Source organism: Nonomuraea sp. NPDC049152, from assembly GCF_040648355.1.
In the GTDB taxonomy this organism is placed as follows: Bacteria; Actinomycetota; Actinomycetes; order Streptosporangiales; family Streptosporangiaceae; genus Nonomuraea.
Window position 1 is genome coordinate 56,550 of sequence record NZ_JBEZDO010000035.1, and the last position, 46,587, is coordinate 103,136.

At 67.8% G+C, this 46,587-nt stretch carries 58 protein-coding genes (1 of these 58 cut by a window edge); 9 read left to right on the forward strand and 49 right to left on the reverse strand.

The window, feature by feature from the left end; all coding sequences use genetic code 11:
• The 4 genes in view from AB0B45_RS42415 to AB0B45_RS42430 are tightly spaced (at most 12 nt apart) and all read right to left on the reverse strand, a layout consistent with a single transcriptional unit that may run on beyond the window.
• Positions 1-522, reverse strand: partial view of an alpha/beta hydrolase gene (locus AB0B45_RS42415; RefSeq protein ID WP_358143187.1) — the 5' end (the start) only. The gene continues 528 nt to the left of window position 1, outside the view; only the first 522 of its 1,050 coding nucleotides appear in the window; its start codon is at positions 520-522; its stop codon lies beyond the left edge, outside the window.
• Positions 519-1,661: an alanine racemase gene (gene alr / locus AB0B45_RS42420; RefSeq protein ID WP_358143189.1), complete on the reverse strand. Its 1,143-nt coding sequence runs from the start codon at positions 1,659-1,661 to the stop codon at positions 519-521. The genes AB0B45_RS42415 and alr overlap by 4 nt, the downstream gene beginning before the upstream one ends.
• Positions 1,662-1,673: 12 nt before the next feature.
• Positions 1,674-3,137: an NAD(P)H-hydrate dehydratase gene (locus tag AB0B45_RS42425; RefSeq protein WP_358143191.1), complete on the reverse strand. Its 1,464-nt coding sequence runs from the start codon at positions 3,135-3,137 to the stop codon at positions 1,674-1,676.
• A gap of 10 nt (positions 3,138-3,147) precedes the next feature.
• A complete protein-coding gene (locus tag AB0B45_RS42430) occupies positions 3,148-3,498 on the reverse strand; it encodes a holo-ACP synthase (RefSeq protein ID WP_358143193.1) in 351 nt (116 codons plus the stop codon).
• A 381-nt stretch (positions 3,499-3,879) separates the two neighbouring features.
• Here AB0B45_RS42430 and coaA point away from each other — a divergent pair, with 381 nt between their 5' ends.
• Positions 3,880-4,782 (forward strand): type I pantothenate kinase, encoded by a 903-nt coding sequence (gene coaA / locus AB0B45_RS42435; protein ID WP_358143283.1) that lies wholly within the window; start codon positions 3,880-3,882, stop codon positions 4,780-4,782.
• Here coaA and AB0B45_RS42440 read toward each other — a convergent pair.
• Positions 4,754-4,888 carry a hypothetical protein gene (locus AB0B45_RS42440; RefSeq protein WP_358143195.1) on the reverse strand — a complete coding sequence of 45 codons (135 nt, stop codon included), beginning with the start codon at positions 4,886-4,888 and terminating at the stop codon, positions 4,754-4,756. The genes coaA and AB0B45_RS42440 overlap by 29 nt on opposite strands.
• Before the next feature lie 64 nt (positions 4,889-4,952).
• Here AB0B45_RS42440 and AB0B45_RS42445 point away from each other — a divergent pair, with 64 nt between their 5' ends.
• Genes AB0B45_RS42445 through AB0B45_RS42465 form a run of 5 tightly spaced genes read left to right on the forward strand, consistent with a single transcriptional unit; the run spans position 4,953 to position 9,293 of the window.
• Positions 4,953-5,906 (forward strand): DUF389 domain-containing protein, encoded by a 954-nt coding sequence (locus tag AB0B45_RS42445; protein ID WP_358143197.1) that lies wholly within the window; start codon positions 4,953-4,955, stop codon positions 5,904-5,906.
• Between the two features lie 19 nt (positions 5,907-5,925).
• Entirely contained in the window at positions 5,926-6,819 is an 894-nt protein-coding gene (locus tag AB0B45_RS42450; protein WP_358143199.1) for an ABC transporter ATP-binding protein, read from the forward strand.
• Complete coding sequence (locus tag AB0B45_RS42455) at positions 6,812-7,666, forward strand: ABC transporter permease (RefSeq protein ID WP_358143201.1); 855 nt, start codon at positions 6,812-6,814, stop codon at positions 7,664-7,666. Before AB0B45_RS42450 ends, AB0B45_RS42455 begins: the two co-directional genes overlap by 8 nt.
• Positions 7,663-8,577 carry an ABC transporter ATP-binding protein gene (locus tag AB0B45_RS42460; RefSeq protein ID WP_358143203.1) on the forward strand — a complete coding sequence of 305 codons (915 nt, stop codon included), beginning with the start codon at positions 7,663-7,665 and terminating at the stop codon, positions 8,575-8,577. The genes AB0B45_RS42455 and AB0B45_RS42460 overlap by 4 nt, the downstream gene beginning before the upstream one ends.
• The gene (locus AB0B45_RS42465; RefSeq protein ID WP_358143205.1) at positions 8,577-9,293 is read left to right on the forward strand and encodes an ABC transporter permease subunit; all 717 of its coding nucleotides are present in this window, start codon (positions 8,577-8,579) and stop codon (positions 9,291-9,293) included. The genes AB0B45_RS42460 and AB0B45_RS42465 overlap by 1 nt, the downstream gene beginning before the upstream one ends.
• 125 nt (positions 9,294-9,418) lie before the next feature.
• On the opposite strand, the gene AB0B45_RS42470 is transcribed toward AB0B45_RS42465, so the two are convergent.
• From AB0B45_RS42470 to rplM, 4 genes are all read right to left on the reverse strand, one after another.
• Positions 9,419-9,916 carry a hypothetical protein gene (locus AB0B45_RS42470; RefSeq protein ID WP_358143207.1) on the reverse strand — a complete coding sequence of 166 codons (498 nt, stop codon included), beginning with the start codon at positions 9,914-9,916 and terminating at the stop codon, positions 9,419-9,421.
• Between the two features lie 68 nt (positions 9,917-9,984).
• Entirely contained in the window at positions 9,985-11,334 is a 1,350-nt protein-coding gene (gene glmM, locus AB0B45_RS42475; RefSeq protein ID WP_358143209.1) for a phosphoglucosamine mutase, read from the reverse strand.
• 1 nt (position 11,335) lies between these two features.
• Positions 11,336-11,860 (reverse strand): 30S ribosomal protein S9, encoded by a 525-nt coding sequence (gene rpsI / locus AB0B45_RS42480; RefSeq protein ID WP_358143211.1) that lies wholly within the window; start codon positions 11,858-11,860, stop codon positions 11,336-11,338.
• 28 nt (positions 11,861-11,888) lie between these two features.
• A complete protein-coding gene (rplM, locus tag AB0B45_RS42485) occupies positions 11,889-12,332 on the reverse strand; it encodes a 50S ribosomal protein L13 (RefSeq protein WP_358143213.1) in 444 nt (147 codons plus the stop codon).
• A gap of 308 nt (positions 12,333-12,640) precedes the next feature.
• Here rplM and AB0B45_RS42490 point away from each other — a divergent pair, with 308 nt between their 5' ends.
• From AB0B45_RS42490 to AB0B45_RS42500, 3 genes are all read left to right on the forward strand, one after another.
• Complete coding sequence (locus AB0B45_RS42490; RefSeq protein WP_358143215.1) at positions 12,641-13,390, forward strand: CAP domain-containing protein; 750 nt, start codon at positions 12,641-12,643, stop codon at positions 13,388-13,390.
• Between the two features lie 35 nt (positions 13,391-13,425).
• Positions 13,426-14,229 carry a hypothetical protein gene (locus tag AB0B45_RS42495; protein WP_358143217.1) on the forward strand — a complete coding sequence of 268 codons (804 nt, stop codon included), beginning with the start codon at positions 13,426-13,428 and terminating at the stop codon, positions 14,227-14,229.
• 675 nt (positions 14,230-14,904) lie between these two features.
• The gene (locus AB0B45_RS42500; protein ID WP_358143219.1) at positions 14,905-17,421 is read left to right on the forward strand and encodes a hypothetical protein; all 2,517 of its coding nucleotides are present in this window, start codon (positions 14,905-14,907) and stop codon (positions 17,419-17,421) included.
• A gap of 134 nt (positions 17,422-17,555) precedes the next feature.
• Here AB0B45_RS42500 and truA read toward each other — a convergent pair whose 3' ends face one another.
• The 40 genes from truA to AB0B45_RS42700 all read right to left on the reverse strand — a co-directional run bounded on the left by truA (position 17,556) and on the right by AB0B45_RS42700 (position 46,456).
• Entirely contained in the window at positions 17,556-18,422 is an 867-nt protein-coding gene (gene truA, locus AB0B45_RS42505; RefSeq protein ID WP_358143285.1) for a tRNA pseudouridine(38-40) synthase TruA, read from the reverse strand.
• Positions 18,423-18,492: 70 nt separating this feature from the next.
• Entirely contained in the window at positions 18,493-19,032 is a 540-nt protein-coding gene (gene rplQ / locus AB0B45_RS42510; RefSeq protein WP_358143221.1) for a 50S ribosomal protein L17, read from the reverse strand.
• Positions 19,033-19,228: 196 nt separating this feature from the next.
• Complete coding sequence (locus AB0B45_RS42515) at positions 19,229-20,245, reverse strand: DNA-directed RNA polymerase subunit alpha (protein ID WP_358143223.1); 1,017 nt, start codon at positions 20,243-20,245, stop codon at positions 19,229-19,231.
• 297 nt (positions 20,246-20,542) lie between these two features.
• The gene (gene rpsD, locus AB0B45_RS42520; protein WP_358143225.1) at positions 20,543-21,169 is read right to left on the reverse strand and encodes a 30S ribosomal protein S4; all 627 of its coding nucleotides are present in this window, start codon (positions 21,167-21,169) and stop codon (positions 20,543-20,545) included.
• A gap of 20 nt (positions 21,170-21,189) precedes the next feature.
• The gene (rpsK, locus tag AB0B45_RS42525; RefSeq protein WP_020542285.1) at positions 21,190-21,594 is read right to left on the reverse strand and encodes a 30S ribosomal protein S11; all 405 of its coding nucleotides are present in this window, start codon (positions 21,592-21,594) and stop codon (positions 21,190-21,192) included.
• 45 nt (positions 21,595-21,639) lie between these two features.
• Entirely contained in the window at positions 21,640-22,020 is a 381-nt protein-coding gene (gene rpsM / locus AB0B45_RS42530; protein WP_183650839.1) for a 30S ribosomal protein S13, read from the reverse strand.
• A gap of 189 nt (positions 22,021-22,209) precedes the next feature.
• Complete coding sequence (rpmJ, locus tag AB0B45_RS42535; RefSeq protein ID WP_003956441.1) at positions 22,210-22,323, reverse strand: 50S ribosomal protein L36; 114 nt, start codon at positions 22,321-22,323, stop codon at positions 22,210-22,212.
• 25 nt (positions 22,324-22,348) lie between these two features.
• Positions 22,349-22,570: a translation initiation factor IF-1 gene (gene infA / locus AB0B45_RS42540; RefSeq protein ID WP_012887858.1), complete on the reverse strand. Its 222-nt coding sequence runs from the start codon at positions 22,568-22,570 to the stop codon at positions 22,349-22,351.
• A gap of 713 nt (positions 22,571-23,283) precedes the next feature.
• On the reverse strand, positions 23,284-23,682 hold the full coding sequence (locus tag AB0B45_RS42545) for a hypothetical protein (protein WP_358143227.1): 399 nt from the start codon (positions 23,680-23,682) through the stop codon (positions 23,284-23,286).
• Positions 23,683-23,778: 96 nt separating this feature from the next.
• A complete protein-coding gene (locus AB0B45_RS42550) occupies positions 23,779-24,168 on the reverse strand; it encodes a DUF1707 domain-containing protein (protein ID WP_358143229.1) in 390 nt (129 codons plus the stop codon).
• Between the two features lie 35 nt (positions 24,169-24,203).
• Positions 24,204-25,013: a type I methionyl aminopeptidase gene (map, locus tag AB0B45_RS42555; protein WP_358143231.1), complete on the reverse strand. Its 810-nt coding sequence runs from the start codon at positions 25,011-25,013 to the stop codon at positions 24,204-24,206.
• Positions 25,014-25,108: 95 nt separating this feature from the next.
• Positions 25,109-25,237, reverse strand: coding sequence for a hypothetical protein (locus AB0B45_RS42560; RefSeq protein WP_358143233.1), 129 nt, complete (start codon positions 25,235-25,237; stop codon positions 25,109-25,111).
• 9 nt (positions 25,238-25,246) lie between these two features.
• A complete protein-coding gene (locus tag AB0B45_RS42565) occupies positions 25,247-25,897 on the reverse strand; it encodes an adenylate kinase (RefSeq protein WP_358143235.1) in 651 nt (216 codons plus the stop codon).
• Positions 25,897-27,216 carry a preprotein translocase subunit SecY gene (gene secY / locus AB0B45_RS42570; protein ID WP_358143237.1) on the reverse strand — a complete coding sequence of 440 codons (1,320 nt, stop codon included), beginning with the start codon at positions 27,214-27,216 and terminating at the stop codon, positions 25,897-25,899. The genes AB0B45_RS42565 and secY overlap by 1 nt, the downstream gene beginning before the upstream one ends.
• A gap of 171 nt (positions 27,217-27,387) precedes the next feature.
• Positions 27,388-27,843, reverse strand: a complete 456-nt coding sequence (gene rplO, locus AB0B45_RS42575; RefSeq protein ID WP_358143240.1) for a 50S ribosomal protein L15 — start codon at positions 27,841-27,843, stop codon at positions 27,388-27,390.
• A gap of 2 nt (positions 27,844-27,845) precedes the next feature.
• Entirely contained in the window at positions 27,846-28,028 is a 183-nt protein-coding gene (gene rpmD, locus AB0B45_RS42580) for a 50S ribosomal protein L30 (protein ID WP_020542293.1), read from the reverse strand.
• Positions 28,029-28,030: 2 nt separating this feature from the next.
• Positions 28,031-28,663, reverse strand: coding sequence for a 30S ribosomal protein S5 (gene rpsE / locus AB0B45_RS42585; protein ID WP_354906473.1), 633 nt, complete (start codon positions 28,661-28,663; stop codon positions 28,031-28,033).
• A gap of 25 nt (positions 28,664-28,688) precedes the next feature.
• The gene (rplR, locus tag AB0B45_RS42590; RefSeq protein ID WP_183650860.1) at positions 28,689-29,072 is read right to left on the reverse strand and encodes a 50S ribosomal protein L18; all 384 of its coding nucleotides are present in this window, start codon (positions 29,070-29,072) and stop codon (positions 28,689-28,691) included.
• Between the two features lie 2 nt (positions 29,073-29,074).
• Positions 29,075-29,617, reverse strand: a complete 543-nt coding sequence (rplF, locus tag AB0B45_RS42595) for a 50S ribosomal protein L6 (protein ID WP_358143242.1) — start codon at positions 29,615-29,617, stop codon at positions 29,075-29,077.
• Between the two features lie 18 nt (positions 29,618-29,635).
• Positions 29,636-30,034, reverse strand: a complete 399-nt coding sequence (rpsH, locus tag AB0B45_RS42600; RefSeq protein ID WP_184958065.1) for a 30S ribosomal protein S8 — start codon at positions 30,032-30,034, stop codon at positions 29,636-29,638.
• 226 nt (positions 30,035-30,260) lie between these two features.
• The gene (locus tag AB0B45_RS42605; RefSeq protein ID WP_358143244.1) at positions 30,261-30,446 is read right to left on the reverse strand and encodes a type Z 30S ribosomal protein S14; all 186 of its coding nucleotides are present in this window, start codon (positions 30,444-30,446) and stop codon (positions 30,261-30,263) included.
• 2 nt (positions 30,447-30,448) lie between these two features.
• Positions 30,449-31,024 carry a 50S ribosomal protein L5 gene (gene rplE, locus AB0B45_RS42610; RefSeq protein ID WP_358143246.1) on the reverse strand — a complete coding sequence of 192 codons (576 nt, stop codon included), beginning with the start codon at positions 31,022-31,024 and terminating at the stop codon, positions 30,449-30,451.
• On the reverse strand, positions 31,024-31,311 hold the full coding sequence (gene rplX, locus AB0B45_RS42615) for a 50S ribosomal protein L24 (RefSeq protein ID WP_358143287.1): 288 nt from the start codon (positions 31,309-31,311) through the stop codon (positions 31,024-31,026). Before rplX ends, rplE begins: the two co-directional genes overlap by 1 nt.
• A gap of 8 nt (positions 31,312-31,319) precedes the next feature.
• A complete protein-coding gene (gene rplN, locus AB0B45_RS42620; protein ID WP_026214151.1) occupies positions 31,320-31,691 on the reverse strand; it encodes a 50S ribosomal protein L14 in 372 nt (123 codons plus the stop codon).
• A 230-nt stretch (positions 31,692-31,921) separates the two neighbouring features.
• Positions 31,922-32,197 (reverse strand): 30S ribosomal protein S17, encoded by a 276-nt coding sequence (gene rpsQ / locus AB0B45_RS42625; protein ID WP_358143248.1) that lies wholly within the window; start codon positions 32,195-32,197, stop codon positions 31,922-31,924.
• Positions 32,190-32,426 carry a 50S ribosomal protein L29 gene (rpmC, locus tag AB0B45_RS42630; RefSeq protein ID WP_358143250.1) on the reverse strand — a complete coding sequence of 79 codons (237 nt, stop codon included), beginning with the start codon at positions 32,424-32,426 and terminating at the stop codon, positions 32,190-32,192. The genes rpsQ and rpmC overlap by 8 nt, the downstream gene beginning before the upstream one ends.
• Positions 32,426-32,845 carry a 50S ribosomal protein L16 gene (rplP, locus tag AB0B45_RS42635; RefSeq protein ID WP_358143252.1) on the reverse strand — a complete coding sequence of 140 codons (420 nt, stop codon included), beginning with the start codon at positions 32,843-32,845 and terminating at the stop codon, positions 32,426-32,428. Before rplP ends, rpmC begins: the two co-directional genes overlap by 1 nt.
• A 2-nt stretch (positions 32,846-32,847) precedes the next feature.
• Positions 32,848-33,696 carry a 30S ribosomal protein S3 gene (gene rpsC / locus AB0B45_RS42640; protein WP_358143254.1) on the reverse strand — a complete coding sequence of 283 codons (849 nt, stop codon included), beginning with the start codon at positions 33,694-33,696 and terminating at the stop codon, positions 32,848-32,850.
• Positions 33,696-34,049 carry a 50S ribosomal protein L22 gene (rplV, locus tag AB0B45_RS42645; protein ID WP_192779597.1) on the reverse strand — a complete coding sequence of 118 codons (354 nt, stop codon included), beginning with the start codon at positions 34,047-34,049 and terminating at the stop codon, positions 33,696-33,698. Before rplV ends, rpsC begins: the two co-directional genes overlap by 1 nt.
• Before the next feature lie 31 nt (positions 34,050-34,080).
• Complete coding sequence (gene rpsS, locus AB0B45_RS42650; RefSeq protein ID WP_179819692.1) at positions 34,081-34,359, reverse strand: 30S ribosomal protein S19; 279 nt, start codon at positions 34,357-34,359, stop codon at positions 34,081-34,083.
• 11 nt (positions 34,360-34,370) lie between these two features.
• Positions 34,371-35,207, reverse strand: coding sequence for a 50S ribosomal protein L2 (rplB, locus tag AB0B45_RS42655; RefSeq protein ID WP_358143257.1), 837 nt, complete (start codon positions 35,205-35,207; stop codon positions 34,371-34,373).
• Positions 35,208-35,310: 103 nt separating this feature from the next.
• On the reverse strand, positions 35,311-35,664 hold the full coding sequence (gene rplW, locus AB0B45_RS42660) for a 50S ribosomal protein L23 (protein WP_358143259.1): 354 nt from the start codon (positions 35,662-35,664) through the stop codon (positions 35,311-35,313).
• Complete coding sequence (gene rplD / locus AB0B45_RS42665) at positions 35,664-36,311, reverse strand: 50S ribosomal protein L4 (RefSeq protein ID WP_358143261.1); 648 nt, start codon at positions 36,309-36,311, stop codon at positions 35,664-35,666. Before rplD ends, rplW begins: the two co-directional genes overlap by 1 nt.
• On the reverse strand, positions 36,308-36,961 hold the full coding sequence (gene rplC, locus AB0B45_RS42670; RefSeq protein ID WP_358143263.1) for a 50S ribosomal protein L3: 654 nt from the start codon (positions 36,959-36,961) through the stop codon (positions 36,308-36,310). The genes rplD and rplC overlap by 4 nt, the downstream gene beginning before the upstream one ends.
• 14 nt (positions 36,962-36,975) lie before the next feature.
• A complete protein-coding gene (gene rpsJ, locus AB0B45_RS42675) occupies positions 36,976-37,284 on the reverse strand; it encodes a 30S ribosomal protein S10 (RefSeq protein ID WP_012887830.1) in 309 nt (102 codons plus the stop codon).
• 258 nt (positions 37,285-37,542) lie between these two features.
• On the reverse strand, positions 37,543-38,736 hold the full coding sequence (gene tuf / locus AB0B45_RS42680) for an elongation factor Tu (protein ID WP_358143265.1): 1,194 nt from the start codon (positions 38,734-38,736) through the stop codon (positions 37,543-37,545).
• A 223-nt stretch (positions 38,737-38,959) separates the two neighbouring features.
• Positions 38,960-41,059, reverse strand: coding sequence for an elongation factor G (fusA, locus tag AB0B45_RS42685; RefSeq protein WP_358143267.1), 2,100 nt, complete (start codon positions 41,057-41,059; stop codon positions 38,960-38,962).
• Between the two features lie 36 nt (positions 41,060-41,095).
• Positions 41,096-41,566 carry a 30S ribosomal protein S7 gene (gene rpsG / locus AB0B45_RS42690; protein WP_358143269.1) on the reverse strand — a complete coding sequence of 157 codons (471 nt, stop codon included), beginning with the start codon at positions 41,564-41,566 and terminating at the stop codon, positions 41,096-41,098.
• A 2-nt stretch (positions 41,567-41,568) separates the two neighbouring features.
• Positions 41,569-41,940, reverse strand: a complete 372-nt coding sequence (gene rpsL / locus AB0B45_RS42695; RefSeq protein ID WP_354906488.1) for a 30S ribosomal protein S12 — start codon at positions 41,938-41,940, stop codon at positions 41,569-41,571.
• 637 nt (positions 41,941-42,577) lie between these two features.
• The gene (locus tag AB0B45_RS42700; protein ID WP_358143271.1) at positions 42,578-46,456 is read right to left on the reverse strand and encodes a DNA-directed RNA polymerase subunit beta'; all 3,879 of its coding nucleotides are present in this window, start codon (positions 46,454-46,456) and stop codon (positions 42,578-42,580) included.
• Positions 46,457-46,587: the final 131 nt, after the last annotated feature.

A 46,587-nucleotide genomic window follows, 5' to 3' on the forward strand; every position in this document is an offset into this window, starting at 1 on the left:
GATCCTGTCACCGAACAGCGAGGGCCTGCTGTCGGCGAGCGCCATGATCGTCATGCCGCCCATCGAGTGGCCGACCAGGACGCACGGCCCCTGCACGAACGTCTCCAGCACCTCGAACAGGTCCTCGCCCAGCCGTTCGATCGAGCTGTCCTGCTTCTCCGTGCGCTGGGACAGACCATGCGAACGCTGGTCCCACAGGACGATCCGGTAGCTCTCCCGCAGGTCGCGGCGCTGGTAGTGCCATGAGTCGAGGTTGTGCGTGTAGCCGTGGCAGAACACGATCGTCACGGGCGCGTCTTCCGGGCCGTCGATCTCGACGTGCAGCGCCACCCCGTCGGAGGTGATGAGCGTGCGCTCCCTGCCCCTCAGCTCGCCGAACGGCTCGTTGGCCTCGGGGTCGGGGCGCAACCTGATGCGGCCGACCGCGTAGCGTTTGGCCAGCGCGGCTGCGGCCAGGCTCGCCGAGGCCGCGCCGACGATCGCCCCCGCGACGCCGAACTTCCTGCGCGTCGTCGTCGTCATGCGCCCGCTCCCTCGTAGACCCTCGGCACCCTGGCGCCCAGCCTGGTCACGATCTCATGCGTGATCGTGCCGAGACTGTCGGCCCATTCCTGACAGGTCGGCTCGCCATCGTCGCCGGGACCGAACAGGACCACCTCGTCGCCGTCGGCCAGCGGATCGTCACCCATGTCGATCATGAACTGGTCCATGCACACCCTGCCGACGATCCGCCTGCGCCTGCCCCCCGCCATGACCTCGGCTCGGCCCGTCGCGTGCCTGAGGATGCCGTCGGCGTAGCCGAGCGGCACCAGGCCGAGCGTCGACTCGCTCGCGGTGGTGTAGAGGTGGCCGTAGGAGACGCCCGAGCCCCCTGGCACCCGCTTGGCCAGCGCGATCCGCGCCACCAGCGTCATCGCCTGCCGCAGGCCGAAGTCGCCCTGCTCGGGGATGGGGCTCAGGCCGTACATCGCGATGCCCGCCCTGACCAGGTCGTAGTGGGTGCGCGGCAGCGACACGATCGCCGCCGAGTTGGCGAGGTGCCTGATCACGTGAGAGCCGCAGACGCCCTCCCGCTCGGCCAGCTTCAGCGCGGTCTCGTAGGCGTCGATCTGCAGGTCGACGGAGCCGTGCCCGGGGATGTCCGAGCAGGCGAAGTGGGACCACAGGCCGACGACCTCGATCGCGCCCTCGGCCTGCAGCCGCGCCGCCGCGGCCAGCAGGCCGGGCCAGGCGGCCAGGGGCGAGCCGCCCCTGCTCATGCCCGTGTCGGCTTCGAGATGGGTCTTCGCGACCCTTCCCGTACGGCGGGCCGCCGCGGCGATCTCCTCCAGGCGGCCCTCGTCGGAGGCCGACAGCTCGATGTCGGCCAGCAGCGCCTCGTCCAGCGGCTCGCCTGGCGTGAGGATCCACGACAGCACGGGCGCGGTGATCCCCGCCGCGCGCAGCGCGAGGCCCTCCCTGACGTAGGCGGTGCCGAGCCTGCTCGCCCCGCCCTCGATGACGGCCTTCGACACGGGCACGAGACCGTGGCCGTAGGCGTCGGCCTTGACCGCGCCCATCAGCTCTGCGCCAGGCGCCCGCTTCCTGAGCAGCTCGACGTTTCGCCTGATGGCGGCCAGGTCCACCCGCGCCTGCGCGGGCGTGGCCTCACGGAAGCTCATGCTCCCAGTTTGTCAGCTTCGCCGACCGCCTGAGCGTGATTCGCCTCTCAGAGATCGGATGGCCGACGGTACGGCGCCGGCCACGTCGGCCGCGGTCAGCGGCGCGCCGTCGGCGGCGACGCGCCCCGCGAGCCCGTGCAGGAAGGCCGCGCACGCCCCCGCGTCGTACGCCGTGAGCCCTGCGGCGAGCAACGCCCCTCCGATCCCTGACAGCACGTCGCCCGTGCCACCCGTGGCCAGCCACGACGATCCCGTCTGGTTGACCCTGACCGGCCTGTCCTCCTCGGCGATCACCGTCGTGGACCCCTTGAGCAGCACCGTCACCCCGAGCTCCGCCGCCGCCCTGCGCGCGTGCTCGAGCCTGCTCGCCTCCACCCTGTCGCTCGGCACGCCGAGCAGCCGAGCCAGCTCTCCCGCGTGCGGAGTGATCAGCACGGGCGCGGTACGGCGCAGCAGCCCGCGATCCCTGGACACGATCGTGAGCGCGTCGGCGTCGAGCAGCACGGGCACGTCACAGGCCAGCACCTCGGCGAGCAGTTCGTGCGCCCAGTCGCCGGTGCCGAGCCCGGGCCCCGCCACCCAGGCCTGGACCCGTCCGACGTCACCGATCGACGGCCGGTCCAGCTCGGTGATGACCGCCTCTGGCCAGTGCGTGCGCACCTGCTGGACCGGCGGGGCCGTACCGACGTAGCGGACCATGCCCGCGCCCGCCCGCAGCGCCCCGCCGACGGACAGGACCGCCGCGCCGGTGTAGCGGTCGCTGCCGGCGGCGATGCCGATCACTCCCCTGCGGTACTTGTCGGACTCCGCGCCCGGCCTGGGCAGCAGGCCGTCGACGTCCTCGGCGGTCAGCGCGGCCGCGTCGGGATCGGGCAGGTAGGGGCCGAGGCCGATGTCGATCACTTCGAGCGTGCCCACCCGGGAGGCGCCCGGGTCGACGAGCAGCCCGGTCTTGCAGGCGCCCATCGTCACCGTGACGTGCGCGTCGACGGCGGCGCCCGCGACCCGGCCCGTGCTGGAGTCGACGCCGCTGGGCACGTCGACCGCGACCATGAGCGCGTCGACCGCGTTCGCCTCGGCGACCAGCGACGCGTACGGCTCGCGCAGCGCCCCCGACGCGCCGATCCCCACGAGGCCGTCGACGATGAGGTCCGGCGCGCCCAGCGCGTCGACGACCCTGCCGCCCGCCTCGCGGAAGGCCGCCAGCCCCTCGGCGTGCGTCTTCGACCCCGCGAGGATCGCCTCCACCCTCGCGCCGCGACGGGCCAGCCGCTCACCCGCGTAGAGGGCGTCGCCGCCGTTGTCGCCGCTGCCGACGAGCAGCAGCACCCGCGAGCCGTAGACCCTGCCGAGCAGGGTCGCGCAGACGGAGGTCAGGCCCGTGGCCGCGCGCTGCATCAGCGTGCCCTCGGGAAGCGTGGCCATCAGCGCCAGCTCGGCTGCCCTGATCTGGTCGGCGGTGTAAGCGGTGCGCACGTGTCAGAACCTAACCCTCGGCGATCACGTAGGCCATGGCGATACCCGCGTCGTGGCTGAGCGAGACGTGCCAGCGCTTCACCCCGAGGCCGTAGGCGACCGCGGCGGCCTGGCCGGTGACGTGCAGTTCGGGCTTGCCGTGATCGCCGGTGCGGACCTCGGCGTCGAGGTGGCTGAGGCCCGGCGGCGCGCCGAGCGCCTTCGCGACGGCCTCCTTGGCCGCGAACCTGGCCGCCAGCGACTGCGAGCCGAGCGTCCGCTCCGTCTCGGTGAACAGCCGGGAGCGCAGCCCAGGCGTTCGCGCCATCGTCGCCTCGAACCTGGCCACGTCGACGACGTCCACCCCGATGCCCAGAATCATTCACCCAGCGTAACGAGGGTCACCGCCCCCGCCCGTGCCAAGGACCCCGCTTCTCCGAAGATCCGCCCTCGCAGGCGCGGGGTCCCGTCCTTCGAGGGAGCTGAAGACCACCGCGACGTCCCGTCCTCGGGGGAACGAAGGCCGTCACGGGCGCGAACCCCGCGGAAATCGAAGGTCGGCGCGGGGCGCGGGTCCCGGGGGCGGGCATGAGGTGCCGGTCTGCGGGGAGGAGGCGGATATGGCCATTTACCCGCTTCCGCGTCTTCGTAATCCCAGGGGTTTATCCACAGGCTGTGCATGGATCCTCGACGAGGGACCAGGACACCCACGAACCAACCAAGCTTTCCCGGTCAATAGGCTTTCAGGGTGAACAACGGCTACGTGGACCTGAGCAGGGAGCAGTGGAGCGAGCTCCGCAAGAACACGCCCTTGACTCTCACCGCAGACGAGCTGGAAGACCTCCGTGGCGTCGACGACCCGATCGATCTCGCCGAGGTCACCGACATCTACCTCCCGCTGACCCGGTTGCTGAACCTCCACTTCACCGGGTCCAAGCAGCGCAGCAGCGTGCTGAGCGCCTTCCTCGGCAACGACGAGCAGCGCGTGCCGTACATCCTGGGCATCGCCGGCAGCGTCGCGGTCGGCAAGTCGACCACGGCGCGGCTGCTCAGGACGCTGCTGGCACGCTGGCCCGAGCATCCGGAGGTCGCGCTGATCACCACCGACAGCTTCCTCTACCCCAACGAAGTGCTGGAGGCCAGGGGGATCATGCAGCGCAAGGGCTTCCCCGACAGCTACGACCGCCGCGCCCTGGTCCGTTTCGTCGCCGAGGTGAAGGCGGGCGCGGCCGAGGTGCACGCCCCCGTGTACTCCCACCTGGAGTACGACATCGTCCCCGGCGAGACCCAGGTCGTGAAAAAGCCGGACATCCTCATCATCGAGGGCCTGAACGTCCTGCAGCCGGCCCCGCCCGCCGCCCTCGCCGTCAACGACTACTTCGACTTCTCCATCTACGTCGACGCCAAGGTCGAGGACATCCGCAACTGGTACGTCCACCGTTTCCACCAGCTGCGCCGTACCGCCTTCGAGGACCCGAAGTCGTACTTCAAGTACATCGCCGAGCTCTCCGAGGACGAGGCCACCGTGTTCGCCAAGAACGTGTGGCGCGACATCAACGAGCGCAATCTCGTCGAGAACATCCTCCCCACCCGCGGCCGCGCGGGCCTGGTGCTCAAGAAGGGCCCCGACCACGCCATCAAGCGGGTACGGCTGCGCCGTACCTGACGACGACCTCCTCCATCACATAGGCCGCGAACCGGCCCTGGCACCCCAGATCGTCGATGTCGGCGAACCAGCACGGCTCGCCCTCCTCATGACAGCTGATCATCATGAACGGCAGCCTGGCTGACAGCTGTCAACGCGCTATCAATGTCCGATGGACGACAATGGGCCGCGTGCTGCATCTGCGACTCATCAGCCCTCCTGACCGCACCCACGAGGTGATCGAGGTCCTGGAGGGCTGCACGGGCGTCACCAACATCGCCGTCCTGGCCGGGGCCGCCCGCGCGCCCAAAGGCGACCTGATCTTCTGTGACATGGCCCGCGAGTCCGCCAACGAGGTCATCGACCGCGTCAACTGGCTGAAGCACGAGGGCTCGATCGCCATCGAGCACATCGACCTGTCGATCTCGGAGGCCGCCGAACAAGCCGAGGCCGAGGCCCCGGGCGAGGGCGACGACGCGGTGGTCTGGGCGGCGCTGGCCCAGCGTGTCGACGACGACCTCAGGCTCACCTGGGCCTATCTCGTCTTCATCGCGATCGCCACGCAGCTCGCCGGGATCGGCGTCGTGACCAACTCCCTGGTGCTCATCGTCGGCGCGATGGTCCTCGGCCCCGAGTTCGGCGCGATCGCCGCCGCCTGCTTCGGCCTGCTGACCCTGCGGTGGCACCTGGTCGGCAGGTCCTTGGCCACGCTCGCCATCGGCTTCGGAGTCGCGATCGCCATCACCTTCGCCTGTGCCTTCGTCTCCAGAGGGCTCGGCTGGATCGACGCGGGATCCCTCGACACCGGCCACGAGGAGGTCCAGTTCATCGTCAAACCCGACCGCTGGTCCTTCATCGTCGCCCTGCTCGCGGGAGCCGCCGGGGTGCTGTCCGTCACCGCGGGCAAGTCCTCGGCGCTGGTGGGCGTCTTCATCTCGGTCACCACCATCCCCGCGGCGGGCTACGCGGCCGTCGCCATGGCCCTCGGCAACTGGCCCGAGGTCGGCGGTTCCGCGCTGCAACTCGCCGTCAACATCGCCGGCATGGTCATCTCCGGTACGGCGGTGCTGTACGTGCAGCGCCGCATCTGGCCCCAGGGGATGAGTCCCGGTTCGTCCACACGAACGAGGCCGCCAGGGGGTTGACGCGGGTAGTGTCCGGATCATGCACATCCTCGCGACCGAGGGGCTGACCGAACGCTTCCCGACGGTGACCGCACTGGACCAGTTGTCCATCACGGTCGACGCAGGCGTCACGGGCCTGGTGGGCGCCAACGGAGCGGGCAAGTCGACGCTGATCAAGATCCTGCTCGGCCTCCTGCCGCCCACGGCGGGCCGGGCCGAGGTCCTGGGGCTCGACGTGGTCTCGCAGGGCCCGCAGATCCGCAGGCTCGTCGGCTACATGCCCGAACACGACTGCCTGCCGCCCGACGTGTCCGCCACCGAGCTGGTCGTCCACCTCGCGCAGATCTCCGGACTGCCGCGCACCGCCGCCCGCGAGCGCGCCGCCGACGTGCTGCGCCACGTCGGCCTGTACGAGGAGCGCTACCGCGCCATCGGCGGCTACTCCACCGGCATGAAGCAGCGCGTCAAGCTCGCCCAGGCGCTCGTCCACGACCCCAAGCTGGTCTTCCTTGACGAGCCGACCAACGGCCTCGACCCGCGGGGCCGCGACGAGATGCTCACGCTGATCAGGCGCATCGGCGCCGAGTTCGGCATCAGCGTCCTGGTCACCTCCCATCTGCTCGGTGAGCTCGAACGCGTCTGCGACCACGTCATCGTCATCGACGGCGGGCGGCTGCTGCGCTCCAGCGCCATCACCGAGTTCACCCAGGCGACCCCGATCCTCACCGTCGAGGTCGAGGAGGGCGCCGAGCCGCTGGCCGCCAGGCTGGCCGAGCTCGGGCAGTCGGTCACCGCGCACGGCCGCGGCCTGCTGGTCCAGGTCAGCGGCCCCGAGACCTACGACTCCATCCGCGACGCGGTGTCGGATCTCGACCTGTGCCTCATCCGGCTCGAACAGGGCAGGCAGCGAATCGAGGACGTGTTCCGTGTCTGAGATCTACGACATCGGCTACCGCCACTACGAAGGGGTACGGCTCGGCAGGGCCCATGCCGTACGGGCGTTGATCGTGCAGAACCTGCGCAGCGTCTTCGGGCTCGGCCGCAGGGCGCGCAGCAAGCTCATGCCGTTCCTGCTCGCGGGGTCGATGATGCTGCTGCCGGTCGTCGCGATCGCGCTGATGGCGACGATAGGCCGCAACGACATCGGCTACACCGGCTACGCCGTCCTCATGCAGCCGGTGATCGCCATCTTCCTGGCCTCGCAGTCACCCACGATCACCGCGCCCGACCTGCGGCACAAGGTGCTGCCGCTCTACCTTTCGCGGCCCATCTCCTCGCTCGACTACGTCGCGGCAAAGGTGGTGGCGATGACCGTCGCGCTGTTCGCGCTGGTCGCGATACCGCTGACGGTGATGTACGTCGGCGAACTGCTCGTCGACCTGCCGGGCCCGCCGCACACGAAGGAGTACGTCGCGGCGGTGGTCACGGCGCTGGTGCTGGCGCTGCTGCTGTCCACCTTCGGGCTGGCGCTCGCCTCCTTCACCCCGCGCCGCGGCCTGGGCGTCGCCTCCGTCATCGCGGTGTACCTGCTGACCTCGGCGGTGCAGACCGCGCTGTTCGGGGCCTTCGAGTCATTGGGCCGTAGCGACCTGGCCGAGTGGTCGTGGCTGATCAACCCGTTCTTCCTCGTCGACGTGCTCCAGTCGTGGCTGTTCGGCACCACCCCCGCCGGCGGCTCCAGCTACCCGCCCGGCGCCTTCGCCGCGCTCGCGGTCGTCGCGCTCATCGCGCTGAGCATGGCGGCGTTCATCCTCCGCTACCGGAAGGCGGCCTCCCGGTGAAGATCGAGCTCGCCCAGGTCTCGCGTTGGTACGGCAACGTGGTGGCCGTCAACGACATCACCATGACGATCGGCCCCGGCGTCACGGGCCTGCTCGGCCCGAACGGCGCGGGCAAGTCCACGCTGCTGCACATGATGGCGGGCTTCCTCGCCCCCTCGGGCGGCACGGTCACCCTCGACGGCGACAAGACCTGGAAGAACCACCACATCTACCGCCACATCGGCCTGGTGCCCGAGCGTGAGGGCATCTACGGCTTCCTCACCGGATGGCAGTTCGTGCTCTCAGCGGCCAAGCTGCACGGCCTGGCCGCGCCGGAGGACGCCGCCAAGAAGGCCCTGGCCATGGTCGAGATGGAGGCGGCGAAGGACCGCCGCGTCGAGACGTACTCCAAGGGCATGAAGCAGCGCGTCAAGGTCGCCGCCGCCCTCGTCCACGACCCGCAGGTGCTCCTGCTCGACGAGCCCTTCAACGGCATGGACCCGCGCCAGCGGCTCCAGCTGATGGACCTCATCACCGCCATGGGCACGGCGGGCAAGACGATCCTGTTCAGCTCGCACATCCTCGAAGAGGTCGAGCGCGTCGCCCAGCACATCGAGGTCGTCGTCGCGGGACGGCACGCCGCCTCCGGCGACTTCCGCGAGATCCGCCGCCTGATGACCGACAGGCCGCACCTGTTCAGGATCCGGTCGAGCGACGACAGGAAGCTGGCCGCCGCCCTGATCGCGGACAGGTCGGCGGCGGGCGTGGCGCTCACTCCCAACGGCCTGGAGGTCCACGCGGCGGAGTTCCGCCGCTTCACCTGGCTGCTGCCGCGCGTCGCCCGGCACGAAGGCGTCCACCTCCTCCAGGTCTCCCCGGCCGACGAGGACCTGGAGAGCGTCTTCGCCTACCTGATCACAAGGAGCTCCTAGTGAACGGCGTCGTAGCGGGCATCACCTACCGCGCGGTACTCGGCCGTCGCCGCATCTTCCTGCTCATCCTGCTCCCCGTCGCCCTGGTGGCGATGGCGGTGCTGCTGCGGCTGGTCGGCAGCGCGGACGAGCGGTCGGCGGTCATGCTCATGCAGAGCTTCGCCGTCGGGACCATGCTGCCCCTGCTCGGCCTGATCGCCGGCACCGGCGTGATCGCGCCGGAGATCGACGACGGCACCGTCCTGCACCTGCTGTCCAAGCCGATCTCGCGCCCCGTCATCGCCCAGACCAAGTTCGCCGTGGCGGCCTCGCTGCTGGCCGTCTTCGCGGGGGTGCCCACCTTCGTGTCGGCGTGGCTGCTGGTGGGCGGCGAGTCGGGGATCGCCACCGGCTTCACCGTGGGGGCGCTGTGCGGGGGGATCGCCTACGCGGCGGTGTTCCTGCTGCTGGGGGTCATCACCAAGCACGCGGTCACCTTCGGGGTCATCTACGCGCTGGTGTGGGAGGGGCTGATCGGCAACCTGGTTCCTGGAGCCAGGCAGTTCTCGATCCAGCAGTGGGCCAAGTCGATCGCCGACCAGCTCAGCTCGTCGCCGTTCCTGTCGACGGACGTGAAGCTGGGGTTCGCGATCCCCGCTTTGATCGTGGTCACGGTCGGCGCGGTGGTGTGGGCGGGCCAGCGGCTGCGCGCCTTCTCCCTGACCGGCGACGAGTGACCCGGTGAAACCCGGGCCACCCGCCGGCACGGGATGAGGATCGTCCGGCCCCCTCACCGAGCGCTCCGGACTTCGACCGTGAGGTCGAGTCGCGTCCGAGTTTCCGAGGAAGGGGTCGTACGGCCTCAGGCGGGGAAGTCCTTCGGGTCGACGCCGCTGGTCGTCGCGTTGCCGCCGATGGCGGGCTTGAGCGTGAGCGTCCAGATCGTCGCCGACGTCGAGCTCGTGGTGTACTTCAGCCGGTCGTCGAACCGCCGGTACACCGCGGCACGTGTGAACCGCCCCTTCGACGTGCTGAACCCGTAGCCGCTCGTGTAGAACACCCGGTACGTCCCGTCCTGGATGCCCTTGAGCGTCGCGGTCGACTTGGCGCGGATGTAGAAGCTCAGCGCCTTCTTCTTACCCCTGACCAGCGTGACGACCGCGTCCCTCGTCGTCCCGTTCTTGACCTTGAGATGGCCCTCGCCGCCGCTGAGAGCGTCGTGGAGCACCCGTCCGTTGCCCGGCCTGGCCGCCGCGACCGAAGCCGACGCGGGAGAAACCGACGCCGCCTGGGCGGGGGCGGCGCCGAGAAGAAGTGCTGAGGCGAGAAGCGCTCCAGCGAGCGCGCGTAAGGAATTCACGCGGACACTATAAAGCGGACACTATAAAGAGGTACGGCACGAGGGTGCCGTACCTCTTTTGTGAAGCCTCAGACGCAGGCGGTGCGGACCACGTCGGCCAGCCGGCCCGCGACCCTGCTGGCCTGCTCCTCCGACGACGCCTCGACCATCACTCTGATCATCGGCTCGGTGCCGCTCGGCCTGATGAGCACCCGCCCCGTCTCGCCCAGCTCCGCCTCGGCCGCCGCAACGGCCTCGGAAAGCTGCGGCGAGGCCGCCTTACCCCTGTCGACGTCCTTGACGTTGATCAGGATCTGCGGCAGCGCGGTCATCACCGTGGCGAGGTCACGCAGCGACTTGCCCGACCTGGCGACCACCGACAGCAGGTGCAGCGAGGTCAGCAGGCCGTCGCCCGTCGTCGCGTGGTCGAGCAGGATCACGTGACCCGACTGCTCGCCGCCGAGGTTGAAGCCGTCGGCCTTCATCGCCTCCAGCACGTAGCGGTCGCCCACCGCGGTCTGGATGACCTCGATGCCCGCCTCGCGCATGGCCAGCTTGAAGCCGAGGTTGGACATGACGGTCGCGACCACGGTGCTCTTGGCGAGCCGGTTCTCCGCGTGCATCGCCAGCGCCAGGATCGCCATGATCTGGTCGCCGTCGATCACCGCGCCGGTGTGGTCGACGGCCAGGCAGCGGTCGGCGTCACCGTCGTAGGCGATGCCGAGGTCGGCCCCGCGCGAGATGACGACCTGCTGCAGCTTGTCCAGGTGAGTGGAGCCGCAGCCCGCGTTGATGTTGAGCCCGTCGGGCCTGGCGCCGATGGCCTCGACCTGGGCGCCGGCACGCAGCAGCGCCTCGGGCGCCACCACGCTGGCCGCGCCGTTGGCGCAGTCGACGACGATGTGGAGCCCGTCGAGCCGCCCGTCGAGCGTGTCGAGCAGGTGGGAGATGTAGCGGTCGGCCTCGCCGTACGCCTCGCGCACGCGGCCGACGCCCGCCCCCACGGGGCGGTCCCATCGCTCGCCGAGCCGGCGTTCGATCTCGTCCTCGACCGTGTCGGACAGCTTGAAGCCGCCGCGGGCCAGGAACTTGATGCCGTTGTCGGGGGCGGGATTGTGAGAGGCCGACAGCATGACGCCGAGATCGGCGCCGAGCGCGGCCGTCAGGTGGGCGACGGCGGGAGTGGGCAGCACGCCGAGACGCAGCACATCCACCCCAGACGACGCGAGGCCGGCGACCACCGCCGCCTCCAGGAATTCACCTGAAGCGCGGGGGTCCCGGCCTACGACCGCCACAGGCCTCTTGTGGCCTGTGGCGGCGAAAGCGCCTGCATCGCCGAGGACGTGAGCCGCCGCGACCGAGAGGTCCATGGCGAGCTCGGCCGTGAGGTCGCGACCCGCGACCCCACGTACCCCGTCGGTGCCGAAAAGGCGCCCCAATTTAGCGCTTGCTGTACTGCGGAGCCTTGCGGGCCTTCTTGAGGCCGTACTTCTTCCGCTCCGTGGCGCGGGCGTCACGGGTGAGGAAGCCGGCCTTCTTCAGCGGCGGGCGGTTGTTCTCGACGTCGAGGATCGCCAGCGCGCGGGACAGGCCCATGCGGAGGGCGCCGGCCTGGCCGGTCACGCCGCCGCCGTCGATGCGGGCGATGACGTCGAAGGCCTCCTCGGCACCGAGCACCACGAAGGGCTCGTTGACGATCTGCTGGTGGACCTTGTTGGGGAAGTATGCGTCAAGCGAACGACCGTTGATCGTCCACTTGCCGGTGCCGGGGACGATGCGCACGCGGGCGATCGCCTCCTTGCGGCGGCCGGTACCGTACGAGTTGCCCGTGGTGACGGGCTTGCGCACGGGAGCGTCGGCGCTGGCAGCGGACTCGGTGGTGTACTCGGACGGGAACTCCTCGCTGGAGAAGTCCTCCTGCTCGGCCTCGATCACGGCCGTCTCGACACCGGTGGGCTCAGCCACGGTTCTCCTCTAAATCTTTCGCGAACTACTACTGGGCGATCTGGGTGATCTCGAACGGCACGGGCCTCTGGGCCTGGTGCGGGTGCTCGGACCCGGCGTAGACCTTCAGCTTCTTGGCCATCTTCCGGCCGAGCGCGTTCTTGGGGAGCATGCCCTTGACGGCCTTCTCGACGGCGCGGTCAGGCCGCTTCTCCATCAACTCGCCGTAGGTCACGGAACGCAGACCGCCCGGGTAGCCCGAGTGGCGGTAGGCCTTCTTCTGCTCGAGCTTGTTGCCGGTCAGCGCAATCTTGTCGGCGTTGATGACGATGACGAAGTCACCGGTGTCGACGTGGTTTGCGAAGATCGGCTTGTGCTTACCGCGGAGCAGGGTCGCGACGTGGCTGGCCAGCCGGCCCAGCACCACGTCAGTAGCGTCGATGACGTACCACTGACGCTGGACGTCGGCGGGCTTCGGTGTGTACGTGCGCACGGTCGTAGCCTTCTTTAATCGCGTCTTCGGCGCTGTCGGATGCGACAGCTCTATGGTCGGTCGGTGCGGGCGCACGACAGCCCGGACCTTCCGTCTCCAACAGAATGGGAGATGACGCCGGACGCGCCGCGCATCGGTCACAGACGGACCGACTCGCATACAACGAAAGCAAAGGTTACCGCCACTCGAGGACGCGGGTCAAAACGAGCGGCGACACCGGGGGACAGTCTACGCGCGGCACGGTTCTGTTTCGGTTCGCTGTAAGCCCTTCTCCAGCAATATCTGCCGTCCCTATCGTTGACTGCGGTATGTGGCAGTCCCCTCACACCCGGCACACCCAGCCAAGATCGCGGCGCCGAAACCTGCTGGGTCTGCTGGCCTGCCTGCTCGCGGTCCTGTTCGCCGGCGTGCTCATCGGCAGGCTTTCGGTCAACCGCCTCGACGCCTCCGACCAGGTCTACCTCAACAACACCGCGCCACCGGCCGCCACCCCAACCCCGTCGGTCACGGCGTCGCGGAAGAAGCCGAGCGCGCGCGTGGGGAGCCGGCCCCGCCGTACGGTCAGGGCCACACCGACGCCGAGGCCCACGGCGCCGGCGCGCAAGAAGCTGACAGAGGTGCCAGGAGAGCTGCCCGGAGATCCCACCACCGTGCTCGGCGCGCCGCTGCTGAAGATCTCCCCCGCGCTCGCCGCCCAGGCCGTCAAGCTCACCAACGCCGCCCGCGCCCGCAAGGGCTGCGCCCCGCTGCGGGTCGACAGGCGGCTGACCAGCTCGGCGCGCGCCCACTCGCTGGAGATGGCCGAGTCGGGCCTGTTCGCCCATGACTCCCCCGACGGCTCCTCGCCGTGGAAGCGCATGGAGCAGGCCGGCTACCGCGACGGCGCGGCTGAGAACATCGGCCGCGGCTACGTCTCGGCGGAGGAGGCCGTGCGCGGCTGGATGGACAGTCCCGCGCACCGCCGTAACCTCCTGCATTGCGGCTATCGCGCGGTCGGCCTCGGCGTCGTGTCAGGTCCGGGCGGCCCGTGGTGGACCCAGGACTTCGGGTTTTCGTGACCTCGCCCAGGGTCAACCCCGGCTAATCTCGGCGCATGGGTTCCACCAAGAAGACCGACGAAACCCCCACTCAACAGCGCAGCGCGATGTGGAGCCCCTATGACGAGGGCCCGCGCTCGCGCTCACCGCTCTGGTTCGCCCTCGGAGGTCTGCTCGTCCTCGGGGCGCTCGTGGCGGGTCTCGTGGTGATGTGGAACTCCGATGGCCCCGACCCGACGGCCGACCCCGTGGGCCGCGCGAGCGCGCCCCCGGTCGACCAGCCCGTGACCCCGGCCGACAAGTACGGCTTCGCCGCCGCCCGCGAGACCGACCCCGACACGCTCACGCAGAAGGAACTCTTCCCCAAGAAGAAGTTCACGGTCGACGGCCGCTCCTACGAGGTGACGACCCTCAAGACCGACAAGAAGTGCGGCGACGCGGCCGAGGGCGACAAGCTCGACAAGGCGCTCAAGTCGGGGAAGTGCACGCAACTCATCCGGGCCACCTTCAAGAACAAGTCCGGGAAGATCATCGGCACCGTCGGCGTCGCCAACCTGGTCGACGGCAAGGCGGCGACGAAGGTCGCCGGGTCCGTGCGGGCCAAGGGAGAGTCCAAGCTGTTCGTGAAACCGCTCGCGGGCAAGGACGACATCACCAAGTTCATCGGCGCGGGCGAGGCCAGCGTCCACGTGGCCACCCACGGCCACTACGCGGTCATGCTCTACGTCCAGTTCAAGGACGGCCACAAGCCCGACAAGAAGAGCGTCAAGCTGCTCTCCCAGGCGAGTGTCGACGTCACCAAGACGACCGTGTACCCGGCGCTCGACTCGCGTTCGCTCAGCGGCCGCCGCGGAGGCTGAAACCACTCAGTCAGCCCTAAAAAGCGACAAACCTCCCGGCCGATCCGCCCGAGAACACCCATACGGGCATGCCGATCTCCTGACTATGGTTAGGCTCCCCCTATGCGTGGCCAGGAATCTGGGTCTGAGCACGAGCGCGAAACGGACGGCTCAGCCGCACCGGCGACGCCACCGCCGAGTTTCGGCAGGCCGACGGTGCAGGCCCCATCAGCCGTCCAGGAGAGCGCCTACAGCGCGTCGCACGGCGACGCGCTGGCAGGGCCTCCGTTCGCCGACCTCCCCGCCGGTCAGGTGATCGACTCCGGTACGGCGCCGGTCCGACCCCCCATCCCCGTATACCAGGGGCCGCCCCCTGACCTGCCGGCCCCCGAGCCCGCGACGGCTCCTGACGCCGGCCATCCCCTTACGCCCGCCGTCAGCAACCCCTGGGCCCTCGAGCCCGCGGCCTCGTCGGACGCCCCAGGACCGTGGACCCCTGAGCCCACACCGCAGACCGGAACCCCCTGGACGCCCGAGCCCTTGGCGTCTTCGGACACGGGAAACCAGTGGGCACCGACTCCGGAGCCGGGATCCCCCTGGACACCCAAGCCCGACGCGACTTCCGAGGCCGGGACGCCGTGGACACCCGAGCCCGGCACGACGTCCGAGGCCGGAGCCCCGTGGACACCAGAGTCGGTGGCCACTTCTTCCGATGCGGCTCCATGGGCGCCCGAGCCTGCGACCGACGCGGGGCACTCGCCCGCCGGAGAGGACACGGGACGGCCCGCGCCCGTCGAGGACGCGACAATCGAGCGTCCCAGGCCCGACAGGCCGCTGCCCGCGTTCCCCGGCGTCCCCGCGGAGACGTGGTCCACCGCGGCCCAGCCGTGGGAGCAGGCGGACGACGGCCAGCCCTACGACTGGTACGCCGACCCCGAGCCTGGCGCGGAGACCCCATGGGGCCCGCCGCAGCCCGGCTCCCCGTCCGCACCGCCGTCCGGCCCCCAGCAGCAGGCGACGTGGGCCCCGCCCGGGGCACAGCAGCCGCCCGCCCTCGGCGCGCCCCTTCCCCCCGGTGCCCCTTATCCCCCGGCACCCGGCGCCGGACAAGCCCCCATGCCCGGATCTCCCCAGCCCCCGGCATTCGGTGCGCAGCACGCTCCCCTGCCCGGCGCTCCCCGGCCAGGCGGCACCCAACCCGGTGCTCCCCAGCCCGCCGCCGCGTGGCCCCAGCCCGAGCCGTCCTCTCCCTGGGCTCCCGACCAGCCCCAGGTCCCGTGGACTCCGGCGTCAGGCGAGGCACAGACCCCGTGGGCGCCCCCACACGCCGACCAGGCGCCCCAGACCGAGTGGCAACCGTCGCCCGGCCCGCAGGCCGAGCCGCAACCCTCACCGGGCCCTCAGGCCGAGTGGCAACCTTCGACCGACTCCCAGGCCGAGTGGCAATCTTCACCCGCCCCGCAGGCCGAGTGGCAACCTTCACCCGGCCCGCAGGCCGGGCCGTGGACCCCGTCGCCCGGCCCGCAGGCCGAGCCATGGAAGCCGTCTCCCGCCGCGTGGCAGACCGAGCCCGATCAGGCCGACTCCACCTGGCAGCCCCCGCAGGCCTTCACCGCGGCCGCCGCGGGCATGAAGGTCTGGCCGTCGCACACCACCGACGCGCCCGCCATGCCACCATGGCCGGCCGCCACCGGTGAACCCATCGACGACCACGACGGCTCGCAAGAGGCCCAGGCCGACGACCCCAACGCGACGGTCTCGTTCGCCCACGGCGCCGAACCTGGCGACGTCCCCGTCTGGCCGCCGCTTCCCCCGGACGCGGACCAGGCTGACGACCGCATCCCCGACCTCCCGTTCGACAGCGCCACGTGGGGACGTCCCAAGGGCGACGCGCCCCCGGCCGACGTGCTGGACGACGTTCCCGGCGACCGCGCCGCCACCCCGGAGACCGCCGACCCCACCCCCAGCGGCTCACCGACCGCAGGCGCATCCGGTTCGGGGACGCCCAACGCGGGCGCATCCGGCATGAGCGCGGCCAACGCGGGCGCGGCCACCCCAGGCGCTTCCCCGACCGCCGCCCCAGGAAACGACTCGTCACCCAACGACCTGTCAGGCAACAGCGGGTCAGGAAGTGACATGTCGGGGAGCGCCGCGTCTGGAAGCGACATGTCCGGCAACGGCGCCTCTGGAAACGCCATGTCAGGCAACGGCGCGCCTGGAGACGACATGTCCGGCAACGGCACGACAGCGAGCGACTCGCCGGACGACCACCCGTTCCCGACCAATGGAGCCATCCCGCTGCCCGCCATCCCGCCCACAGCAGGCCTTCCCGCTCTTCCCGCCCCGCCCGCCGGCGCCCCAGCCGCGCCGCCGGCCGTACCGGGTGGATCTCCCGCCGCCGACCTGCCGACGCCGCCGCACGGTGCGCCGGCCGCGACCTTCGACCCGTTCTCGCCGATGTCGCAGGGCGGCATCGCGCCCCCGGCCGAGCCGGCCGTCAAGGAGCCGAGCAAGGGCAAGAAGGCGCTGATCGCCAGCCTCGGCGTCCTCGTCGTGGCGGGAGTCGCCACCGGGGGCTTCTTCGCCTACAGGTCGATGAGCACCGGACAGCCGGCCGGCCCGAGCGCGTCCGGGGCCCCCAGCTCCGTGCCGTCCGTCTCGGGCACCGACGACCCGCTGGCCAACTCGTTGCTCAACTCCGAGGGCACCGACCCCGAGAAGATGTCGATCAACGAGGCGTTCCCCGAGCAGAAGGTCGATATCGGCGGCCGCGTCTACACGCGCGTGAAGGTCGACATGTCCGACGACTGCAAGCTGGCGGCGGCGGGCCCGTTCGCCACGGCGCTGCAGGACCAGAAGTGCAGCCGTGTGCTGAGGGCGACCTACGTCGACGACAAGAAGCGCTACGCGATCAGCACGGGCATCGCCGTCCTGCCGACCAAGGAGGCGGCCGCGGCGGCCGACCAGGCGAAGGACCTCGACAAGAACCTGTGGTTCCGTCCGCTGCCAGGCGCGGCGTCCAGCGGCGCGGACAGGGTCCACATCGCGGGCGGTTACGCCGCGGGGCTGCTGTGGGGCCGCTACATCGTCTTCAGCTACGCGACCTACGCCGACGGCCACACCCCGACCGCCAAGGAGAAGGGCCTGGGCGATGTCAGCGGCGCCTTCCGCGACCACACCTCGCTGGTGCTCGAGCGCAGGATCACCGAGTGACCGCGCGCACCGTGAGAGATCGCTGAGCGACCGAGCGGACTCCGCGGGTTCACCGACCGATGGTGCGGAGCCCGCGGGACCACCCACCGACCGAGCGGACCCCGCGGGACCACCGGCCGACCTGACCCGCGGGATCACGGAGTGAGCGTGCGGACCCTGCGGGTCGCGGCCGCTCTGGCGGCCAGCTCGTCGTCGGCCGGATAGCCGACCTCTTCGAGGCACAGGCCGTGCGCGGGCGCGACGTGCACCCCTGAGTCCCGTACGGCTCCCGCCAGCACCTGCGCGGGCCACTCCACGGGTCGCCTGCCGTCTCCCACGGCGAGCAGGCACCCGACGAGGGCCCTGACCATGGAGTGGCAGAAGGCGTCGGCCACGACGGTCGCCTCCAGCACGCCGGAATCCGTGCGCACCCACTCGAGCCGCTGCAGCTCCCTGATCGTGGTGGCGCCCTCCCGTTTCTTGCAGAAGGCGGCGAAGTCGTGCTCACCGAGCAGGTGCGCGGCCCCGGCGATCATCGCGTCGAGGTCGAGCGGCCGTGTGTGCCACACGATCTCGTGACGCCGCAGCGGGTCGACACCGCCGGGCGCGTCGTGCACGCGGTAGACGTAGCGCCTGGAGAGCGCGGAGAACCGTGCGTCGAAGCCCTCAGGAGCCACGCTGACGCGATGAACCCGCACATCCGGCGGCAGGACCCCGGCCAGGCGCCTCAGGAGCGTGGCGAGCCGCTCATCGACGCTCTCCTCGGCGGGAGGCTCTCCCCTGCGGCGATTGCGCTCCAGCTCGCCGAGGGCGGTCACCGGCAGATCGACGTGGGCGACCTGGCCGCGCGCGTGGACGCCCGCGTCCGTTCTGCCCGCGACGGTGAGCGAGACCTCTTCCAGCCTGAGGATCTTGCCGAGCGCGTCCTCGAGCTCACCCTGCACCGTGCGCCGTTCCGGCTGGCGGGCCCAACCGGAGAAGTCGGTGCCGTCGTAGCCGAGGTCGAGGCGGAGCCGTACCACGATCACCCCTCCTGGATGAATGGGGAAGGCCCGGCACCCAGAAGGGTGCCGGGCCCGTGGGCCTGAAAGATCAGGCCTCGTCCTTCTTCGCCTCGTCGGCGGGAGCCTCGGCGGTCTCGCCGGCCTCCGCGGTCTCGGCGCTCTCCTCGGCCGGAGCCTCGGTGGTCTCCTCGACGACCTCCTCCACGGCCTCGGCGGCGGCCGGGGCGGCAGCGGCGGCGGGAGCCGTACGGCCGGTGGTGACCTGCTTCAGCTCCTCGGTCACCAGCTCGATGACCGCCATGGGCGCGTTGTCGCCCTTACGGTTGCCGATCTTGGTGATACGGGTGTAGCCACCGGGACGCTCGGCGAAGGTCACCGCGATCTCGGTGAAGAGGTGGTGGACGACGCCCTTGTCCTTGACGACGGTCAGCACCTGGCGACGGTTGTGGATGTCGCCCTTCTTGGCCTTGGTGATCAGGCGCTCCGCCAGCGGGCGGACGCGCTTGGCCTTGGTCACGGTGGTGGTGATGCGGCCGTGGCGGAACAGGTCCGTGGCGAGGTTCGCCAGGATCAGCCGCTCGTGAGCCGGGCTGCCGCCAAGACGTGCACCCTTGGTGGGCTTGGGCATTGCGTTCTCCTTGAGAGTGAACCCGCCCCGGCCGTGTCAGGTACCGGAGTCGAGCCGCCAGGCCGCCATGAGGGAGGCCCGCGATATCCAGCTGCGTCGGCCCGGGACGTCCCCGGGCGTCTAGATGTCCCGGACTCCCGGGACGGATCGGACGAGAGGGCCTCGTGGACACAGCCACGAGACCCCGCGCCGCGATCTAGTACTGCTCGGTCTCGACGTACGCGCTGTCGTCGTCGTCGTAGCCGCCGCCGGCCACCGCGCTCGGGTCGAACCCGGGCGGGGAGTCCTTGAGCGCCAGCGACATCTCGTGCAGCTTCTGCTTGACCTCTTCGATGGACTTGGCGCCGAAATTCCTTATGTCGAGCAGGTCCTGCTCGCTGCGGGCCACGAGCTCACCCACGGTGTGGATGCCCTCGCGCTTGAGGCAGTTGTAGGAACGGACCGTGAGGTTGAGCTCCTCGATCGGCAGCGCCAGGTCGGCCGCGAGAGCCGCGTCCGTCGGCGAGGGACCGATGTCGATGCCCTCGGCCTCGACGTTGAGCTCGCGGGCCAGCCCGAACAGCTCGACCAGGGTCTTGCCCGCGGAGGCCACCGCGTCGCGAGGCTTCATCGCGGCCTTGGTCTCGACGTCGAGGATCAGCCGGTCGAAGTCGGTGCGCTGCTCGACACGGGTCGCCTCGACCTTGTAGGTGACCTTGAGCACGGGCGAGTAGATGGAGTCGATCGGGATACGACCGATCTCCTGGCCCGGCTGCTTGTTCTGCGCGGCGGAGACGTAGCCGCGACCGCGCTCGACGGTCAGCTCCATCTCCAGCTTCGCCTTGCCGTTCAGCGTGGCGATGCGCAGCTCGGGGTTGTGCACCTCGACACCGGCCGGAGGCGCGATGTCGGCGGCGGTGACCTCGCCGGGGCCCTGCTTGCGCAGGTACATCACGACGGGCTCGTCGTGCTCGGAGGAGACGACCAGTTCCTTGAGGTTGAGGATGATGTCGGTGACGTCTTCCTTCACACCGGGAACGGTCGAGAACTCGTGCAGCACGCCCTCAATGCGAATGCTCGTCACGGCCGCGCCAGGAATGGACGACAGCAGCGTGCGACGCAGCGAGTTGCCGATGGTGTAGCCGAAGCCCGGCTCCAGCGGCTCGATGACGAACTTGGACCGGGTCTCGTCGATCGACTCTTCCAGAAGAGTCGGACGCTGAGCGATCAGCATGCTTCGGGATCTCCCCTTGTCGTGTGGCGCCCGCTATATGACGCCACTCCGATAACAGCCTAAATGGGGTACGGCATGCCGCACCCCATCCATCCCCCTCCGGCCAGGAAACCCAAGCCATCAGGGAAGCTTGCGAGCGCCCCCGACCCCGGAAACCCGAGGCCGCGGACACCTTATCCAACCGAGCCCCGGCCGGCGCGCCCACATGAAGCGCGCCGCCCGTTTGCCCCAAGAACCTTCGCCCGCGAGAACGCGAGCCGTGGGCGGCGGGCCCGGAGGCACACCGCCGTGAAGGGCTTACTTGGAGTAGAGCTCGACGATCAGCTGCTCCTGGACCTGGGTGTCGATCTGCTGGCGAACCGGCAGCTGGTGAACCAGGACGCGGAGCTTCTCCGGCACGACGCCCAGCCAGGCCGGGATCGTCTTGTCGCCGGCGGTCGCCTTGGCCACCTCGTAGGGCAGCAGGTTGACGGCCTTCTCGCGGACCTCGACGATGTCGTGCTCACGCACGCGGTACGACGGGATGTCGACCTTCTTGCCGTTCACCAGGATGTGGCCGTGACGGACCTGCTGGCGAGCGGCGTCGCGCGACTGGGCGAAACCGGCGCGGTAGACCACGTTGTCGAGACGGCTCTCCAGGATCTGGAGAAGGTTCTCGCCGGTCTTGCCGCCCTTCTTGTTGGCTTCCTCGTAGTAGTTGCGGAACTGCTTCTCGAGGACGCCGTAGATGCGGCGGGTCTTCTGCTTCTCACGAAGCTGGAGCTGGTACTCAGACTCCTTCGGACGGCCGCGACCGTGCTCACCCGGCGGGTAAGGACGGATCTCGATGGGGCACTTCGCGGACTCACACTTGCTGCCCTTGAGGAAGAGCTTGGTCTTCTCGCGACGGCAGAGCTTGCAGTCCGCACCCGTGTAACGAGCCATTTCTCAATATCTCCTGGGTGTCAGACGCGGCGGCGCTTCGGCGGACGGCAGCCGTTGTGCGGAACCGGGGTCACGTCCTGGATGGAGCCGACCTCGAGGCCCGTCGCCTGCAGCGAACGGATCGCGGTCTCACGGCCGGAGCCGGGGCCCTTCACGAAGACGTCGACCTTGCGCATGCCGTGCTCCATGGCGCGGCGGGCGGCGTTCTCGGCGGCCATCTGCGCGGCGAACGGGGTGGACTTACGGGAGCCCTTGAAACCCACGTGGCCGGCGCTGGCCCAGGAGATCACATTCCCGTTCGGGTCGGTGATCGAGACGATCGTGTTGTTGAACGTGCTCTTGATGTGGGCGTGCCCGTGAGCGACGTTCTTCTTTTCCTTGCGGCGCACCTTCTTGGGCGCACCCTGGCGGCTCTTAGGAGGCATTCTTTGCCTTCACTCCTGAGTTCATCGGTCCCGCGGCTGCGAGGACTACTTCTTACCGGGCTTCTTCTTACCGGCGACGGTCTTCTTCTTGCCCTTACGGGTACGCGCGTTGGTCTGCGTGCGCTGGCCGTGGACGGGAAGACCCTTCCGGTGCCGGATGCCCTGGTAGCAACCGATTTCGATCTTGCGGCGGATGTCGGCCTGAACCTCGCGGCGCAGGTCACCCTCGATCTTGTAGTTCGCCTCGATGTAGTCACGCATCGGGACGAGCTCAGCGTCACTCAGCTGGTGCACGCGAAGGTCACCGCTGACGCCGGTGGCCTGGAGGATCTCCAGGGCGCGGGTGCGGCCGATTCCGTAAATGTAGGTGAGAGCGATCTCCAGCCGCTTTTCGCGGGGGAGGTCGACGCCAACCAGGCGAGCCATGGTCGGGCATTCTCCTTCACTGTGGCGGAGGTCTTGCGCCCCACTCCCCTCCCCATGCCCGGGGTGAGGGCCCCGGCCTCCGACCGGGGGTGGCCCACTCGCGTGGGTGTGACGCGCGATTACTGATTCAGGCTTGTCATGCGTCGAGCCCGCTCCCCTGAAGGTGCGGACTCGGAGAAGCCTTGGCGACTAGCCCTGACGCTGCTTGTGGCGCAGGTTGTCGCAGATCACCATGACGCGACCGTGCCGGCGGATCACCTTGCACTTGTCGCAGATCTTCTTAACGCTCGGCTTAACCTTCATAGTCCTTCGTGATTCCTCAGACGTTTTACTTGTATCGGTAGACGATCCGCCCACGACTCAGGTCGTAAGGGCTCAGTTCTACGACTACCCGGTCGTCGGGGAGGATTCGGATGTAGTGCATCCGCATCCGTCCGCTGATGTGGGCCAGGACCTTATGGCCGTTGTCGAGTTGCACCCTGAACATCGCGTTCGGGAGCGACTCAACCACAGTGCCCTCGATCTCGATGGCGCCGTCTTTCTTGGCCATGTCCCTCGCGTTTCACTGATCGGTCGTCTGAGGTTTCGGATCACTAAGCAGCCGCGGCCATCCGCATCGAATGAGAGCGGCGGTCTGCAGGACCGCCAACACAGGATGGCCATAGTGAGCCGACTAAGGAGTGTACGACACCCGGAGCAAGAATGCGAAACACCCATGCCAGGTGTCCTGACACAACCACAGTCAAGAGTACCCCAGATCCACGGCTGCACAGGCCATGCGGCCCACCGCCCCGGCCTTTGGCGCGGCCGCGTGGATGACGTGCCCGCCCGGCCCCGGCAGCCGCCGACACGCGGGACCGGACGGACACGTGCTCGTGGACGCCGCCGTCACCTCCGTGACGGCGCTTCCTCCCGGGGACGAGGGCCCTGCGCCGCGGAGTCGCACTGCCCACCCTGCGGTACAGCTCCCGCCGCCGGCGCCCCGATCGCCACGCCGGCGATCACGATCCCCGCCAACAGCCCGGAACGCCGCCTCAGGCCCATCGGTCCCCCATTGCGATGGTTCCATCGTCAAAGATCATCTACCCGGCTTGATCACCGCCAACTACGACCAGCGGTAAAGAGTGGGTCTATTGCCTGCCGTAGCAGGACACCTGCCGTACCGGGGCGGAGGAAGAGCGAAGGCCCGCCGGTGACCGTGTCACCGGCGGGCCTTCTGATGTCAGAGCCCCCCAGAAGAGCGCGTCATGCGCGCCGAGGACTTCAGTAGATGCGGTGCTTGCTGCCGCAGTTGTCGAACTTCGAGTCGCCCCAGCACGTGTAGGTGTAGATCTTCTTGATGCCGTGGCCGTTCCAGCTGCTGTTGTGCTTGCCGTCCCAGCCCTGGGCGAACTTGTACCACTTGCCGCCCTTGTAGTACTCGAACCACACGTAGCCGTGCTTGCCGCCGAACTTCTCCACGCCGTACCAGTTCGTGTAGACCTTGCCGTGCGAGCTGAAGGTCTTGCCGAAGGTGTAGGCCTTGCTGTCGCTGGAGAAGTACTTGCCCCAGCTGCTGGTGGAGGTGTTCGCCTGGGTGGTCGCCGCCTGGGCGGCGGGAGCGACGGCCAGGCCGGTGAGGGCCGAGCCCGCGATGGCTGCTACTGCGAGAAACTTGCGCATTTCTTCCTCCTGTGAGCGATGTGACACTCACGTTAGGAAGCCGCAGCCACGCGTACTGCGCACAAATCCACACAGTGCACTAGTGCACAGATGGGGTCATTTCCGATTAGTCCCGAAAATGCTGCTGACCAGCAGCAACGCGCCCCAGGGGCCCGCGACCCACATCGGCCAGAAGTAGCCGCCGAAGTCGGTCAGCAGCCAGATCACCGAGGTCACCGCGACGGCCGACGCCCAGGCCGCCCACGCGCCCTTCATCCCCGAATGCATCCCCGTCTGCGGGGGCTTGGCGGCGGGAACGCGGGCGGGCTGGGCCCGCAGGTCGACGTCGGGCAAGTCGGCGGTCACCCTGGCGAGCTCGCCGTAGGTCTTGCTCTGGTAGACCTGCTCCAGCCGCTCGTTGAACTCCTCGACGGAGATCCGTCCCTGCGCGGTGTGTTCCCGGAGGACGGCGGCCACCCGATCGCGGTCGACATCCGATGCACGCATTTCGGGGCTCTGCGCCATCCCCACCACTTCCCGCCTCAGCTCAGCAGTTGCGACAGGCGCTCTTCGCCCCCATCGAGGGCGGTAAGCACCCAGGGACCATTATGTGTCACCGCGACGCTGTGTTCGAAGTGTGCGGAGGCCTTGCCGTCGATCGTCACGACGGTCCAGTCGTCGTCCAGCACGCGGGTGCGGGGCGTCCCCAGGTTCACCATGGGCTCGATGGCCAGGCACATCCCCTCCTCGAGAGCGGGACCGCGCCCGGGGCGCCCGTGGTTGGCCACCCAGGGGTCCATGTGCATCTCGGTGCCGATGCCGTGCCCGCCGTACTCCTGCGGGATGCCGTACTTGCCCTGGGACCTGACGTACTTCTCGACCTCGTGGCCGACATCCGAGAGGTGACGGCCGACGCCCAGCGCGGCGATGCCGCGCCACATCGACTCCTCCGTCACCCGCATCAGCTCCGTGAGCGCGGGCGCGACCTCTCCCACCGGTACGGTCACCGCCGAGTCGCCGTGCCACCCGTCGAGGATCGCCCCGCAGTCGATCGAGATGATGTCGCCCTCGCGCAACTTGCGCTCGTTCGACGGGATGCCGTGCACGACCTCATGGTTGACCGACGCGCAGATCGTCGCGGGAAAGCCTTGATAGCCCTTGAAGGACGGGATCGCACCCTCGCCCCTGATCGCCTTCTCCGCGATCGCGTCCAGGTCGAGCGGCGTCATGCCCGGCTCCACCGAGCGCTTCAGCAGGTCCAGCGTCCGCCCGACCACCAGACCGGCTGCCCGCATCTTCTCCAGCTGCTCCGCGGACTTGATCTGGATTCCATGTCTGTTCTTCTTGAACAAGTTCGACACCCCCCAGGGTGGTTCAACGGGCGAACACTGGAGCCCAATTCCCCCACAGTGTGCCTGATCACGCAATACTCATATGAAACGCGCCCTCACTGTTTGAGCAGCTCAAAGGGCTCGAAACAGCAGGCCAGGCGGCGGGACGGCCGGATCGCGGTGAGCCCCGCTCGGCTTTTCCCGGCATGAATAACGCCGACCCTGATCAACAGGGTCGGCGTCATCGGTTCGTGCTAGCCGGCGTAGGGCCGGATTGCCTTCATCGCCCGCTGGGTGACCTCTTCGACGGGTCCCGTCGCGTCCACCCCGACCAGGATGCCCTCGTCGGCGTAGAAGCGGATCAGCGGCGCGGTCTGCTCCTGGTACACCTCCAGGCGGTGCCTGACGGTGTCCTCCTTGTCGTCGTCACGCTGGAACAGCGTGCCGCCGCAGGCGTCGCAGACGTCGTCCTTCTTGTCGTCGAACTCGACGTGCCAGATGCGGCCGCACTGGCCGCAGGTGCGCCGTCCGGCCAGACGGCGGACGACCTCCTCGTCGTCGACCACGAGCTCCAGGACCAGGTCGAGCTTCTGATCCCAGTCCTTGAGCATGTCGCGAAGGATCTCCGCCTGAGGGACGTTACGGGGAAAGCCGTCGAGCAGGAACCCGTCCTGCGCGTCGTCCTCGGACAGACGGTCGCGGACCATGGCGATGGTGACCTCGTCGGGCACCAGGTCGCCGCGGTCCATGTAGGTCTTGGCGAGCTTGCCGAGCTCCGTGCCGCCCGAGACGTTGGCACGGAAGATGTCACCTGTCGAGATCTTCGGGATGGACAGGTTCGATGCGATGAACTGGGCCTGTGTCCCCTTGCCCGCTCCGGGGGGCCCGACCAGAACGAGACGCACTACCGCAGGAAACCTTCGTAGTTGCGCTGCTGCAGCTGGCTCTCGATCTGCTTCACCGTGTCAAGGCCGACACCAACCATGATCAGGATGCTCGTCCCTCCGAACGGGAAGTTCTGGCTGGCCCCCGAGATCGCCAGTGCGATGATCGGCACCATCGAGATGAGACCGAGGTAGAGCGCACCGGGAGCGGTCAGGCGGGTCAGAACGAAGTTCAGGTATTCGGCCGTGGGCCGACCCGGACGGATGCCCGGGATGAACCCACCGTACTTCTTCATGTTGTCGGCGACTTCAGCGGGGTTGAAGGTAATCGACACGTAGAAGTACGTGAAGAAGACGATCAGCAGGAAGAACGTGCCCATGTAGACCGGCGTGTCACCCGTGACCAGGTTTCGCGAGATCCACTCGACCACGGGGCTGATGCTGCTGTCCGTGGTGGTGTTCGCGAACAGGGACACCAGCAGCTGCGGCAGGTAGAGCAGCGAGGAGGCGAAGATGACCGGGATGATGCCGGCCTGGTTGACCTTCAGCGGAATGTAGGTCGAGGTGCCGCCGTACATCCTGCGGCCGACCATGCGCTTGGCGTACTGCACGGGGATCCGGCGCTGGGCCTGCTCGACGAAGACCACTGCGGCGATCATGAAGATGCCGACCACCATCACGACGGCGAAGGTGAACGGGTTGACGCGGTAGATGTTCAGCAGCTCGGACGGGAAGACCGCGATGACCTGCGTGAAGATGAGGATCGACATGCCGTTGCCGACGCCGCGGTCGGTGACGAGCTCGCCCAGCCACATGATGACCGAGGTGCCGGCCGTCATGATGATGACCATCGTCACGATGCTGAAGACGTTGTCGGGGTCGAGCAGGATCTGCTGGTTGCACGACGGGAACAGCTGCCCGGAGCGCGCCAGCGCGATGAAGGCGGTCGACTGCAGGATGCCGAGGCCGATGGTCAGATAACGCGTGTACTGCGTGATCTTCGTCTGCCCGGCCTGGCCCTCCTTCTTCAGGGCCTCGAGCCGCGGGATCACCACGACCAGCAGTTGGAGAATGATGCTCGCGGTGATGTAGGGCATGATGCCCAGCGCGAACACAGACAGCTTCAGCAGAGCGCCGCCGCTGAACAGCTGCACCATGCCGTAGAGATTGCCGGAGTCGCCGGCCTGCGCCTGCGCGAGACAGGTGCGAATGTTCTCGGTGTGAACACCCGGAGTCGGAAGAACCGAGCCCAGGCGGAACAGCGCGATGATGCCCAGAGTGAAGAGCAACTTCTTGCGCAAGTCCGGCGTCCGGAACGCCCGGGTAAACGCGGTCAGCACGGTCCCTCCAGCACGCCGTGATGGCGGTATGGGTCGGCGATGGTGCGGGGATCAGCCATCTGAGTCTCAAGGTCAGGCGTCGAGCAGGACAGAACCCTGCCGTCTCGCGAACTCTAACGCACTACAGGCACGGGAGCCCATTGTCAGGACCCCCGTGCCTCGTAATGGCACTTACAGCTCGGTAACGGACCCACCGGCAGCGGCGATCTTCTCCTTGGCGGAACCCGAGAAGGCGTGAGCCTGCACGTTCACCGCGACGGAGATCTCACCGGTGCCGAGAATCTTGACCGGCTGGTTCTTGCGGGCAGCGCCCCTGGCGACCAGCGTCTCGACGGTGACGTCGCCACCCTCGGGGAACAGCTCGCCGATCTTGTCCAGGTTGACGACCTGGTAGGTCGTCTTGAACAGGGCGTTGGAGAAGCCCTTGAGCTTCGGCAGACGACGCTGCAGCGGCACCTGGCCACCCTCGAAACCGAGAGGAACCTTGTTCCGCGCCGTCGTGCCCTTGGTGCCACGACCGGCGGTCTTGCCCTTGGACGCCTCACCACGGCCCTTGCGGACCTTGGCCTTGTTGGCGCCCTTGGCGGGACGCAGGTCGTGGATCTTCAGCGGAGCCTTGTCAGTCATGACTAGTCGACCTCTTCCACCTCGACGAGGTGCGTCACCACGGCGACCATCCCACGGATCTCGGGACGGTCCTCCTTGACGACGACATCGCCGATTCGCTTCAGGCCAAGCGAACGCAGCGAGTCACGCTGGTTCTGCTTGCCACCGATCTTCGAGCGAACCTGAGTGATCTTCAGGCGTGCCATGACTAGCTCACCGCCTTAGCCGCCGCAGCGGCCTCGGCGAGGCCCTCGGCGCGAGCCTTGAGCATCGCCGTGGGAGCGACGTCCTCGATCGCCAGGCCACGACGGGCGGCGATCGCCTCGGGCGTCGACAGGCCCTTCAGCGCCGCCACCGTGGCGTGCACGATGTTGATCGGGTTGTCCGAGCCGAGCGACTTGGACAGGACGTCGTGAATGCCGGCGCACTCCAGAACGGCGCGCACCGGACCACCGGCGATGACACCGGTACCGGCGGAGGCCGGACGCAGGAAGACGACACCGGCCGCCTCCTCACCCTGCACGGTGTGCGGGATGGTGCCCTGGATGCGGGGAACGCGGAAGAAGTGCTTCTTCGCCTCCTCGACACCCTTGGCGATGGCCGCGGGTACTTCCTTGGCCTTGCCGTAGCCGACACCGACCAGGCCGTTGCCGTCACCGACGACAACCAGGGCGGTGAAGCTGAAGCGACGACCACCCTTCACGACCTTGGCCACTCGGTTGATCTTTACGACGCGCTCGATGTACGAGACGCCCTTGTCGGCGGCGCCACCGCGGCGATCGTCACGACGGTCCCGCCGCTCGCCACCGGTGCCGCCACCGCGACGCGGAGCTGCAGCCATCAGTGGTTCCTCTTCTCAGTAGCCATTAGAACTCGAGCCCGCCTTCGCGAGCGCTGTCCGCGAGAGCCGCGATGCGACCCGCATAGCGGTTACCGCCCCGGTCGAAGACGACGGCGGTGATCCCGGCTTCCTTGGCCCGCTGAGCGAGGAGCTCGCCGACCTTCTTGGCCTTCTCGGTCTTGTCGCCCTCGGCAGTGCGCAGGCTGGCGTCCATGGTGGACGCGCTGACCAGCGTGTGGCCGACGGTGTCGTCCACGATCTGCACGAACAGGTGACGGGTCGAGCGGTTGACGACCAGGCGCGGACGCGCGGCCGTACCGACAACCTTCTTGCGGACGCGGCCGTGACGGCGGGCCCGCGAGACGGTGCGAGCAGCCGTGTGCTTGCTGTACGCAGTCTTGGGAGCCATGCCTACTTACCAGCCTTTCCGACCTTGCGGCGGATAACTTCGCCCTGGTAACGCACGCCCTTGCCCTTGTAGGGGTCCGGCTTGCGCAGCTTGCGGATGTTGGCGGCGACCTCGCCGACCTTCTGCTTGTCGATACCGTCCACGTGGAACAGGGTCGGCTTCTCGACACGGAAGGTGACGCCCTCGGGGGCGTCCACGATCACCGGGTGGCTGAAGCCCAGAGCGAACTCCAGCTGCGTCGGGCCCTTGGCCGCGACGCGGTAACCGACACCGACGATCTCCAGGGTCTTGGAGTAACCCTGGGTGACACCGGCCACCATGTTGGCGATCAGCGTCCGAGACAGGCCGTGCAGAGCGCGGACCTTGTTCTCGTCGTTGGGCCTGGCGACGGCGATGGTGCCGTCCTCGTCGCGAGCCACCGTGATGGGCTCAGCGACCGTGTGCGAAAGCGTGCCCTTCGGGCCCTTGACCTGGACATCCTGGCCGTCGATCGTGATGTCGACGCCGCTCGGTACAGGGATGGGCAGCCGTCCGATTCGCGACATGCTGTAGTCCTCCCCTCGTTACCAAACGTAGGCGAGGACTTCCCCGCCCACACCACGCTTGCCGGCCTGCTTGTCGGTCATGAGGCCACCGGACGTCGAGATGATCGCGACACCCAGTCCGCCCAGGACTCGAGGCAGGTTGTCCTTCTTCGCGTAAACACGCAGCCCGGGCTTGGAAACCCGGCGCAGCCCCGCGAGCGAACGCTCACGGCTCGGCCCGAACTTGAGCTCCACCACGAGGTTCTTTCCAACCTTGGCGTCCTCGACGGTCCAAGCCTGGATGTAACCCTCCTGCTGGAGGATCTCGGCGATGTGCGCCTTGATCTTCGAATACGGCATCGTCACAGAGTCGTGATATGCCGAGTTCGCGTTGCGCAGACGTGTCAACATGTCTGCGATCGGGTCGGTCATCGTCATGGCCAACGGCCTTCCTCGCCGCGGTTTCCAGTCGGTGAAGCTGGGCTCTACCGGTGGACCTTCGGCGCGGTCATGGGCGCTTTGAACAGCGCCCGGTTGATATTTCTCGTACGGCTCGGCGGGGACGAACCCCGAAGCCCCTGATAGGACGCGCGAAACGCCCTACAGAAGGATGCCATCTCCCGCGGGTGCTCCCTCCACAGGAAGGAGCACCCGCAGGAGGATGTCACCAGCTGGACTTGGTGATGCCCGGCAGCTCGCCCCGGTGCGCCATCTCGCGGAAGCAGATCCGGCACAGGCCGAACTTCTTGTAGACCGCGTGCGCACGCCCGCAGCGCGAGCAGCGGGTGTAGGCGCGAACCGCGAACTTCGGCTTGCGCGCCGCCTTCACCTTCAGAGACGTCTTAGCCATGCTCAGGCCTCCTTGAACGGGAAACCGAGAAGCTTCAGCAGCGCCCGGCCCTCATCGTCATTCTTGGCCGTGGTCACGACCGTGATGTCCATGCCTCGCGGACGGTCGACCTTGTCCGGGTCGACCTCGTGGAACATGACCTGCTCGGTGAGACCGAAGGTGTAGTTGCCGTTGCCGTCGAACTGCTTGGGCGACAGGCCGCGGAAGTCCCTGATGCGGGGCAGCGCCAGCGAGAGCAGACGGTCGAGGAACTCCCACATGCGGTCGCCGCGCAGCGTGACGTGCGCACCGATCGGCATGCCCTCACGCAGCTTGAACTGCGCGATGGACTTGCGGGCCCTGACGACCGCGGGCTTCTGGCCGGTGATCGTGGTGAGGTCACGGACAGCGCCCTCGATGAGCTTCGAGTCGCGAGCCGCCTCGCCGACGCCCATGTTGACCTTGATCTTGGTCAGGCCGGGCACCAGCATGATGTTCTCGATGCCGAACTCGTCACGAAGCTTCGCGATGATCTCCTCGCGGTACTTCGTCTTGAGGCGCGGCGTCGGACGCTCGGTCTCAGTAGTCGTGGCAGTCATCAGTTGTCCTCACCCGACTCGTCGGCCTTGTCGGCCTTCTTGGCAGGCTTCTCGTCATCCTTGAGCTTCTTCACGTTGCTCACGTGGATGGGAGCCTCCATGGTCTCGACGCCGCCCTGCTTGGCGCCGCGAGGACCGTTGAGGTTCTCCTTCGAGTGCTTCTTGATCATGTTGATGCCCTCGACCACCACGCGGTCCTCGCGCGGGTTCGTCGAGATCACACGACCCTTGGCACCCTTGTCCTTGCCGGCGATGACCTGAACCAGGTCACCCTTCTTCACGTGCAGCTTCGCCATCACAGCACCTCCGGGGCGAGCGAGATGATGCGCATGAACTTCTTGTCGCGCAGCTCGCGGCCGACCGGGCCGAAGATACGAGTGCCGCGAGGGTCACCGCTGTCCTTGATGATGACGGCGGCGTTCTCGTCGAAACGGATGTAGGAGCCGTCAGGACGACGACGCTCCTTCACCGTACGGACGATGACGGCCTTGACGACATCGCCCTTCTTCACACCAGTGCTGCCGGGAAGAGCGTCCTTCACCGTGGCGACGATGACGTCGCCGATTCCTGCGTAGCGCCGACCCGAGCCACCGAGAACGCGGATGCAAAGGATCTCCTTGGCACCCGTGTTGTCGGCGACCTTGAGTCGCGACTCCTGCTGGATCACGTCAACTCCTGTTGGTCTCCGCTGGTTCTCATCCCTGAGCCTGGCGGAACTCTGTGTGGTCTTGGTCCTCCGGCTACAGCCCCGAAGGGGCCGCACCGCAGGCGACGCGAGGGCCTCGTCCCGGGCGCCGTGCCCTCAGGCACGACCACCGCGCGGAGCCCCCGCGTCCTTGGACACCGTCATGGGGGGTGTCTCCACCCCCCACGAGGCGCGCATCTATGCGGAAGACCTTACTTGGCCCTCTCAAGCACCTCGACGACACGCCAGCGCTTGGTGGCGGACAGCGGCCTGGTCTCCATGAGGAGAACCCGGTCGCCGACGCCGCAGCTGTTGGCCTCGTCGTGCGCCTTGTACTTGGTCGTACGGCGGATGACCTTGCCGTACAGCGGGTGCTTCACGCGGTCCTCGACGGCGACGACGACGGTCTTGTCCATCTTGTCGCTGACGACCAGGCCCTCACGGGTCTTGCGGTAGTTCCGCGCGCTCTTCTCGGTTGCCTCAGACATCGCTCGTCTCCTTCTCGACCGTGACGATTCCGAGCTCGCGCTCGCGCATCACGGTGTAGATACGGGCGATCTCGCGGCGGACGGCGCGCAGCCGCCCGTGGCTCTCCAGCTGACCGGTCGCCGACTGGAAGCGGAGGTTGAACAGCTCCTCCTTCGCCTCCTTCAGCTTCTGAACCAGGGCGTCCTGGTCCTCGAGCCGCAGCTCTCCGGCGGTCAGGCCCTTAGCCATCACGCCTCACCCACTTCACGCTTAACAATCTTGCACTTCATCGGAAGCTTGTGGATCGCACGCGTCAGCGCCTCACGAGCGATGGGCTCGGCGACGCCGGACAGCTCGAACATCACGCGACCAGGCTTGACGTTCGCGATCCACCACTCCGGCGAACCCTTACCGGAACCCATGCGGGTCTCGGCGGGCTTCTTCGTGAGCGGACGGTCGGGGTAGATGTTGATCCACACCTTGCCGCCACGGCGGATGTGACGGGTCATGGCGATACGAGCCGACTCGATCTGGCGGTTGGTCACGTAGGAGTGCTCAATCGCCTGGATGCCGAACTCGCCGAACACGACCCTGGTGCCGCCCTTGGCGGCTCCGCTGCGGTCAGGCCGGTGCTGCTTGCGGTGCTTGACCCTGCGCGGGATCAGCATGGTCAGCTCCCTTCAGCACCCGGCTGCGCAGCCGGGCCGGTCTCGGGGGCAGCCTGCGAGGCCGCCTCAGTCCTGGGGGCACGGTCTCCACGGCCACCACCGCGGCGAGCGCCACCGGCGCCACCACCACGACGGGGACGGTCGCCGCCGCCACCGCGACGGTCGTCGCGGTCACGACGCTGGCCGGCGCGAGCGCCGGCGGCAGCCGCCTCACGCTCGGCGCGGCTCGTCGGAGCCTCACCCTTGTAGATCCACACCTTCACGCCGATGCGGCCGAAGGTGGTACGGGCCTCGTAGATGCCGTAGTCGATGTCCGCGCGCAGCGTGTGCAGCGGCACACGACCCTCGCGGTAGAACTCCGACCTCGACATCTCGGCGCCGCCCAGACGACCGGAGCAGGCGACCCTGATGCCCTTGGCGCCGCTCTTCATGGCCGACTGCATCGCCTTGCGCATGGCGCGGCGGAAGGAGACACGGCTGGAGAGCTGCTCGGCCACGCCCTGCGCGACGAGCTGGGCGTCGATCTCGGGGTTCTTGACCTCGAGGATGTTGAGCTGGACCTGCTTCTTGGTCAGCTTCTCGAGGTCACCACGGATACGGTCCGCCTCGGCGCCACGACGACCGATGACGATGCCGGGACGCGCGGTGTGGATGTCGACCTGGACGCGGTCGGTCGTACGCTCGATCTCGACCTTGGAGATGCCGGCCCGCTCCATGCCCTTCTGCAGCATGCGACGGATCGCCACGTCCTCAGCGACGTACGACTTGTACAGCTTGTCGGCGTACCACCGGCTCTTGAAGTCGGTCGTGATGCCGAGGCGGAACCCGTGCGGGTTAACCTTCTGGCCCACTATCGGGTCCTTCCCTTCGGCTCGCGGGACTCCACGATCACGGTGATGTGGCTCGTCCGCTTGTTGATCCGATAGGCACGACCCTGGGCACGCGGACGGAACCGCTTCAGCGTCGGGCCCTCGTCGACCCACGCGCGGCTCACGACGAGCGTCTGCGGGTCGAGCTTGAAGTTGTGCTCAGCGTTCGCCATCGCGCTCGAGAGCACCTTGTAAATCGGCTCGCTAGCCGCCTGGCTGGCGAACTGCAGCACGGCCTGCGCCTCCGAAGCGGGCAGCCCGCGAATAAGGTCCACCACGCGGCGGGCCTTCTGGGGCGTGACACGGACGAACCGCGCCTGAGCCCTGGCTTCCATCGCTTACTCCTCTGATGCTTCTGAAAGGCGCTTACCGCCGGCTGCGGCGGTCTTCCTTGACGTGGCTACGGAAGGTCCGCGTGGGAGCGAACTCGCCGAGCTTGTGACCGATCATCGACTCGGTGACGAACACCGGGACGTGCTTGCGGCCGTCGTGAACGGCGATCGTGTGACCGAGCATGTCGGGAACGATCATGGAACGCCGCGACCACGTCTTGATGACGTTCTTGGTGCCCTTCTCGTTCTGGGAGTCCACCTTCTTCTGAAGGTGGTCGTCCACGAAGGGACCCTTCTTAAGGCTACGTGGCATTTCGGCTGCTCCTACCGCTTCTTCCTCTTGGACCGACGGCGGATGATCAGCCTGTCGCTGGCCTTGCTCGCCTGACGGGTACGGCCCTCGGGCTTGCCCTTGGGGTTGACCGGGTGGCGACCACCGGAGGTCTTACCCTCACCACCACCGTGCGGGTGGTCAACGGGGTTCATCGCCACACCACGGACGGTCGGGCGCTTGCCCTTCCACCGCATACGGCCGGCCTTACCCCAGTTGATGTTGGCCTGCTCGGCGTTGCCGACCTGACCGACCGTCGCGCGGCAGCGCACGTCGACCATGCGCATTTCGCCGGAAGGCATACGCAGCGTGGCGTACTGGCCCTCCTTGGCGAGCAGCTGGATCTGCGCGCCGGCCGAGCGGCCGAGCTTGGCGCCGCCGCCCGGACGGAGCTCCACCGCGTGGATGAAGGTACCGGTCGGGATGTTGCGCAGCGGCAGGCAGTTGCCAGGCTTGATGTCGGCCGAGGGGCCGTTCTCGATCCTGTCGCCCTGCTTGAGGCCGGTCGGCGCGATGATGTAGCGCTTCTCGCCGTCGGCGTAGTGCAGCAGCGCGATGTTGGCGGTGCGGTTGGGGTCGTACTCGATGTGAGCGACCTTCGCCGGAATGCCATCCTTGTCGTGCCTGCGGAAGTCGATGATCCGGTAGGCGCGCTTGTGTCCACCACCCTGGTGGCGGGCGGTGACTCGGCCGTGGACGTTACGGCCACCCTTGCTGTGAAGGGGAGCAAGCAGCGACTTCTCCGGCGTGCTGCGGGTGATCTCGGAGAAGTCCGAGACACTCGAGCCGCGGCGACCCGGGGTCGTCGGCTTGTACTTACGGATGCCCATCTTTTTCGTTCATCCTTCGTCGGTTACATGGGTGAGCCCGCCGGGCTTTCGCACGGCGGTCTCATCCCCCGCGGGCCGTACGGCCTGCTTACTTACGTGTCGGCTAGCCGATCTGACCGAAGATGTCGATCCTGTCGCCCTCGGCCAAGCTCACGATCGCGCGCTTGGTGTCGGGACGCTTGCCGAAACCGGCGCGGGTGCGCTTGCGCTTGCCCTGCCGGTTGATGGTGTTCACGCTGGTGACCTTGACCCCGAAGATCTGCTCAACGGCGATCTTGACCTGGGTCTTGTTCGCGGTCGTCTTCACCAGGAACGTGTACTTGTTGTTCTCATCGATCAGGCCGTAGCTCTTCTCGGAGACAACGGGCTTGATGATGATGTCGCGCGGGTCGGCGACCCTCTCCAAGCGGCCCTTGGGCTTCTCGGGCGCGACCTGCGGGTCGGTGACGTCCGCCATCAGAGCTCTTCCTTCCCGCTCTTGCTCAGCCGAGCCACGACCTGGTCGTAGGCCTCCTGCGTGAACACCACGTCGTCGTGCACGAGCACGTCGTAGGTGTTCAGCTGACCGGCGTCCAGCAGGTGGACCTCCGGAGCGTTGCGCAGGCTCAGCCAGGTGAGCTCGTCGGTCTCGTCGACCACGACCAGGACGGTCTTGGCCTCGGTGATCTTGCGCAGGGCCTCGAGGGCCGCCTTGGTCTTCGGCGTCTCGCCGGTGACCAGGCCGCTGACCACGTGCACGCGACCGCCGGTCGCCCTGTCGGAGAGGGCGCCACGCAGGGCGGCGGCCTTCATCTTCTTGGGCGTCTTCTGGGAGTAGTCACGCGGGAGCGGACCGTGGACGGTGCCACCACCGGTGAACTGCGGCGCGCGGGTCGAGCCCTGACGGGCGCGACCGGTGCCCTTCTGGCGGTAAGGCTTCTTACCGCCACCGCTGACCTCGCCACGGGTCTTGGCCTTGTGCGTGCCCTGCCGGCGAGCGGCGAGCTGGGCCACGACGACCTGGTGGATCAGCGGGATGTTGACCTTGGCGCCGAAGATGTCTTCGGGCAGGTCGACGGAGCCAGTCTTCGCGCCGCTGGCGTCGAGGACGTCAATGCTGGTCACTTGGCAGCCCCCTTCTTGGCAGCGGTGCGGACGAGGACCAGGCTGCCGTTGGCGCCGGGGATCGCACCCTTGATCAGGATGAGACCGTTCTCGGCGTCCACGGCGTGAACCTTGAGGCTCTGCACGGTGGTGCGGACGTTACCCATCCGACCGGCCATGCGGAGACCCTTGAATACGCGGCCAGGGGTGGCGCAGCCACCGATGGAACCCGGCGAGCGGTGCTTGCGCTGCGTACCGTGCGACGCGCCCAGGCCCTTGAAGCCGTGACGCTTCATGACACCGGCGAACCCCTTGCCCTTGGACTTGCCAGTGACGTCGACGTACTGGCCGGCCTCGAAGGTGTCAGCCAGGAGCTCCTGGCCGAGGGTGTAGTCGCTCGCGTCGTCGGTGCGGATCTCCGCGAAGTAACGGCGCGGGGTGATCTCGTGCTTACGCAGGTAGTCGCCGAGCGGCTTGTTGACCTTCCGGGGGTCGACCTGTCCGTAGCCGAGCTGGATGGCGGTGTAGCCGTCCTTGTCTGCGGTGCGGACCCTGGTCACCACGCACGGACCGGCCTCGACCACGGTCACCGGAACCATCCGGTTGTCCGCGTCGAAGACCTGGGTCATGCCGAGCTTCTTGCCCAGGACGCCCTTGATCGTCTTAGCCATGTCAGTGCGTTCCCTCAGAGCTTGATCGAAATGTCGACGCCGGCGGGGAGGTCGAGTCGCATGAGCGAGTCGACCGTCTTCGGCGTCGGGTCGATGATGTCAATCAGCCGCTTGTGCGTGCGCATCTCGAAGTGCTCGCGGCTGTCCTTGTACTTGTGCGGCGAGCGGATGACGCAGTACACGTTCTTCTCGGTCGGCAGCGGCACCGGGCCCGCGACCTTCGCGCCAGTCCGCGTCACCGTCTCGACGATCTTCTTGGCCGAGCTATCGATGACCTCGTGGTCATAGGCCTTAAGCCGGATGCGGATCTTCTGTCCCGCCATAGTGGCCTCGGTGTCCTTCGCTGTCGTCTGAAAAAGTATCGTGCGGCCTGTTGCCGCTATTGGTACGGGCGGAGACCGCCCGCTGACCCCACGTAGCAGACGTAATCGATCTGCGTCTTTCTTCCGTGATCCGGCAGTTACTTCGGTCACTCTGCCGAAGCCACTGCGAGATCACGGTGTGCGTGGAGCCTGTGGTGCTCAGTTCGCGGATCGGCGGTCGGCCCTTCTCGGGGGCCGACCGCCGCCCCAGCGGTCGTGCTACTTGAGGATCTTCGTCACGCGACCGGCGCCGACGGTACGACCGCCCTCACGGATCGCGAACTTCAGACCGTCCTCCATGGCGATGGGCTGGATCAGCTCAACGCGCATCTCGGTGTTGTCGCCCGGCATGACCATCTCGGTGCCCTCAGGGAGGTTCACCACGCCGGTCACGTCCGTCGTGCGGAAGTAGAACTGCGGGCGGTAGTTGTTGAAGAACGGCGTGTGGCGGCCGCCCTCGTCCTTGCTCAGGATGTAGACCTGGGCGTCGAACTCGGTGTGCGGGGTGGTCGTGCCCGGCTTGATGATGCACTGGCCGCGCTCGACGTCCTCACGCTTGATGCCGCGCAGGAGCAGACCGACGTTGTCACCGGCCTGGCCCTCGTCGAGCAGCTTGCGGAACATCTCGACGCCGGTGACCGTGGTGGTGGTCTTCTCCGTGCGGATGCCGATGATGTCGACCGTCTCGTTGACCTTGACGATACCGCGCTCGATACGGCCGGTGACGACGGTGCCACGACCGGTGATCGAGAAGACGTCCTCGATCGGCATCAGGAACGGCTTCTCGGTGTCACGAGCAGGCTCGGGGACGTTCTCGTCGACAGCGGTCATCAGCTCGATGATGCTGTCGCCCCACTTCTGGTCGCCCTCGAGGGCCTTCAGAGCGGAGACGCGAACGACGGGCAGGTCGTCGCCGGGGAACTCCTGAGCGGACAGGAGCTCACGAACCTCGAGCTCGACGAGCTCCAGGATCTCCTCGTCGTCGACCATGTCGGCCTTGTTGAGGGCCACGACGATGTAGGGGACGCCGACCTGGCGGGCCAGGAGGACGTGCTCCTTCGTCTGCGGCATCGGGCCGTCGGTGGCGGCGACCACGAGGATCGCGCCGTCCATCTGAGCGGCACCGGTGATCATGTTCTTCACGTAGTCGGCGTGACCGGGGCAGTCCACGTGAGCGTAGTGGCGCTTCTCGGTCTGGTACTCGACGTGCGCGATGGAGATCGTGATACCACGAGCCTTCTCCTCGGGCGCCTTGTCGATCTTGTCGAACGGGGTCGCCTCGTTAAGCTCGGGGTAACGCTCGTGGAGCACCTTGGTGATCGCCGCGGTCAGAGTGGTCTTGCCGTGGTCGATGTGCCCAATGGTGCCGATGTTCACGTGCGGCTTAGTCCGCTCGAACTTGGCCTTAGCCACTGGTTCTCTCCTTAGAGAATCTGACTGACTTACTTCACACTCGGGCCCGGGGTTTAGCCCGGCCCCTGGGCGGTGGGGCGGCTCGTCACCACTCCACCAGGGACGCCGGGGTGTCCCGGACCTCTCCAGCGGCTGGACCGCGGGCGAGTCTCCGGGCGCATCGCCCCGGCCCTTCAGGCAGTGGGGCGACGACCGCCGCCCCGCTGCCATCGGGACTCGGGGACTATTCGCCCCGGACCTTCGCGACGATCTCCTTGGCGATGCCCGGAGGCACTTCCGCGTAGGAGTCGAACTGCATGCTGTAGCTCGCCCGGCCCTGTGTACGGCTGCGCAGGTCACCCACGTAGCCGAACATCTCGGACAGCGGAACGAGCGCGGCGATGACACGGGCGCCAGCGCGCTCGTCCATCGACTGGATCTGCCCGCGGCGACCGTTGAGGTCACCGATGACATCACCCATGTAGTCCTCGGGCGTGGTGACCTCAACGGCCATCATCGGCTCGAGGAGCACAGCGTCGGCCTTGCGAGCGGCCTCCTTGAAGGCCATCGAGCCGGCGATCTTGAAGGCCATTTCCGAGGAGTCGACGTCGTGCGCCGCACCGTCGGTCAGCGTCACCTTCACGCCCACCATCGGGTAGCCGGCCAACACGCCGAACTCGGCGGCCTCCTGGGCGCCCGCGTCGACCGAGGGGATGTACTCCCTCGGGACACGACCACCCGAAACCTTGTTCTCGAACTCGTAACCGTCGTTGCCCTCGCCCAGCGGCTCCAGGTTGATGATGACCCGCGCGAACTGACCGGAACCACCGGTCTGCTTCTTGTGGGTGTAGTCAACCTTCTCCACCTTGCGGCGGATGGTCTCGCGGTAGGCGACCTGCGGACGGCCGACGTTGGCCTCGACCTTGAACTCGCGACGCATACGGTCGACGAGGATCTCCAGGTGAAGCTCGCCCATGCCCCAGATGACCGTCTGACCGGTCTCCTCGTCGCGACGGACCTGGAAGGACGGGTCCTCCTCGGCCAGACGCTGGATGGCGGTGCCGAGCTTCTCCTGGTCGCCCTTGGTCTTGGGCTCGATCGCGACGTTGATGACCGGGGCCGGGAACGTCATCGACTCGAGCACGACCTGGTTGGACGGGTCGGAGAGCGTGTCACCCGTGGTGGTGTCCTTCAGACCCATCACGGCGACGATCTGACCAGCGTGCGCGGACGGGCGCTCCTCGCGCTTGTTCGCGTGCATCTGGTAGATCTTGCCGATCCGCTCCTTCTTGCCCTTCACCGAGTTGATGACCCCGGTGCCGGTCTCGAGCGTGCCCGAGTAGATGCGGATGTAGGTGAGACGACCCAGGTGCTGGTCACTCATGATCTTGAAGGCCAGCGCGGAGAAGGGCTCGCTGACGTCCGCGTGACGCTCGACGACCTCGTCCTCCTTGCCGACCGCGTGCCCCTTGAAGGCGGGGATGTCGGTCGGGGCGGGGAGGTAGGCCACGATCGCGTCGAGCAGGGGCTGAACGCCCTTGTTCTTGAACGCGGTGCCGGTGAGAACCGGGTTGATGGCGCTGGACAGCGTGGCGCGGCGAATGGCCGCGACCAGCTGCTCCTCGGTGGGCTCAGTGCCCTCGAGGAAGAGCTCCATCAGCTCGTCGTCGTTCTCGGAGACAGTCTCGACCAGCTTCTCGCGCCACTCACGAGCCGTGTCGGCGTACTCGGCCGGGATGTCGACGGTGTCGTACATCTCGCCCTTGGCAGCCTCTTCGCTCCAGAGCAGACCCTTCATCTTCACCAGGTCGATGACGCCCTTGAAACCGGACTCGACGCCCCAGGGAAGCTGGATGACAGCCGGCGTGGCGGCCAGGCGGCTGATCATCATGTCGACGCAGCGGTGGAACTCCGCGCCGACGCGGTCCATCTTGTTCACGAAGCAGATGCGCGGCACGCCATAGCGGTCAGCCTGGCGCCACACCGTCTCCGACTGCGGCTCGACACCGGCGACACCGTCGAACACGGCGACGGCACCGTCGAGGACGCGGAGCGAGCGCTCCACCTCGATGGTGAAGTCGACGTGACCGGGAGTGTCGATGATGTTGATGGTGTGGTCGAGCCACTCACAGGTCGTCGCGGCAGACGTGATCGTGATGCCGCGCTCCTGCTCCTGCTCCATCCAGTCCATCGTGGCAGCGCCCTCGTGGACTTCACCGATCTTGTAGTTGATGCCGGTGTAGAACAGGATGCGCTCGGTCGTGGTGGTCTTGCCCGCGTCGATGTGGGCCATGATCCCGATGTTGCGGATCTTGGCCAGGTCAAGAGCGGTCGTGGTGGCCACTTCTCTCGCGTCCTCGTCGTCTCGTCGAACCCGCTGTTACCAGCGGTAGTGGGCGAAGGCCTTGTTGGACTCGGCCATCTTGTGGGTGTCCTCGCGCTTCTTGACGCTCGCCCCGAGGCCGTTGCTGGCGTCGAGGAGCTCGTTCATGAGGCGCTCGGTCATGGTCTTCTCGCGGCGAGCGCGGGAGTACTGCACCAGCCAACGCAGGGCCAGGGTGGTGCTGCGCGCGGCGCGCACCTCGACCGGCACCTGGTAGGTCGCGCCACCGACACGGCGGCTGCGGACCTCGAGAGTGGGCTTGACGTTGTCGAGGGCGCGCTTCAGCGTGACGACCGGGTCGTTGCCCGTCTTGTCCTTGCAGCCCTCGAGGGCCCCGTAGACGATCGACTGCGCGATGGAGCGCTTGCCGTCCAGGAGGACCTTGTTGATCAGAGCGGTAACCAGCGGCGAGCTGTAAACCGGGTCAGCCATGAGCTGGCGACGGCCAGGAGAACCCTTGCGAGGCATGGTTACTTCTCCTTCTTCGTGCCGTAGCGGCTGCGGGCCTGCTTGCGGTTACGGACGCCCTGGGTGTCGAGCGAACCGCGGATGATCTTGTAGCGAACACCCGGCAGGTCCTTCACACGACCGCCACGCACGAGCACGATGGAGTGCTCCTGCAGGTTGTGACCCACACCGGGGATGTAGGCCGTGACCTCGATGCCGTTGGTGAGCCGAACTCGGGCCACCTTACGCAGTGCCGAGTTGGGCTTCTTGGGAGTCGTGGTGTAGACGCGCTGGCAAGTGCCGCGCCGCTGCGGGCTCCCCTTGAGGGCAGGAGTCTTGGTCTTGGTGACCTTGTCCTGCCGGCCCTTGCGGACCAACTGCTGAATAGTGGGCACTGCCACTCCGTTCGTGCCTTGGCCGGTAATACGTCAGGTTGAGCGTTTCGCAGGTGCTGCCGGTGTCATGACCTGCTGGTTTTCCCCTCCCGCCGACCCACGCGGTCGGGCGTGTCGCGCTCTGCCGAGCCACGAGCCCCTGCGCAGTCGCACGCCGGAGAGGGACCATGCCGCGCCGCCTGTCGGAGCGCATGCATGAGGGCCCGAGAACACACGGGCACGAAGGGCAAGACTACCCAGCCCAGCGCAGCACGTCAAAACGACTGCGTCCCGGTCGCTGTTGGTGCGACCGTACATTCGTGCCGTGGCCCTATCAGACCCTTGTCTAGCTTACCCGCATCACCCGAGTTCTCCGGCCGTCTTCGCCACACGTTTTCCCCTTCTGTGCGGCAAGCTCGCGCCGTGACCTTCCGTCTGGGCGGCCGGCCACGCGCGCTCGGTGAGGCGTGACCCTGGACAGGCCCCGGCCACGCGCCCATGGGTGCGCGTGGCGCTGCTTGCCGTACAGGGCCGGAGGACGGCCGCGCACGCGCCTCGACACGCCGGCGAAGTGACGACTACGGGAATCTTCGGGAAACGGGAACGCCCCGCCTCCCGTCCTGGGACGGGAAGCGGGGCGTTCTGACGAGCTGATCGCCTACCGGTTGTACTGACCGAAGTCGTACTCCTCCAGCGGCACGGCCTCGCCGCTGCCGGTGCCGAAGGTGTAGTCCGCGGCCGAGCCGTCGTACCCGCCGACGGTGTACATCGCGGCCTTGGCCTCCTCGGTCGGCTCGACCCTGATGTTGCGGTACTGGGGCATACCCGTACCGGCCGGGATGAGCTTACCGATGATGACGTTCTCCTTCAGGCCCAGGAGCGAGTCGGACTTGGCGTGGATCGCCGCGTCCGTCAGGACCCTGGTCGTCTCCTGGAAGGAGGCCGCCGACAGCCACGACTCGGTGGCGAGCGAGGCCTTCGTGATGCCCATGAGGACCGGACGGCCGGAGGCGGGGCTGCCACCCTCGGCGACGGTCTCGCGGTTCATCTGCTCGAAGCGCGGACGCTCGACGAGCTCACCGGGCAGCAGGTCCGTCTCACCGGACTCGAGCACGTTGACGCGCTTGAGCATCTGCCGAACGATGATCTCGATGTGCTTGTCGTGGATCGACACACCCTGCGAGCGGTAGACCTGCTGGACCTCGGCCACCAGGTGCAGCTGCACCGCACGCGGGCCGAGGATGCGCAGCACCTCGTTCGGGTTGACCGCACCGGCGATGAGCTGGCCGCCCACCGACACGTGCTGGCCGTCCTGGACGAGCAGACGCGAGCGCATCGACACCGGGTAGGCGATCTCCTCCGACCCGTCGTCGGGGACGATCACGATCTTCCGGGTCTTGTCGGTCTCGTCGATGCGGACCCTGCCCTCGGCCTCGGAGATCGGGGCGACACCCTTGGGGATGCGGGCCTCGAACAGCTCCTGGACACGGGGCAGACCGTGGGTGATGTCGGCGCCCGCCACACCACCGGTGTGGAAGGTACGCATCGTCAGCTGCGTGCCGGGCTCACCGATCGACTGGGCGGCGATGATGCCGACCGCCTCGCCGACGTCGACGAGCTTGCCGGTGGCCAGCGAGCGGCCGTAGCAGGTCGCGCAGACACCGATCTTGGCCTCGCACACCAGCGCGCTGCGGGTGCGGACGGTCTCGATGCCGGCCTCGACCAGCGCCGTGACGTGGTTGTCGTTGATGTCGACACCCACCGGGGCGATGATCTTGCCGTCGACCTCGACGTCCTCGGCCAGGATTCGGCCGTGCACGTTGGACTCGGCGTTCTCCGCCTTGACCAGGTTGCCGGCCGAGTCGCGCTCACCGACGTGCAGCGGGACCCCGCGGTCGGTGCCGCAGTCGATCTCGCGCACGATGACGTCCTGCGCGACGTCCACCAGACGACGGGTCAGGTAACCCGAGTCGGCGGTACGCAGGGCGGTGTCGGCCAGACCCTTCCGCTGACCGTGGGTGGAGATGAAGTACTCCAGAACCGACAGGCCCTCACGGAAGGAGGCCTTGATCGGCCGGGGGATCGTCTCACCCTTGGTGTTGGACACCAGGCCACGGATACCGGCGATCTGACGCACCTGCATCTTGTTACCGCGGGCGCCGGAGTTGACCATCATCCAGACCGGGTTCGTCGCGGGGAACGCGTTGACCATGTCGGTCTCGACGTCCGCCGTGGCGTGGGTCCAGATCTCGATGAGCTCCTGACGGCGCTCCTCGTCGGTGATCAGACCGCGCTCGTACTCACGCTGGACCTTGTCGGCCCTGCGCTCGTAGTTCTCCATGATCTCGGCCTTGTTGGGCGGCGCGACGACGTCGTCGATGGAGATCGTGACGCCGGAGCGGGTCGCCCAGCGGAAGCCCGCGTCCTTGAGCGCGTCGAGCGAGTTGGCGACCTCGACCTTGGGGTAGGTCTCGGCCAGCTCGTTGACGATCGCGGACAGCTGCTTCTTGCCGACCTGGAAGTTGACGAACGGGTAGTTCGCCGGGAGCGTCTGGTTGAACAGGCACCGGCCGAAGGTCGTCTCCAGGCGGATGGTGTCGCCCGGCTCCCAGCCCTCGGGAGCGGCCCAGCCGCGCGGCGGCTGGACGTCACCGGCGAGCCGGATCTGGATCTTCGCCTGGATCTCCAGCTCACTGCGGTCGAAGGCCATCTGCGCCTCGGCCACCGAGCCGAAGACCCTGCCCTCGCCCTCCGCGCCTTCCTTCTGCGTGGTCAGCCAGTAGAGGCCGATGACCATGTCCTGGGTGGGCATCGTCACGGGCTTGCCGTCGGCCGGCTTGAGGATGTTGTTGGTCGAGAGCATCAGGATGCGAGCCTCGGCCTGGGCCTCAGCCGACAGCGGCAGGTGCACGGCCATCTGGTCGCCGTCGAAGTCCGCGTTGAAGGCGGTGCAGACGAGCGGGTGGATCTGGATGGCCTTGCCCTCGACCAGCTGCGGCTCGAACGCCTGGATGCCCAGACGGTGGAGCGTGGGGGCGCGGTTGAGCAGCACGGGGTGCTCGGTGATGACCTCTTCGAGCACGTCCCACACCACGGGGCGGGCGCGTTCGACCATGCGCTTCGCCGACTTGATGTTCTGGGCGTGGTTGAGGTCGACCAGGCGCTTCATCACGAACGGCTTGAACAGCTCCAGCGCCATCTGCTTGGGCAGACCGCACTGGTGCAGCTTGAGCTGCGGACCGACGACGATGACCGAACGGCCGGAGTAGTCGACTCGCTTGCCCAGCAGGTTCTGACGGAAGCGGCCCTGCTTGCCCTTCAGCATGTCGCTGAGGGACTTCAGCGGACGGTTGCCGGGACCCGTGACGGGGCGACCGCGGCGGCCGTTGTCGAACAGCGCGTCGACGGCCTCCTGGAGCATCCGCTTCTCGTTGTTCACGATGATCTCGGGCGCGCCGAGGTCGAGAAGTCGCTTGAGGCGGTTGTTCCTGTTGATCACACGACGGTAGAGGTCGTTGAGGTCGGAGGTGGCGAACCTGCCACCGTCGAGCTGCACCATCGGGCGCAGGTCCGGCGGGATGACAGGGATGCAGTCGAGCACCATGCCGCGCGGCGAGTTGGTCGTGTTGAGGAACGCCGACACGACCTTGAGCCGCTTGAGGGCGCGGGCCTTCTTCTGGCCCTTGCCGCTGCGGATGGTCTCGCGCAGGTTCTCGGCCTCGGCGTCGAGGTCGAAGCTGATCAGGCGCTCCTGGATCGCCTGCGCGCCCATGCCGCCCTTGAAGTAGCGGCCGAAGCGGTCGCGCATCTCGCGGTAGAGCATCTCGTCGCCCTCGAGGTCCTGGACCTTGAGGTTCTTGAAGCGGCTCCACACCTCGTCGAGCCGGTCCAGCTCACGCTGGGCCCGGTCGCGAAGCTGACGCATCTCGCGCTCGGCGCCCTCGCGGACCTTGCGGCGCTGGTCGCCCTTGGCGCCGGCGGCCTCGAGCTCGGCCAGGTCGCCCTCGAGCTTCTTCTGCCTGGCCTCGATGTCGGCGTCACGGCGCTGCTCGATGTGCTGCCGCTCGACGGAGATCTTCGCCTCCAGCGACGGCAGGTCACGGTCACGCAGTTCGGTCTCGACGTGCGTGATCATGTAGGCCGCGAAGTAGATGACCTTCTCCAGGTCCTTCGGGGCCAGGTCGAGCAGGTAGCCAAGGCGCGAGGGAACGCCCTTGAAGTACCAGATGTGGGTGACAGGCGCGGCCAGCTCGATGTGGCCCATCCGCTCACGACGCACCTTGGCGCGAGTGACCTCGACGCCGCAGCGCTCGCAGATGATGCCCTTGAAGCGGACGCGCTTGTACTTACCGCAGTAGCACTCCCAGTCGCGGGTCGGGCCGAAGATCTTCTCGCAGAAGAGTCCGTCCTTTTCCGGCTTGAGAGTCCGGTAGTTGATGGTCTCGGGCTTCTTCACCTCGCCGTGAGACCACTGGCGGATGTCGTCGGCCGTGGCAAGGCCGATCCGGAGCTCGTCGAAGAAGTTGACGTCGAGCATGTGTTATCTCCCCCTCAGACTTCTTCCACGCTGCTTGGCTCGCGCCGCGACAGATCGATACCGAGCTCCTCGGCCGCCCTGAAGACGTCCTCGTCGGTGTCACGCATCTCGATGGACATGCCGTCGCTGGA

Excerpts from the sequence above, each read along its gene's own strand:
- rplB (WP_358143257.1), bottom strand. The coding sequence starts at position 35,207 with ATGGGCATCCGTAAGTACAAGCCGACGACCCCGGGTCGCCGCGGCTCG.
- rpsG (WP_358143269.1), bottom strand. The coding sequence starts at position 41,566 with ATGCCTCGCAAGGGTTCTCCTGGCCGTCGCCAGCTCATGGCTGACCCG.
- rpmJ (WP_003956441.1), bottom strand. The coding sequence starts at position 22,323 with ATGAAGGTTAAGCCGAGCGTTAAGAAGATCTGCGACAAGTGCAAGGTG.
- rpmD (WP_020542293.1), bottom strand. The coding sequence starts at position 28,028 with ATGGCACGCCTGAAGATCACTCAGGTTCGCTCGAAGATCGGTGGCAAG.
- alr (WP_358143189.1), bottom strand. The coding sequence starts at position 1,661 with ATGAGCTTCCGTGAGGCCACGCCCGCGCAGGCGCGGGTGGACCTGGCC.
- AB0B45_RS42440 (WP_358143195.1), bottom strand. The coding sequence starts at position 4,888 with ATGATGATCAGCTGTCATGAGGAGGGCGAGCCGTGCTGGTTCGCCGAC.
- rpsM (WP_183650839.1), bottom strand. The coding sequence starts at position 22,020 with ATGGCTCGCCTGGTTGGCGTCGACCTCCCCCGCGAAAAGCGGCTGGAG.
- AB0B45_RS42545 (WP_358143227.1), bottom strand. The coding sequence starts at position 23,682 with ATGCGCAAGTTTCTCGCAGTAGCAGCCATCGCGGGCTCGGCCCTCACC.
- AB0B45_RS42605 (WP_358143244.1), bottom strand. The coding sequence starts at position 30,446 with ATGGCTAAGACGTCTCTGAAGGTGAAGGCGGCGCGCAAGCCGAAGTTC.
- AB0B45_RS42495 (WP_358143217.1), top strand. The coding sequence starts at position 13,426 with ATGGGTTCCACCAAGAAGACCGACGAAACCCCCACTCAACAGCGCAGC.
- rpsE (WP_354906473.1), bottom strand. The coding sequence starts at position 28,663 with ATGGCTGCAGCTCCGCGTCGCGGTGGCGGCACCGGTGGCGAGCGGCGG.
- AB0B45_RS42550 (WP_358143229.1), bottom strand. The coding sequence starts at position 24,168 with ATGCGTGCATCGGATGTCGACCGCGATCGGGTGGCCGCCGTCCTCCGG.
- AB0B45_RS42490 (WP_358143215.1), top strand. The coding sequence starts at position 12,641 with ATGTGGCAGTCCCCTCACACCCGGCACACCCAGCCAAGATCGCGGCGC.
- AB0B45_RS42515 (WP_358143223.1), bottom strand. The coding sequence starts at position 20,245 with ATGCTGATCGCTCAGCGTCCGACTCTTCTGGAAGAGTCGATCGACGAG.
- rplF (WP_358143242.1), bottom strand. The coding sequence starts at position 29,617 with ATGTCGCGAATCGGACGGCTGCCCATCCCTGTACCGAGCGGCGTCGAC.
- rplR (WP_183650860.1), bottom strand. The coding sequence starts at position 29,072 with ATGGCTCCCAAGACTGCGTACAGCAAGCACACGGCTGCTCGCACCGTC.
- rpsQ (WP_358143248.1), bottom strand. The coding sequence starts at position 32,197 with ATGTCTGAGGCAACCGAGAAGAGCGCGCGGAACTACCGCAAGACCCGT.
- rpsJ (WP_012887830.1), bottom strand. The coding sequence starts at position 37,284 with ATGGCGGGACAGAAGATCCGCATCCGGCTTAAGGCCTATGACCACGAG.
- rplV (WP_192779597.1), bottom strand. The coding sequence starts at position 34,049 with ATGGAAGCCAGGGCTCAGGCGCGGTTCGTCCGTGTCACGCCCCAGAAG.
- rpsK (WP_020542285.1), bottom strand. The coding sequence starts at position 21,594 with ATGCCTCCTAAGAGCCGCCAGGGTGCGCCCAAGAAGGTGCGCCGCAAG.
- rpsD (WP_358143225.1), bottom strand. The coding sequence starts at position 21,169 with ATGGCTCGTTACACGGGTGCGGACTGCAAGCTCTGCCGTCGCGAGAAG.
- infA (WP_012887858.1), bottom strand. The coding sequence starts at position 22,570 with ATGGCCAAGAAAGACGGCGCCATCGAGATCGAGGGCACTGTGGTTGAG.
- rplC (WP_358143263.1), bottom strand. The coding sequence starts at position 36,961 with ATGGCTAAGACGATCAAGGGCGTCCTGGGCAAGAAGCTCGGCATGACC.
- rplW (WP_358143259.1), bottom strand. The coding sequence starts at position 35,664 with ATGGCGGACGTCACCGACCCGCAGGTCGCGCCCGAGAAGCCCAAGGGC.
- rplE (WP_358143246.1), bottom strand. The coding sequence starts at position 31,024 with ATGACTGCCACGACTACTGAGACCGAGCGTCCGACGCCGCGCCTCAAG.
- AB0B45_RS42560 (WP_358143233.1), bottom strand. The coding sequence starts at position 25,237 with ATGACGCCGACCCTGTTGATCAGGGTCGGCGTTATTCATGCCGGGAAA.
- rpsH (WP_184958065.1), bottom strand. The coding sequence starts at position 30,034 with ATGACGATGACCGACCCGATCGCAGACATGTTGACACGTCTGCGCAAC.
- rpmC (WP_358143250.1), bottom strand. The coding sequence starts at position 32,426 with ATGGCTAAGGGCCTGACCGCCGGAGAGCTGCGGCTCGAGGACCAGGAC.
- AB0B45_RS42450 (WP_358143199.1), top strand. The coding sequence starts at position 5,926 with ATGCACATCCTCGCGACCGAGGGGCTGACCGAACGCTTCCCGACGGTG.
- AB0B45_RS42700 (WP_358143271.1), bottom strand. The coding sequence starts at position 46,456 with ATGCTCGACGTCAACTTCTTCGACGAGCTCCGGATCGGCCTTGCCACG.
- rpsS (WP_179819692.1), bottom strand. The coding sequence starts at position 34,359 with ATGCCACGTAGCCTTAAGAAGGGTCCCTTCGTGGACGACCACCTTCAG.
- rplP (WP_358143252.1), bottom strand. The coding sequence starts at position 32,845 with ATGCTGATCCCGCGCAGGGTCAAGCACCGCAAGCAGCACCGGCCTGAC.
- rplO (WP_358143240.1), bottom strand. The coding sequence starts at position 27,843 with ATGACTGACAAGGCTCCGCTGAAGATCCACGACCTGCGTCCCGCCAAG.
- rplQ (WP_358143221.1), bottom strand. The coding sequence starts at position 19,032 with ATGCCCAAGCCCACCAAGGGTGCACGTCTTGGCGGCAGCCCGGCTCAC.
- AB0B45_RS42430 (WP_358143193.1), bottom strand. The coding sequence starts at position 3,498 with ATGATTCTGGGCATCGGGGTGGACGTCGTCGACGTGGCCAGGTTCGAG.